Annotated in this window: 47 protein-coding genes, 1 tRNA gene and 1 riboswitch (2 of these 49 only partly in view); of the genes, 14 read left to right on the plus strand and 34 right to left on the minus strand. The window is 36.1% G+C overall.

What is annotated here, in order from left to right; translation table 11 throughout:
• The 5 genes from tsaB to rpmH all read right to left on the minus strand — a co-directional run.
• Positions 1-644 carry the 5' portion of a tRNA (adenosine(37)-N6)-threonylcarbamoyltransferase complex dimerization subunit type 1 TsaB gene (tsaB, locus tag QYS49_RS00040; protein WP_308349577.1) on the minus strand. It extends 70 nt beyond the left edge of the window, so only the first 644 of its 714 coding nucleotides appear in the window; its start codon is at positions 642-644; its stop codon lies beyond the left edge, outside the window.
• The gene (locus QYS49_RS00045) at positions 641-1,453 is read right to left on the minus strand and encodes a sulfite exporter TauE/SafE family protein (RefSeq protein WP_308349578.1); all 813 of its coding nucleotides are present in this window, start codon (positions 1,451-1,453) and stop codon (positions 641-643) included. The genes tsaB and QYS49_RS00045 overlap by 4 nt, the downstream gene beginning before the upstream one ends.
• Entirely contained in the window at positions 1,453-3,114 is a 1,662-nt protein-coding gene (locus tag QYS49_RS00050; protein ID WP_308349579.1) for a S41 family peptidase, read from the minus strand. Before QYS49_RS00050 ends, QYS49_RS00045 begins: the two co-directional genes overlap by 1 nt.
• A gap of 151 nt (positions 3,115-3,265) precedes the next feature.
• The gene (rnpA, locus tag QYS49_RS00055) at positions 3,266-3,667 is read right to left on the minus strand and encodes a ribonuclease P protein component (protein WP_308349580.1); all 402 of its coding nucleotides are present in this window, start codon (positions 3,665-3,667) and stop codon (positions 3,266-3,268) included.
• A gap of 21 nt (positions 3,668-3,688) precedes the next feature.
• Positions 3,689-3,850 carry a 50S ribosomal protein L34 gene (gene rpmH / locus QYS49_RS00060; RefSeq protein WP_308349581.1) on the minus strand — a complete coding sequence of 54 codons (162 nt, stop codon included), beginning with the start codon at positions 3,848-3,850 and terminating at the stop codon, positions 3,689-3,691.
• A gap of 175 nt (positions 3,851-4,025) precedes the next feature.
• On the opposite strand from rpmH, the gene QYS49_RS00065 reads away from it, so the two are divergent.
• A complete protein-coding gene (locus QYS49_RS00065; protein ID WP_308349582.1) occupies positions 4,026-5,723 on the plus strand; it encodes a M61 family metallopeptidase in 1,698 nt (565 codons plus the stop codon).
• A 229-nt stretch (positions 5,724-5,952) separates the two neighbouring features.
• On the opposite strand, the gene QYS49_RS00070 is transcribed toward QYS49_RS00065, so the two are convergent.
• From QYS49_RS00070 to QYS49_RS00115, 10 genes are all read right to left on the minus strand, one after another.
• Complete coding sequence (locus QYS49_RS00070; RefSeq protein WP_308349583.1) at positions 5,953-6,732, minus strand: M48 family metallopeptidase; 780 nt, start codon at positions 6,730-6,732, stop codon at positions 5,953-5,955.
• A 2-nt stretch (positions 6,733-6,734) separates the two neighbouring features.
• A complete protein-coding gene (locus tag QYS49_RS00075) occupies positions 6,735-7,226 on the minus strand; it encodes a magnetosome magnetite crystal formation protein family (protein ID WP_308349584.1) in 492 nt (163 codons plus the stop codon).
• Between the two features lie 5 nt (positions 7,227-7,231).
• A complete protein-coding gene (locus QYS49_RS00080) occupies positions 7,232-7,819 on the minus strand; it encodes a DUF4389 domain-containing protein (protein ID WP_308349585.1) in 588 nt (195 codons plus the stop codon).
• A 175-nt stretch (positions 7,820-7,994) separates the two neighbouring features.
• Positions 7,995-9,797 carry an acyl-CoA dehydrogenase FadE gene (locus QYS49_RS00085; protein WP_308349586.1) on the minus strand — a complete coding sequence of 601 codons (1,803 nt, stop codon included), beginning with the start codon at positions 9,795-9,797 and terminating at the stop codon, positions 7,995-7,997.
• Between the two features lie 159 nt (positions 9,798-9,956).
• Entirely contained in the window at positions 9,957-11,126 is a 1,170-nt protein-coding gene (locus QYS49_RS00090) for a thiolase family protein (RefSeq protein ID WP_308349587.1), read from the minus strand.
• A 107-nt stretch (positions 11,127-11,233) separates the two neighbouring features.
• The gene (locus QYS49_RS00095) at positions 11,234-13,636 is read right to left on the minus strand and encodes a 3-hydroxyacyl-CoA dehydrogenase NAD-binding domain-containing protein (RefSeq protein WP_308349588.1); all 2,403 of its coding nucleotides are present in this window, start codon (positions 13,634-13,636) and stop codon (positions 11,234-11,236) included.
• Positions 13,637-13,666: 30 nt separating this feature from the next.
• On the minus strand, positions 13,667-14,122 hold the full coding sequence (locus QYS49_RS00100; RefSeq protein WP_308349589.1) for a MarR family winged helix-turn-helix transcriptional regulator: 456 nt from the start codon (positions 14,120-14,122) through the stop codon (positions 13,667-13,669).
• Positions 14,123-14,554: 432 nt separating this feature from the next.
• On the minus strand, positions 14,555-14,779 hold the full coding sequence (locus QYS49_RS00105) for a hypothetical protein (RefSeq protein ID WP_308349590.1): 225 nt from the start codon (positions 14,777-14,779) through the stop codon (positions 14,555-14,557).
• Positions 14,780-14,807: 28 nt separating this feature from the next.
• Positions 14,808-15,116: a hypothetical protein gene (locus QYS49_RS00110; protein WP_308349591.1), complete on the minus strand. Its 309-nt coding sequence runs from the start codon at positions 15,114-15,116 to the stop codon at positions 14,808-14,810.
• 249 nt (positions 15,117-15,365) lie between these two features.
• Positions 15,366-16,376: a hypothetical protein gene (locus QYS49_RS00115; protein WP_308349592.1), complete on the minus strand. Its 1,011-nt coding sequence runs from the start codon at positions 16,374-16,376 to the stop codon at positions 15,366-15,368.
• Positions 16,377-16,567: 191 nt separating this feature from the next.
• Between QYS49_RS00115 and QYS49_RS00120 the strand changes: the two genes are divergently transcribed.
• Positions 16,568-17,008, plus strand: a complete 441-nt coding sequence (locus tag QYS49_RS00120) for a hypothetical protein (protein WP_308349593.1) — start codon at positions 16,568-16,570, stop codon at positions 17,006-17,008.
• A 107-nt stretch (positions 17,009-17,115) separates the two neighbouring features.
• On the plus strand, positions 17,116-17,304 hold the full coding sequence (locus QYS49_RS00125) for an LPXTG cell wall anchor domain-containing protein (protein ID WP_308349594.1): 189 nt from the start codon (positions 17,116-17,118) through the stop codon (positions 17,302-17,304).
• A 322-nt stretch (positions 17,305-17,626) separates the two neighbouring features.
• Here QYS49_RS00125 and nqrF read toward each other — a convergent pair whose 3' ends face one another.
• Together nqrF and QYS49_RS00135 are read right to left on the minus strand one after the other, a co-directional pair.
• Positions 17,627-18,931, minus strand: a complete 1,305-nt coding sequence (nqrF, locus tag QYS49_RS00130) for an NADH:ubiquinone reductase (Na(+)-transporting) subunit F (protein WP_308349595.1) — start codon at positions 18,929-18,931, stop codon at positions 17,627-17,629.
• Between the two features lie 152 nt (positions 18,932-19,083).
• On the minus strand, positions 19,084-20,064 hold the full coding sequence (locus QYS49_RS00135; protein ID WP_308349596.1) for a radical SAM protein: 981 nt from the start codon (positions 20,062-20,064) through the stop codon (positions 19,084-19,086).
• 191 nt (positions 20,065-20,255) lie between these two features.
• On the opposite strand from QYS49_RS00135, the gene QYS49_RS00140 reads away from it, so the two are divergent.
• The gene (locus tag QYS49_RS00140) at positions 20,256-20,780 is read left to right on the plus strand and encodes a HEAT-like fold family protein (protein WP_308349597.1); all 525 of its coding nucleotides are present in this window, start codon (positions 20,256-20,258) and stop codon (positions 20,778-20,780) included.
• A gap of 80 nt (positions 20,781-20,860) precedes the next feature.
• Here the strand turns inward: QYS49_RS00140 and accD are convergent, their stop codons facing one another.
• Positions 20,861-21,700: an acetyl-CoA carboxylase, carboxyltransferase subunit beta gene (gene accD / locus QYS49_RS00145; RefSeq protein WP_308349598.1), complete on the minus strand. Its 840-nt coding sequence runs from the start codon at positions 21,698-21,700 to the stop codon at positions 20,861-20,863.
• 289 nt (positions 21,701-21,989) lie between these two features.
• Here accD and QYS49_RS00150 point away from each other — a divergent pair, with 289 nt between their 5' ends.
• Both QYS49_RS00150 and QYS49_RS00155 read left to right on the plus strand, forming a co-directional pair.
• Positions 21,990-22,580, plus strand: coding sequence for a TetR/AcrR family transcriptional regulator (locus QYS49_RS00150; protein ID WP_308349599.1), 591 nt, complete (start codon positions 21,990-21,992; stop codon positions 22,578-22,580).
• Between the two features lie 27 nt (positions 22,581-22,607).
• Positions 22,608-23,684 (plus strand): 3-oxoacyl-ACP synthase III family protein, encoded by a 1,077-nt coding sequence (locus tag QYS49_RS00155; protein WP_308349600.1) that lies wholly within the window; start codon positions 22,608-22,610, stop codon positions 23,682-23,684.
• Positions 23,685-23,741: 57 nt separating this feature from the next.
• Here the strand turns inward: QYS49_RS00155 and QYS49_RS00160 are convergent, their stop codons facing one another.
• The 4 genes from QYS49_RS00160 to era form a co-directional block, all read right to left on the minus strand.
• A complete protein-coding gene (locus QYS49_RS00160) occupies positions 23,742-24,002 on the minus strand; it encodes a hypothetical protein (RefSeq protein WP_308349601.1) in 261 nt (86 codons plus the stop codon).
• 66 nt (positions 24,003-24,068) lie between these two features.
• Positions 24,069-25,376 carry a ribosome biogenesis GTPase Der gene (der, locus tag QYS49_RS00165; RefSeq protein ID WP_308349602.1) on the minus strand — a complete coding sequence of 436 codons (1,308 nt, stop codon included), beginning with the start codon at positions 25,374-25,376 and terminating at the stop codon, positions 24,069-24,071.
• A 56-nt stretch (positions 25,377-25,432) separates the two neighbouring features.
• Positions 25,433-25,789: a four helix bundle protein gene (locus QYS49_RS00170; protein ID WP_308349603.1), complete on the minus strand. Its 357-nt coding sequence runs from the start codon at positions 25,787-25,789 to the stop codon at positions 25,433-25,435.
• 137 nt (positions 25,790-25,926) lie between these two features.
• Positions 25,927-26,811, minus strand: coding sequence for a GTPase Era (era, locus tag QYS49_RS00175; RefSeq protein ID WP_308349604.1), 885 nt, complete (start codon positions 26,809-26,811; stop codon positions 25,927-25,929).
• A 109-nt stretch (positions 26,812-26,920) separates the two neighbouring features.
• On the opposite strand from era, the gene QYS49_RS00180 reads away from it, so the two are divergent.
• A tRNA-Met gene (locus QYS49_RS00180) sits at positions 26,921-26,993 on the plus strand.
• A gap of 82 nt (positions 26,994-27,075) precedes the next feature.
• On the opposite strand, the gene QYS49_RS00185 is transcribed toward QYS49_RS00180, so the two are convergent.
• From QYS49_RS00185 to QYS49_RS00205, 5 genes are all read right to left on the minus strand, one after another.
• Positions 27,076-27,735: a phosphoadenylyl-sulfate reductase gene (locus tag QYS49_RS00185; protein WP_308349605.1), complete on the minus strand. Its 660-nt coding sequence runs from the start codon at positions 27,733-27,735 to the stop codon at positions 27,076-27,078.
• Position 27,736: 1 nt separating this feature from the next.
• Positions 27,737-28,339, minus strand: a complete 603-nt coding sequence (locus QYS49_RS00190; protein WP_308349606.1) for a precorrin-2 dehydrogenase/sirohydrochlorin ferrochelatase family protein — start codon at positions 28,337-28,339, stop codon at positions 27,737-27,739.
• Positions 28,323-29,081, minus strand: coding sequence for a uroporphyrinogen-III C-methyltransferase (gene cobA, locus QYS49_RS00195; protein WP_308349607.1), 759 nt, complete (start codon positions 29,079-29,081; stop codon positions 28,323-28,325). The genes QYS49_RS00190 and cobA overlap by 17 nt, the downstream gene beginning before the upstream one ends.
• Before the next feature lie 2 nt (positions 29,082-29,083).
• Positions 29,084-31,210 carry a ferredoxin-like domain-containing protein gene (locus QYS49_RS00200; RefSeq protein ID WP_308349608.1) on the minus strand — a complete coding sequence of 709 codons (2,127 nt, stop codon included), beginning with the start codon at positions 31,208-31,210 and terminating at the stop codon, positions 29,084-29,086.
• Positions 31,211-31,361: 151 nt separating this feature from the next.
• Complete coding sequence (locus QYS49_RS00205) at positions 31,362-32,534, minus strand: trans-sulfuration enzyme family protein (protein WP_308349609.1); 1,173 nt, start codon at positions 32,532-32,534, stop codon at positions 31,362-31,364.
• A gap of 286 nt (positions 32,535-32,820) precedes the next feature.
• Positions 32,821-32,924: riboswitch (SAM riboswitch) on the minus strand.
• Between the two features lie 243 nt (positions 32,925-33,167).
• Between QYS49_RS00205 and QYS49_RS00210 the strand changes: the two genes are divergently transcribed.
• Positions 33,168-33,998: an alpha/beta hydrolase gene (locus QYS49_RS00210; protein ID WP_308349610.1), complete on the plus strand. Its 831-nt coding sequence runs from the start codon at positions 33,168-33,170 to the stop codon at positions 33,996-33,998.
• Between the two features lie 204 nt (positions 33,999-34,202).
• Here QYS49_RS00210 and QYS49_RS00215 read toward each other — a convergent pair whose 3' ends face one another.
• From QYS49_RS00215 to QYS49_RS00225, 3 genes are all read right to left on the minus strand, one after another.
• Positions 34,203-35,036, minus strand: a complete 834-nt coding sequence (locus tag QYS49_RS00215; protein ID WP_308349611.1) for a DMT family transporter — start codon at positions 35,034-35,036, stop codon at positions 34,203-34,205.
• Between the two features lie 61 nt (positions 35,037-35,097).
• Positions 35,098-36,345 (minus strand): DUF819 family protein, encoded by a 1,248-nt coding sequence (locus QYS49_RS00220; RefSeq protein WP_308349612.1) that lies wholly within the window; start codon positions 36,343-36,345, stop codon positions 35,098-35,100.
• Entirely contained in the window at positions 36,345-36,974 is a 630-nt protein-coding gene (locus QYS49_RS00225) for an NUDIX hydrolase (protein WP_308349613.1), read from the minus strand. The genes QYS49_RS00220 and QYS49_RS00225 overlap by 1 nt, the downstream gene beginning before the upstream one ends.
• Before the next feature lie 378 nt (positions 36,975-37,352).
• Here QYS49_RS00225 and QYS49_RS00230 point away from each other — a divergent pair, with 378 nt between their 5' ends.
• From QYS49_RS00230 to QYS49_RS00245, 4 genes are all read left to right on the plus strand, one after another.
• A complete protein-coding gene (locus QYS49_RS00230) occupies positions 37,353-42,074 on the plus strand; it encodes a BspA family leucine-rich repeat surface protein (protein ID WP_308349614.1) in 4,722 nt (1,573 codons plus the stop codon).
• Positions 42,075-42,079: 5 nt separating this feature from the next.
• Entirely contained in the window at positions 42,080-42,997 is a 918-nt protein-coding gene (locus QYS49_RS00235; protein ID WP_308349615.1) for a PorP/SprF family type IX secretion system membrane protein, read from the plus strand.
• Positions 42,998-43,531: 534 nt separating this feature from the next.
• Complete coding sequence (locus QYS49_RS00240; RefSeq protein ID WP_308349616.1) at positions 43,532-51,976, plus strand: BspA family leucine-rich repeat surface protein; 8,445 nt, start codon at positions 43,532-43,534, stop codon at positions 51,974-51,976.
• 5 nt (positions 51,977-51,981) lie between these two features.
• Positions 51,982-52,899 carry a PorP/SprF family type IX secretion system membrane protein gene (locus QYS49_RS00245; protein ID WP_308349617.1) on the plus strand — a complete coding sequence of 306 codons (918 nt, stop codon included), beginning with the start codon at positions 51,982-51,984 and terminating at the stop codon, positions 52,897-52,899.
• Positions 52,900-52,957: 58 nt separating this feature from the next.
• Here the strand turns inward: QYS49_RS00245 and QYS49_RS00250 are convergent, their stop codons facing one another.
• Genes QYS49_RS00250 through QYS49_RS00265 form a run of 4 tightly spaced genes read right to left on the minus strand, consistent with a single transcriptional unit; the run spans position 52,958 to position 55,879 of the window.
• Complete coding sequence (locus QYS49_RS00250) at positions 52,958-53,563, minus strand: superoxide dismutase (RefSeq protein ID WP_308349618.1); 606 nt, start codon at positions 53,561-53,563, stop codon at positions 52,958-52,960.
• Positions 53,564-53,601: 38 nt separating this feature from the next.
• Complete coding sequence (locus QYS49_RS00255) at positions 53,602-54,060, minus strand: nucleoside deaminase (protein WP_308349619.1); 459 nt, start codon at positions 54,058-54,060, stop codon at positions 53,602-53,604.
• Positions 54,061-54,067: 7 nt separating this feature from the next.
• On the minus strand, positions 54,068-54,601 hold the full coding sequence (locus QYS49_RS00260; protein WP_308349620.1) for a hypothetical protein: 534 nt from the start codon (positions 54,599-54,601) through the stop codon (positions 54,068-54,070).
• Between the two features lie 30 nt (positions 54,602-54,631).
• Positions 54,632-55,879, minus strand: coding sequence for an ABC transporter permease (locus tag QYS49_RS00265; RefSeq protein WP_308349621.1), 1,248 nt, complete (start codon positions 55,877-55,879; stop codon positions 54,632-54,634).
• 101 nt (positions 55,880-55,980) lie between these two features.
• On the opposite strand from QYS49_RS00265, the gene queA reads away from it, so the two are divergent.
• Entirely contained in the window at positions 55,981-57,027 is a 1,047-nt protein-coding gene (gene queA / locus QYS49_RS00270; RefSeq protein ID WP_308349622.1) for a tRNA preQ1(34) S-adenosylmethionine ribosyltransferase-isomerase QueA, read from the plus strand.
• 127 nt (positions 57,028-57,154) lie between these two features.
• Positions 57,155-57,671 carry the 5' portion of a bifunctional demethylmenaquinone methyltransferase/2-methoxy-6-polyprenyl-1,4-benzoquinol methylase UbiE gene (gene ubiE, locus QYS49_RS00275; RefSeq protein ID WP_308349623.1) on the plus strand. It continues 206 nt past the right edge of the window, so the window shows 517 of its 723 coding nt (coding positions 1-517); it begins with the start codon at positions 57,155-57,157; its stop codon lies beyond the right edge, outside the window.

The raw sequence follows: 57,671 nt of genomic DNA on the forward strand, positions 1-57,671 counted from the left end.
TCAAAATAAGCTAAGTCTTCAAATTGTTCTTTTTCGAATTTCTTCAAAGCCATTTCACCATAAAATTGAGCTGAGGGATTTACCTTATCAATCCAAATAAATTTCTCGGATTGATCCTTTAATAATTCCCAGGCTTTTTCAGCGCCATTTCCAAAAAGGAAAATACGCTTATACTTATTAAGGTGATTATTAAATGAATTTTCATTTAGAATAAGATTAGACATCTTCTCTACGTCTACCAGATCTTCATCGGAAACCTTATAGAAAACTTCCATTCTACGCGCATCTAACATTGGAATGTAGATTGAATTATCGCCTTTATGGAAGTTTAAGACCTGAGTAGTCATACTATCTAAAGAAGAAATAGAAATTAAAGGAATTTCCAGTGCATAACACAATCCTTTTGCAGTGCTTAAGCCAATTCTCAGGCCAGTATAAGAACCAGGGCCAGAAGAAACTGCAATTGCATTGAGATCCCTCATCTGTAAATCACAATGATGAAGCAACTGTTCTATAAGTGGTGTTAAGGAATTCGAATGGGACTTTTCTAAATATAGATCTGAATTTGCGATGAGTTTTCCTTCATTATGGATAGCAACTGAGCAAATAGCTGTGGATGTTTCTATGCTTAGAATATAACTCATAACAATTCTATCAATTTTTTAATTATCACTAAAATTATAAAAGCTGAAAAGAGATAGCTTACTGCTGAAGCCTTCATTTTTCGACTTAATCTCACTCCCCATCTTGCGGTTAATAATGTGCCAATTATCAATGGTATAGTAACCTGAAAAAGAATATAGCCAGTATGAGTTACTTCAATTGATTGCATCGGTGTTTGAAAAAGGTTGAAAATCACCATCGCTAGAGAAGTAATAGTAATGACCCCTAAAGATATTGCTTTTGCTTTTTTCACGCCCATCTTAAAACCTTGATTTAGAAATGGGATAATAATAATTCCACCACCTAAACCTGTCAAGGAGGCTGTTAAGCCAGCTGATAGGCCTGTAAAACTCATTAATCTCTTTGTCCTATTAGTTGTCTCTACAAAGTTGGCTTGTTTCTTTGCATTAAATAAGGTAGAAAATAACATCGCTCCCAATAAAAATATGACTACTATATTAAATACTTCTTTAGAATAGAATGGAGTATTTACAATAAAGTGAAGCGATAATAATCCAGCTATGATAGAGGAAAAACTTATAATTAAGATTTGTTTCGGAAAGAATTCACCATGTTTGAAATGATTATATGTAGCGAAAAGTCCTGCGAAGAAAGTTCCAAAAAGAGAATTAGCAATTGTGAACTGAGCTATTTCCTCATATGGGATTCCTATAAACTGAAAAGCAATTGGCAGTATTACTATGTATACAATTCCACCACCAACACCTAACAATCCTGATATTAGACCTCCAATTAAACCCGCTAAAAACAGTAAAAAGTAAAAATCCATTACTTATCAACTTGAAGGAGTGCTTTGTATTGAGCTTCATCATTCAATAACTTGATTGCCTCATCAACTTCTTCATCGTTTTCGAATGAGGATTCAATCATACCTTGTCTTTTATGGTAACGGGAAATAATCTCTTCTTTTAAAGCTCTCTTTATTTCAGATTGAAACACTTTTAAATCTTCTTTTTTATGTTCTTGAATTTCTTTTTCAAGAACCATTATTTCTTTTTCTAAAAAATCAAAATATTTGTCACTATCAGCGGTTTCTCTCAATTCCTTAATAGTTTCCTCTGTCGCAGTTGTATAGCTATAATCCTTACCAGAAACCCATGTAGTAAATTCATTATACAAATCATCAGAAACAGAGAATTCCCGAGGATCAGGTTTTGAATTTACATTTTTATAATAATATTCGGTTGCGAAATCAAAAATGAAACCCTTTCTGATTAACTGGATAGTAATAGGTGCATACCCTTTATTGATTACTGAATGGTCAGGTGAAACCCCTCCTCCATCATACACTATTCTACCCGCTCTTGTTTTAAATTCACTTTTTAGAGAGTCAGGAATTTTACCGATGCTTCCATCTTCATTTCTATGACTGTAATCAATTGCCTGAATGCATCGTCCACTTGGAATATAATATTTAGCAGTGGTTATTTTCAATTGACTATTGTAACTTAATGGTCGAGTGGCTTGTACCAAACCTTTGCCATAACTTCTTTGGCCTACTAGTATCCCTCTGTCATAATCCTGCATTACTCCTGCCACAATTTCAGATGCTGAGGCGCTATTATTACTTATTAAAACTGCTACAGGAATATTTACATCTACAGGGTTCTTATTAGCGGTATATGTTTTATTCCATTCTTCGATTTTCCCTTTGGTGCTTACAACTTCTAAGCCCTTAGGGATAAATACATTGGAAACTTCTATGGACTCGTTTAAGAGCCCACCCGGATTACCTCGTAAATCTAAAATAACTTTTTTAGCCCCTTTTCCTTTTAATTCAACAAGGGCAGAACGAACGGAAGCACCTGCACCGCTTGAAAACTCTGTCAATCTGATATAGGCTATGTCCTCTGCAATCAAACCGTAGTAAGGAACACTTTCTACATTTATACTTTCTCTGTTAATAGAAAAATTAAGTGGCTTTTTTATTCCTTTTCTATTGATTTTAATTTCAACGGTAGTTCCGATTTGTCCTTTTAAAAGTTTATTAATTTCCTCAGTGGTATAATCATCAACTGGATTATTGTTAATTTCAAGAAGTTCATCTCCAATATTTACACCTGAAGTTTCGGCTGGTGCGCCTTCGAAAATCATCATCACCACATGGCGATCTTCAATTTTACCCATAGTAGTTCCAATTCCAGCATATTGACCTGTGGACATGATACGGTAATCTTCGATTTTATCTTCAGGAATGAAGTTTGTGTAAGGATCCAGAGATTCCAACATGGCTTCTATACCCGTTTCCATTATGTCTGTTGGATTGATCTCATCTACATAATAAGTATTGAGCTCTTTATATAAAGTGGTAAAAACATCTAGGTTCTTGATGATTTCAAAATACCTATCGTTCTTTTTTATTTGAAATGACACCAAGCCTATTAAGCCAATGGCTAAAAGTGTGATTGCTATTTTATTTGAAAGCTTCATGGACAGTTATTTACTTAATATATTACTCTAAACATAACAAACCTTTTCTGACAAGCATTTTAGATGCACTGCCTGAAAAATCTCGCAAAGCCGATAAGACGCTAAGTTTTTGCAAAGGTATTATAATGTTATCTTTTCCGAAATTTAGATTTTAATCTGTGAATTCTTGATGCAAACGCTCTAAAGTCTTTTTTAGTTTTCTAGTTAAGGCATCAGAGGGCATCTTTTTATCAGAAGTGTAAATATAAGCAATCCTTAAACTTTTACTTAGTTTTTCAGGATCAATCAAATATTTGTGATGCCTGTAGGCTTCTCTTACTTGCCTTTTAATGAAATTTCGGTCTGGAGCTTTTTTAAATTTCCTTTTGGGAACGGAAATCAATAATTGCTGAGACTTGTTTTTGGAATCAAGCGGCTCAGCAATATAAATGACCTTAAATGGGTATAAATAAAAAGAGGAGCCTTTTTCAAAAAGCTCCTGAATATCATTCCGGTGATATAAGCGCTCCCTTTTCTTAAAAGAAAAATCGTTATTGTCCGAGATTACAGACATGCGCTTAATTGCATAGAAGAATTATTTTCTATGCTTACCTTTTTCGTCTGAAACAGTTAATTTGTGACGACCTTTCGCTCTTCTTCTCGCCAAAACGTTTCTTCCATTCGCAAATTCCATTCTAGTTCTGAATCCATGTTTGTTTTTTCTTTTCCTTTGAGAAGGCTGAAATGTACGTTTCATATCTTTATATTTTAAATTTTCTCTTGTTCTTTTATAAGGGCTGCAAAGATAAGCAGTTAATTTCTTTTCGCAAAATTGTTTTTCAAAATACTATAAGAATATCTCGTTTTATATCTCCTTAGAAATCATCAACTTTACGAGGCAAAAGTATGATAAATATTTAAATAAATTGATAATGATTCAATATAGATTATCACAAAAGTTACCTCATGATTCTTTTTTACAAGTAGAAGTATTGATTAAACCGTCACAAGCTGATTTTGAAGTAAAACTCCCTGATTGGAGACCAGGCAGATATCAGTTAGGAAACTTCTCTAAATACTTGAGAAACATTAAAGCTTTCGATAAAAATGAGCAGCCATTAAATTTCAAAAAGACTAATAAAAATACCTGGAAAATTCATTGTGAAGCTGAGAAGTGTATCATTCGATATGAAATATACACTTCAATTATAGATGGTGGAAGCACATTTGTGGATGAAGAGCATTGGTATTTGAATTTCATTAACTGCCTGTTATACCAACCTGATGAAATGTATCAAGTTCATAAAGTGCAATTGGACATTCCAAATGAATGGAAAATTGCATGCGGATTGAAAAAAGAAGGTAATGATTTAGTAGCGGAAAGTTTTTATGAATTAGTGGATAGCCCTGTCTTAGCAGGTAAAAACTTACAGCATTTAAAATATCAGGTAAAGGAAACTAATTTCCATTTATGGTTTAGGGGAAATGCCGATTTAAAAAACAAGAACCAGATTTTAGATGATTTTGTAAAATTCACTGCATTGCAGATGGAAACTATGGGTGAATTTGAAAGTGAAGATTATCATTTCCTATTTCAAATCCCAGATGAAAAAGCCTATCATGGAGTGGAGCATTTGAATAGCACTTGCATAGTTTTAGGTCCGGCTAAGGAATTTAACACAGAATCCTTCTACAATAACTTTTTAGGTATCAGCTCACATGAGCTTTTTCATTATTGGAATATTATCCGAATCAGGCCAGAAGAGATGTATCCTTACAATTTCGAAAAGGAAAATTACTTCACTACTGGTTATGTAGCAGAAGGTGTAACCACTTATTATGGTAATTTATTCCTTGTTAGAAGCGGAGTAAAAGATTTAAAATGGTATATAGATGAAATTAATATACTTTTTAAGCGGCATTTTGAGAATTATGGTAGACATAACACTTCTGTTGCTGAATCATCTTGGGATTTGTGGCTGGATGGATACGAAGCAGGAATTCCCCACCGGAAGGTTTCCATTTATGTAAAAGGAGCTTTAATAGCCTTGATTTTGGATTTGAAAATCATTTTAGAATCGAATGGAGAAAAGAACCTTGATGATGTTATGAGGAAATTATGGGTCGAATTTTACAAAAAAGATAAAGGTTATAGCCCACAAGATTATTTAAAGTCAGCTGAAGAAGTTATTGGGCATGACTTAACTGATTATTCCAATAAATTCATAATAGGATGTGAGCCGGTTGAAAATGAATTGAAAAATTTATTAAGCCAATTTGGATTTGAAATGGAAATGAAAGCAAATGAAAATCCGTTTGCAAATTATTTTGGTTTAAAAGTGAATGAGGGAACAATAATTGGAATTGCGCCTGATAGTCCAGCAGAAACCGTCTTTAGGATTGGTGATGAACTAATAAGTTTTGATAATCAGAAGTTTGAAGAGGTTTTAGATTCAATACAGATTGAGGAAAATACAGATTACAGTTTCCAATTTTTCAGGAATAATTCTTTGAATAAGCTAACTCTTAAAACTAAAGACGGTGGATTTTATAACCGATATATTATTATTGAAAAAGATGAAAGAAATGCAACTGAAAATATGATGAGAGAAAAGTGGCTGAATGTGTGATTGAAAAACAAACGGGTAGGAAAAGCGAAAGGCAGCTCCCCAGCTGCCTTTCTATTTCAACCAAAACCTTACAAAGTCATTGACTTGTATAAGATGTTATAAATGTAGAATGATTTATTTTAGCAGTCAAGTACTCAATAGAATTTTTTTTATATATATTAGATAATTACTATTTTTAAATTGCTTTTCTAATTAAAGTGCAATATAGTTCTTGTCAATACATATAATTTCACTTTAAGGATTTTTTAAACTCATTCCAGTCCAAATTAATTGAATCTTCATTCAAAGAATCTCCAGCATTTTCAGAAACAAACTGAATTCTTTCTGTTAAAGCTGGATGAGAAGAAATCCATTGTAAACCATCAGGTATTTCTCTGTTCTTCTGTTTTAATTTCAAGAAAAACTGAGTTAACCTATTTGGATTAATATTAGCCTCCCTTAAATATTTAATTGCATATTCATCGGCTTCTCTTTCCATGCTTCTATTAAATCCGCTACTCACCACCATTTTGGTAATTTCCTGCATCACCAATGGATCTCCGCCAGAAATTATAAGAATCAAAGAATTCAATCCTATTTCTTTAACCAGATTCTTGATTACATGCCTATTTTCTGCATGGGCCAATTCGTGAGCTAGAACTGCAGCTAACTCTTCAGCTGACTCTGTTTGTTCAATTAAGCCAGTAAAAACAAATAACTGTCCATTGAAAGCTGTAAATGCATTTACCTGGTCAGATTTTAAAACATAAATATCATATTCATAACTAACAGTATCCATGCCTTTTGATAGCCTATTTAAAATGACATTCATAGTTGGATCTGTTAATTCTGCATCCACTGAATCAAATTCATTAAAAATTTGACGATTAAAATAATCAGCTATATCAGCCTCTTGTTCTAAGGAAACTAAATCTTTTTTATCAGTAGTAGTGGAAAAATAGGTGAAACTCGCCCAAATGGCTATGGCAACTATGACAATTCCTCCTAAATCTCTTAGGTTTTTATTCATCATCACATTTTAGGAGGTTGGTTAACCATTTTATGAGTATCTATATCCTTCTTTTTGAAAACAGACTGGTATGAAACCCTGCCGAAAAACAAAAAGTAATACATCTGACCTTTTCTGGCTTTAACAGCTCCAATTATGCTGAATATGATATAAATCAAATTCGCTATACCTACTAACCATAAATAGCCTTTAAACACATCCGTAAAGGCGTAATCTAAAAACACAATTCTTGCACCCCAAAAAACAGCCACAGCATTGAGTATACTAGTAGGGAGTTGGCTTAATAATGATTGTAAAGAGTGAAACCGAACGAACAGACTCTTTCCTTTATTAATGTAGTAATAAATTATAGCTGCTACTAAATTTAAAACAGGCAAAGGAAGCCCTGCCCCTAGTGCTGCAAACATCATAAGATATGCTCCCATTGCATCTTCCTTTTCCCGAATATCAATCTCATTGGGTTGTGGAATTGGATTATAATTTTCTTTTGTCATCGTTATTAAGGTCTACCTGAAAATGGTGGATATTCATCTGTCATATAAGCTAAGTAAAGATTAACTCTAGTTTGCCACCTCAATGTGCCTACAATAAATTCATGCCAAGAGGCAGGGAATTCTCCAGTAAATAAAACTACCCACCAAGCTATAAACACTAATATTTGTGACCAAATAAATCTAAAAAATAAAATGAACAGATGTGGAATAGCAACATAGAAAACACCAAAAAAAGCTCTTAATACTACCAATGTTCTGCTAATTCTATCCGGATATTGAATCTCTACATTTACATATTCATCTCTAGCATCTAATCCAAAAGGCGGGTAATCATCCGCTAGATTAAACATTCTAGCACTAACTCTGGTATTCCATCGAATTAATTTCTCTTGATATTCAAAAAAACTTTGCGGATATCTTCCAGTAAAAAGCACCACCCAAAAGGCTATGAAGGAAAGAATTAGTCCCCAGATTCTCATAAAGAATAACAAAAATGAATGAGGAAGGAAGATGTAAAGCCATCCAAAAAATGACCTAATCAGTAATTCGCCACGAGAGTAGCGATCCTGATGTTTAATTTCAAAAGTGAGCATGGTGTCTAATGATTAAATTAAGTCCGAATTTGTAAATTATTATGATAAATTACAATTTTCAGATTATTTAAAAACATAAGTATTATCTACAACACAGATTAAAAGGCTTTTAACCAATAAAAAAGGCTCGAGTAATCTCGAGCCTTTTGATTGATTTATATTTTAATCTTCACGATTAAAACTCATAAGCTTGTTTTTCCAAAACATGATCAGCAATTGATCTTCTTACCTCTTTCAAGTTTAATGGATCAATTTTAGTGAATCTCTTCAGACCTAACAACATCATGCGCTGCTCATCACCTTCAGCAAATGCAAAAATTGCTTCTTTACCTGCTTTATTGGCAATTTCCACTGCTCTATGCATATACAATTTGCTCATGTTGATTTGTTGTTTGCAAGCTTCCTCTCCTTTGATACTCACTAATTTCTCGGTTCTTAGTAAAGCAGATTCTGCAGCATAAACTTCAATCAACATATCAGCTAGATTCATCAATATTTCCTGTTCTTGAGAAAGTTTTTGCATATACTTTTGAACGGCCGCACCAGAAATCATTAAGCCGGCTTTTTTCAAATTAGCTAAAACTTTTTTCTCTTTAGCGAATAAAGAATCGTCTTCATCTGCTCCAAAATCTGGAATAGAGGTCAATTCTTTTTGAACGTTCATAGCAGGCGTCATCAAATCAAGTTTGCCTTTCATAGCACGCTTCAATAACATATCGATGGTTAACATACGATTGATTTCGTTTGTACCTTCGAAAATTCTGTTGATACGAGCATCACGGTAAGCTCTGTCCATAGGGGCGTCAGCTGAGAAGCCCATACCACCATAAGTTTGAACACCTTCATCCACTACATAGTCCAAAGTTTCAGAACCATGTACCTTCAAAATGGCACACTCAATTGCAAATTCCTCAACTGATTTCAATTTAGCCTCAGCTTCTGACATACCGCCAGCCACTAAATCATCATAAGCATCGTCAATATTTTGACCCGCTCTGTAAGCAGCTGATTCAGAAGCATAAGTTCTAGCCGCCATTTCAGCTAACTTATGTTTGATAGCACCAAAGCTACCTATAGATGTTCCAAACTGCTTTCTTTCATTTGCATACTGTGCTGCATTTCCTAAGATACCCTTACAAGCACCAATGGTTGAAGCCGCTAATTTAATTCTACCAATATTAAGAATATTAACTGCTATTTTGAAACCATTTTCTCTTTCAGAAAGCATGTTTTCAACTGGAACTTTACAATCGTTAAAGAATACCTGACGAGTAGAAGAACCCTTAATACCCATTTTGGCTTCTTCTTCATTCATGGTAACTCCACCGAAATCTTTCTCAATAATGAAAGCAGAAAGATTTTTATCGTCATCAATTTTAGCAAAAACAATGAAAACGTCTGCGAAACCACCATTCGTGATCCACATTTTTTGTCCGTTAACGATGTAATGCTTTTTGTCTTCTGATAAAACTGCTTTCGTTTTAGCTGCATTAGCATCAGAACCTGAATCTGGCTCAGTCAAACAATAAGAAGCTTTCCACTCACCAGTAGCTAATTTTGGAAGGTATTTTTTCTTTTGCTCAGCAGTTCCATAATATAGAATTGGCAATGTTCCAATTCCAGTATGAGCTGATAAAGCTACGGCAAACGAATGACCTGCTCCAATTACTTCAGCAACCAACATAGAAGTATTGAAATCCATTCCGAAACCGCCATATTCTTCTGGAACTGATGTTCCTAAAAGGCCTAATTCTCCTGATTTATCCAGCAATTCCGGCATTATTTCAGGATTCCCTTTAACATCATCAATTTCATCTAAACGAGGATAAACTTCTTGGTCTAAGAAATCTTTACAAGTTTGAGCAATCATTTTTTGCTCTTCTGTCCACTCTTCTGGAGTGAAAACTGCCTGAGCTGGTGTTTCTTCAATTAAAAAAGCACCGCCCTTTGCTGTGAATTTTTTTTCTGTCGTACTCATATTATTAGTATCTAGTATCTAGTAGCATGCAACTAGAAAGACATCTAGACACTTACTACTAAATTGGTTTAACAATTATTTATTTTAATTTAAATGAATTAAGATTATCAAGTGCTAGTAAAACTCTAGATACTAGCAACTTGATACTCTATACTGACTCTACATCATTTCGTAGATTCCGGCAATACCTTGACCACCACCTATACAAGCGGTAACCATACCGTATTTTCCTTGCGTTCTTTTCAATTCATTCAATACCTGAACTGAAAGTTTTGCTCCAGAACAACCTAAAGGGTGTCCTAATGCAATAGCGCCACCATTTACATTCAATTTACTTTGATCGATACCCAACTCACGGATTACTGCTAAAGACTGAGCTGCAAAAGCTTCATTTAATTCGATCAAATCTATGTCATTCAGTTTCAATCCAGCATTTTTCAATGCTTTTGGAACTGCTTCCACTGGACCGATACCCATGATTCTAGGCTCAACACCTGCAACACTAAAACCTACCATTCTGGCAATTGGCTTTACGTTTAATTCTTTGACCATTCTTTCAGACATCACCATTGTGAAAGATGCTCCGTCATTGGTTGGCGAAGAATTACCAGCTGTAACTGATCCACCTTGAGCGAATACAGGTCTTAAATTTGCTAAAGCATCTGTACTTGTTCCTGCTCTTGGTCCTTCATCTTTATCAACTGTGAAATCACGAGTTTTCTTTTTCCCGTCTTCTACATAAGTTTCCTTCACATTGATTGGCACAATTTCATCATTGAATTTACCATCCTTCTGCGCTTGAAGCGCTTTCATATGCGATTGATAAGCAAACTCATCTTGATCTTCGCGGGAAATTTTCCATTGCTGAGCAATTTGCTCCGCTGTCAACCCCATTGAAGTATAATAATCAGGAGTCTCGGTAGCGATTTTGTAATTAAGAGCAGTTTTATACCCCATAATTGGCACCATTGACATTGATTCCGTACCACCTGCAATAATGATATCTGCATAGCCAGCCTTGATTTTTGAAGCTGCTATATTAATAGCCTCTAATCCAGATCCGCAATAACGGTTGATCACCATCCCTGGCACTTCTTTACCTAAAGCTAAAAGTGAAATCATTCTACCCATTTGCATTCCTTGCTCTGCTTCCTGCACAGCATTTCCTACAATCAGGTCATCCACCATTTTATTTTCTACCCCTTCCACTTGGGAAACGAGGTGTTTGATTACATCAGAGGCTAAATCATCCGGTCGAGTGAATCGAAAGCCTCCTTTTTTGGCCCTGGTTACTGCCGTTCTATATCCTGCTACTATATATGCATCCATTAGTTCTTTGATTTAATATTTTCAATAATTTTAACTTTATCACACTTAATCTACAATTGACTATTGACAAGCCGATAAATCGAGCAAATGACAATATCAACTATCAATTAATTTCTAAGTGGTTTACCTCCTTGCAATACCGCCTGGATTCTTTCTAGGGTTTTCTTTTCCCCTAATAAAGACAAGAATGCTTCTCTTTCTAAATCCAATAAATACTGCTCAGAAACTTCCTGAGGATAAGATAAATCACCACCGCACATCGCATAAGCTAACTTTTCAGCTATCTTTTGATCGTGCTCTGAAATGTATTTACCCATCTTCATTCCATTAATACCCGCATTGAAAAGTGCGATTCCAGTTTTACCTTGAACTCTTATATCCTCTCTTTGAACAGGCATAGTATAACCAGCATCAGCTAATCGAATTGCTGCAGCTTTTGCATCAGCGATCTGACGACTTCTGTTAATACTAATTCCATCTGAAGGTCTTAAAATGCCCATTTCTTTAGCTTCATAAGCAGAAGTAGCCACTTTAGCCATTGCGATATTCATAAATGCATTTTGCAAAGCATTTAATTCTACATCACCTTCTTGGTATCTGTCAGCTACTCTAAGTGCATTTTCTTTTGTACCTCCACCACCTGGGATCACACCCACTCCAACTTCTACTAATCCTATATAAGTTTCAGCAGATGCTTGAACGTGATCGGCATGCATTGAAAGTTCACAACCTCCACCTAATGCCATGTTATGAGGAGCAACTACAACCGGAACAGCTGAATATCTGGCTCTCATCATGGTTTGTTGGAATTGACGAATCATGAAATCCAATTCATCATAATCTTGTTCGATAGCATACATGAAAACCATTCCAAGATTGGCTCCTAACGAGAAGTTTGAACCTTCATTAGAAATCACAACACCTCTATATTCTTCTTCCCCTAAAGAAATCCCTTTATTGATGGCTTCTATTACGCCTCCACCTAAAGTGTTGGATTTAGAACGGAATTCTACATTGATCACACCATCGCCTAAATCAATGATTCCGGCTTCGGCATTGCTCCATATTTCTTTTCCACTTTCTTTTAAGTTCTCTAGAATAATGAATTCCTCAGTACCTGGGATATTAACATATTTCTTGCTGTCTAGATCATAATATTGCTTTTGACCTGCTTCTACTTTATAGAAAGAATCTGCTCCAGAATCCATCATGTCATAAACCCACTGATTTGGTTTATAACCTGCTTCTTCCATTTTCTCCACCGTCTTTTTCACACCTAAAGTATCCCAAGTTTCGAATGGACCAATTTCCCAACCGAAACCAGTGCAAAGCGCCTGATCAATTCTGTATAGCTCATCAGAAATTTCAGGTATACGATTAGAAGCATATTGGAATAAGCCATAGAATGAATCTCTGTAGAATTCACCGGCTTTATCTTTTCCTCCCATTAAAACAGGGAATCTTTCTTTCAGATTAGAAATTTGCTTGGTGGACTCAAGTGTTGAAAACTTAGGCTTAGATTTTGGTTTGTATTCCATAGAATCTAAATCCAAAGTTAAGATTTCAGTTTTACCGTCCTTCTTAGTCTTTTTATAAAAGCCTTGTCCGGTTTTATCACCTAACCATTTGTTTTCTTCTAATTTCCCAATTACTTCAGGTAATTTGAAAGTGTCTCTAGCTTCATCATTCGGAAGGTTTTCATATAATCCGTTAGCTACTTTGATTAGAGTATCCAAACCTACAACATCAGAAGTTCTGAAAGTAGCTGATTTAGGGCGGCCAATTACAGGACCAGTTAGTTTGTCCACCTCATCGATGTTCATGCCTAATTTCTGCATGGATTCTACAACTTTCAAGATTGCATAAATCCCAACTCTGTTGGCAATGAAAGCTGGAGTATCTTTACATAAAACCGTGGTTTTCCCTAAATATAAATCACCATAATGCATCAAGAAATCCGTGATTTTCTGATCAGTTTTTGGTGTAGGAATTATCTCCAATAATTTTAAGTAACGCGGTGGGTTGAAAAAGTGAGTTCCAATGAAATGCTTTTGGAAATCCTCACTCCTATCTTCCAACATCATGTGGATAGGTATACCCGATGTGTTTGAAGAAATGATAGTTCCTTTGGTTCTATGTTTTTCAACATTTTCAAAAACTTGCTTTTTGATATCTAGTCGTTCAACAACGGCTTCCAATACCCAATCGCAATCTTTGATTTTGTGCATATCATCATCGAAGTTCCCAAGTGAAATTCTATTGGCAAAATCTTTATGATATAATGAAGCTGGCTTTCCTTTTAAGGTCGCTTGAAAAGCCTCGTTCACAATACGATTTCTCACCTGTGGAGACTCTTTAGTTAAACCTTGTTTTTTTTCGGCATCCGATAGTTCGAAAGGCACGATATCAAGTAAAAGCACCTCTACACCAATATTGGCAAAGTGGCAGGCGATTCTTGATCCCATAATCCCCGAACCTAAAACGGCTACTTTTTTAATGTTTCGTTTCATTTAGTCGCTGTGGTTTAAATTTTAAAAAAATTAATGAACTGATTTCTTATTATTGTAAATCTCGTTTTTGTCGATTATGTCATTCACTTTATGAATAACATCAAAAAAAGCTTCCAATTTTTCGGATTCAATAGTTTTGAATACCTCTTCATTAAAAGCTTTTACCGTTTCCCTTGAAATTGCTTTTTTCTCTACTCCCAAATCTGTTAAGAAAATTCTAACAGAGCGTTTATCTTCCGGATCAGGCTTTTTATAAATAAGCCCTTTCTCTTCCATGCTTTTTAACATACGCGTGAGGCTCCTACTTTCCAAGCCCATAAGAGGGGCGATTTTGGTGGCGGGAGTCCCTTCTTTTGTATTGATGTTTAATAATACAAAACCTATGGAAGTAGTGATTCCGTATTTGACAGCTTGCTGGTTATACATGCGTGAAATGGCATGCCAGGCTGCTTTTATATTAAAGTCGATGGATTCTTCTCTTTTCATAGAATTCAAATATACAAAAATATAGTATGCATGCATACTATATTTCAAAAAATATTTTATTCTGTAATAAAGACTATTAAAGAAGAATTAATCTTAGAAAACGTATTTTGAGGTATAAAGATGCGTGAAAATGAATTTGGGCTAATTTTGACGCTAGATACAAAAAAATGAACCACTACAGATATATGAAAGGCAAAATGACAAGCTAGGTATTTTGGTTGTAAAACGGAGTTTCCAACTAAGCTCGCATTATATTTCGTAAAGTGTACTAGACGAAGTTATGCTGAGGGAAAGCTAAAAACTAGTTGATTACCTCCAAGCTAACCAAATATTAATTCGGAAGGTGATCTATTTTGTCTAAAAGTGATTTATCATTTAGGTTTGCAAAAATTGTTCTTCCCATTACACTTACAAAAAAATCGGTTTTATCAGTTATTCCTCTCCATAATTTAAAGACAAATAAGTTTCTCTATATTCTGTTGCAGTGTCAAATGTAACAGAGCTTGCTCCTAAGTCAGCGTAACCAGACAATCTCCAATCTGTTAAGCCTTTATCTGTAAACATATATTCCACTCCTCCTGAATAATGCCAAATTTGAGTATCTCCAAAACCAGCTACCCCTGAATAAAGCTCCGTTTCCTCATCACCTCTTATCATTAATCTTTCTCGTAAAGAATAGCCAATCCTAGATTCTAATATTAACTGTTTCAGCCAAATCTCCGCTGGGTAGTGCTACTCCGGCTCTCAACTCACCACTCCATGGAAAAATAGGCTTTACATCTTGCGCTTTTACTGAGGAAATAAATGCAAACGCTAACAAAAAGAGTAAAATGGTCAATTTCAAGGATAAACCAGACTTTAAGAAATGGGGGATAATTAGAAAGGAGTTAAGGTTTAAATAAATATAATCATTATCTAAAAACGTGTATTTCTTCTTAAATTTTACATAAATGAATTTACCGGATACAATTATTTGTAAAGAGCTTAGAATCAAATTACTTTTTATAAAAACCCAAAATTATTTATAATATACGAATGATATTATTTAAGAGAGTTGAAAAGAAGAGAAATCAATTAAAATAAAAATTACTATTTACTTCGAAAATTACACGATATAATTTAAGAGTTTTAGCATTTCCAATTACCTTATTATTTCACGCTTATTTAACTAAAAAAAATGAAACATACGGGATAGATACTCTATTTTGAAATAAGTATATTAGTACATTCTTTCACCAGCACACTAGGAGAAGCTTAATTCCTCATTCTCAATATAAACGTCAAATTCTATATATCCACCCACTTCCTGTTCAAGAATATCAACCACTTTAATATATCCATGGTAAATGGAACCATCAATTTCATAATATGCAACTCTGTAGATATCACCGATGAGTGGGTTCTCAACAATGTTCCCCATATCCACTACTTCGGAATCATTACTTAAAAATTTTCTTTCCCAGTTATATCCATTTACCTTTTTATAGGATACTTTTTCATCATTTAAATATCCAAAAGAAGGAGTAAATAGAGATGTCCCTTGATTCATTTCGGGAAGATAAGTGAGGCTTAACATGGTAGATCTGTTACCACGATTGAGATTTTCACAAGAACCATCGAGTTCACATACTTGATTAGTATACTTACGAGTAAATATATTAAAACCTAGTCCACTTGAATCATCTAGAGGTTTGCCTACATAATTATTATATAATTTAAAAGAGTAATTAAGTCCCTTACTATTTATTCTTATTATCTGCTGATCATAAACTAGGCCTTTGATATCAACACCATTTTGAGTGGAGAATTCGTCAGATTCATCATCAAATTTTGCACTTACTTTATAGTGTAATCTGATATAATTTCTGTATTCTACATTTACATCAAATTCAGGAATAATAATTTTATAGCTCATCTCTCTAGAAAAGTTTTTTTCAAAAGTTTCACCATAATATTCATGTATTTTTAAGGCTCGTAAAATATTGCCAATTTGAAGATTATCTTCTGGATATACTTCTTCTACAGAAATGCTGACATTTTCGAGAGTGGCTTCAATTGCACAATTCGCTTCAAGTAAAAATTTAATTTCAAATGTATCCCCAGGTAAAAGGTATAAATCATCAAATTCTTCTCCATTTAAGGAATACGTCACACCTTCTGGCATACTAGCTTTAAGGTTATTCTGAATATGCTCTTCGTGCTTGCATCCACATAATGCAATTGCAGTAATAATAGTAATTAAAATAAATCTCATAGAGGGGAATAAATATAAATAAGGACAAAAATAAAGAAAGATTAAGTCATAAAAAACTACTTTATCAACCTAAGATCACTTTACAATCTGTACCAAATTATGTCACAAATTTAACGTTCAAGGCGCTTTTGCCTTCAAGTGATGGAATAATTAGACTTGAATTAAGTATATTTATCCAAAAATATACATTTATGAAATATACTTTTAAAGTAATTGGCATCTTATTAGTACTCATAATCTTTAATGAGAATTCTTTTGCTCAAAATTCTAACTTTTCACGAATCGGAAATGTAAATGATGAAATCATTCTGGACAAATATGAAGATTATTATCTTATCTCCTATGAGGACAACAGTATGGATTCAGAAGGCGGGACAATCACTTTCAAGCTAAGTGATAAAGAATCCACTTCTAAACTTTATGAAGTATTAAAAAATAGTTTTTCTGAAAGAAATGAAAAGCCAACAACTGTAAATCTTAAGGATAATGAAATTCGGATATATTTTAAAGAAAGAACTTTGAAAGCTGATTATGTAGAAATAATTCATGAAGATATAAATACTGAAACTACTGGCACACTACCGTGGCTTACTTTAAATGAAGTTGAAAAGCTATTTGGAAAAGAAGAGTAAATCACGAGTTAGAAGCTAGCCCAAGCATTGAAGACACTAGCATTTCAGGTGTAAGAAAAAAACAGCATTGGCTTATTCTCGTTGGTTAAGTAAAACAATGAATTCTTATGACACTTTTTTTACAATTTTTAGCTCAGATACCACAAGGAGTTCCGCATCCTGATCAAAACGAACCCTTATTATTACAAACCCCATTTGATTATATATTATATGTAGGTTTACCTATTTTAATTTTAATTGGAGGTTACTTTTGGTGGAGAAGAAAAAAGAAAAGAGAGGAAGAGGATAAGAGATAATAAACTTTCAAATATATAATTTCAGTATTAATTTAATACAGCTTCATTGTCGATATATGTTATAGAATTAAATCAATTCACAGAGATCCGGGCTTTTACTCGAAATAAGGAAACCAGTTCTTATTGAAGCACTAATCCAAACAACAGTTTTAATATTAGCAATTGGAACTCATTAAACAGCGAGGCACAATTAGAAGAAGTGAATATTAATTACGGAAGTATTACTAATGATATTCAACAGCCGAATTAATACTTTTATATTAATCTTCCAATAAAAAAGGGGCTCAAAAGCCCCTTTTTTAATTATTTAATATTATTAAGATTACCCACCGAAATCATCAAATCTGATATTTTCTGGCGGAACACCCATGTCATCTAACATCTTTAACACTGCTGCATTCATCATTGGAGGTCCACATAAGTAGAATTCTACTTCCTCTGGCTCTTTATGATGCTTTAAGTAGTTATCATATAAAGCATTGTGAATAAATCCAGTGTAACCATCACCATCTTTATCATCTAAGCTTTTCTTGATCTTCCAGTTATCTTCCTCCAATGGTTCAGATAAAGCAACATGGAATTCAAAATTTGGATTATTCTTTTCGATATCTCTAAAATGATCTACATAGAACAATTCTCTTTTAGATCTACCACCATACCAATAAGCAACTTTTCTGTCAGTTCCTTGTGTATGGAATAAGTGGAAAATGTGAGAACGCAATGGAGCCATACCAGCACCACCACCAATATAAATCATTTCAGCATCAGACTCATTGATGAAGAATTCACCATAAGGACCTGAAATCGTTACTTTATCCCCTGGTTTTCTAGTGAAAACATAAGAAGAACAAATACCAGGATTTACATCCATCCATGTATTTTTAGCTCTATCCCAAGGTGGAGTAGCAATTCTAATATTCAACATGATGATATCTCCCTCAGCTGGGTGATTGGCCATAGAGTAAGCTCTAAATATAGGCTCATCATTTTTCATCACTAAATCCCACAAACCGAAATTATCCCAATCTTCTTGGAAAATATCTTCTTTGTGGCCTAAGTCAGGATGAGGAGTAATATCAATATTTTTAAATTCACAAGTAATTGCAGGTACATCAATTTGAATATAACCACCAGATTCGAAATCTAATGTTTCGCCTTCTGGCAACTGCACAACAAATTCTTTAATGAAAGTAGAAACGTTATAGTTAGATTTAACTGTACATTCCCATTTCTTAATACCGAAGATTTCTTCCGGTATGCGAATGTGCATATCTTCTTTCACTTTCACTTGGCAAGAAAGCCTAACATTTTCTTTCTTTTCAGATCGGCTAAGATGACCTTCCTCTGTTGGTAAAACATCTCCACCACCATCTTCAACTACACATTTACACATGGCACAAGTACCACCACCACCGCAAGCAGAGGGAAGATAAATATCTTGACCAGATAGAGTTGAAAGTAGAGTAGAGCCTGCAGAAGTTACAATTGGATTGTCTTCATCTCCATTAACATAAATGTTTACTGGACCAGACTGAACTAATTTTGATTGTGCAAATAACAGAATCAATACCAATAATAGTATTAAGACGGTGAATGCAATAATTGAGGTTATAACTACTGATGTCATGAACTTTTATTTTGTTCTAAATGATTCAATTAATTGAGTTGCAAATATATTACTTAAAATGTAAACCTATAAGTTCGTTTGGATATTTTTCTAATAATATATTCGCAAATCTAACAGTTAGATGATTCAAAAAGTTGGCGGAAAGTGAAAATTTATTTAAAAATATTTTTCCAAGTACCTTTTAGTTTATTGTATTTGATTGTGGAAGGTAATGCTTTCCAAAAATATTGATTGATTTCAACTGCAAATGATGGCTGCATATAGCAGTTTATGGCACATCCTTCACATTCCGGGAGCCTTCCTTCTAATGATGCTAATTTTTGGACTTCCTCGGATTTATATAAATTAAACAAATCCCCATTTATAGGATATTCCTTTTTTCCAAGATGATAGCAAGGCAGCACTAATTCATTTTTTGGGGAAATCACCAAAGAAGATGAAGCTGCTTTGCAAACTGGGTCATCAACATGATTACCACCATTTTTCCTGAGTTCAATAAATGCCTCATTCAAATAAATATTCTTCTTTTTTCCCATTAGGGTGAGATAATCCAAATTCTCATTTGTTAAACCTCCTCCTGTCTCTACAGTATTATAATCAAAAATGGGATTGACGATCAATACCAAATCATTAGGCAAGCAGATTGATTGATAAACTTTCTCTAATTCCCCTATATTTTCATTCATAGCAGTGAATAAAATATCAGGCTTCTCTCCAAGTTCCTTAGCTATTTCTATTGATTTCATCACAAAATCAAAACAGCCCACTCCTCTTACTTCATCATGCTGTTTAGCATCCGCAAAATCTAAAGAGAAATGAAGCATATCTATTAATCCTTTTAAAATTTCTGCTTTTTTAGGATAAAGTAATCCATTGGTAGTAAGCGTAGTTATGAAACCCAGCTCTTTCGCCATCTTAAGAAAAATATGGATTTCATTATGCAAAAGAGGTTCACCACCTGTAAAATCAATAACTTTAACACCCAGTTTTTTGAGGTCTTTTAAGTTTTGTTCTACATCTTCTACCTTAATATATGGACTTGGTTTTTCCCATATATCGCAGAAATAGCAACTAGCATTGCAACGATAGGTCACATAATAATTACATAAAACTGGTTTCCTAATTAGACGCATTTTGCTAATTTAGATAGAAGGCTTTCGAAATGCTAAAATGATATCGTGAAATGAACATAAATTTTAAAATCCTTAACATACCAACCGAGGATAGCTTGCCTGCCTCTGGCAGGAATAAAATTTATTGAATTCCATCCCGATAAATACGGGACAAGTTGTGACCATTGACAATAAACATATATACATGAAATATGGATTTGAAAACAAAATTAAAAAGTAGAATTAGTAAAAATGAAATAGTAGAATTAATTCAATTATTGAATAATAACAGGATTTCTATTGAGGAAATAATTGATCTACTCAAAAATAAGGAAACACAATTTCAAGCATCATGGTTGATGACTCACTTAGTTGAAAATAAACCAAGTATTTTAAAAGAAATTCATATTACACAATTAGCAGAAATCTTAGAAAACACAACACATGAAGGACTTGAAAGAAATATCTGGCGCTCGCTAAATTTCGTTGAAATACCACCCGAAACACATGAAAGTCTGATAAACACAGCATTTGAAAAACTAGAGAACCATAAAACCGCAATAGCAATACAGGTTTTCTCAATGAGTGTATTGGAAAAGCTTTTGATTAAAGAAGTAGAATTGCAAAAAGCACTAAAAGCAATATTAGAACTAAAATTGGAGCGGCAACCTACACCCGGCTTGAAGTCAAGAGCCACTAAAATAATTAATAAAATCAATTCAAAAATTGAATATTAAAAAAAATAATCTTTCCTAAAAACTTAAAATGCCATTTGGACAAAATGGCATTTTAAGTTTTAATATCTATTTAATGAAAATTATTTCAACATTTTCAATAAAGTAGTCAGTTTTGTTTTTAATTGTCTTCTATCCACAATGAAATCTAAAAAGCCATGTTCTAAAACAAATTCAGCGCTTTGGAAACCTTTAGGCAAATCTTTTCCAATAGTTTCGCGAATAACTCGTGGTCCAGCAAAGCCAATTAATGCACCTGGTTCGGCTATATTAAAATCACCCAACATAGCATAAGAAGCTGTTACGCCACCCGTTGTAGGATCGGTTAATAAAGAAATATAAGGGATTTTAGCCTCAGAAAGTTGAGCTAATTTTGCTGAAGTTTTTGCCATTTGCATAAGCGAAAAACCTGCTTCCATCATTCTGGCACCACCTGATTTAGAAATCATCAAGAAAGGAACCTTCTTTTTGATAGAGTAATCAATTGCACGAGCAATTTTTTCACCTACCACAGACCCCATTGATCCACCAATAAAACTGAAATCCATACAAGCTACGCATAAATCCAAGCCGTTCATTTTACCATGGGCGGAACGAACTGCATCCTTTAATTCCGTTTTCTCCTGAGATTGTTTTATTCTCACCGGGTAAGGTTTGCTATCCACAAAATCCAATGGATCAGCAGAACTCATATCTTTATCAAGCTCAGTGAACTTGTTATCATCAAAAAGAATTTCAAAATATTCTTTAGAACCTATCCTAACATGATATTCATCATCAGGACTAACGTAAGCATTTTCCTTAAGCTCACGCATGTGAATAATTTTACCACCGGGGGTTTTATACCATAATCCGTCTGGTGCTTCTTTTTTATTTTCTGTAGGAGTTAAAATCCCTTTATTTTGTCGCTTAAACCAAGCCATATTGTTTCAATTTTAAATCAAAACCTATATTAGGTTCTTGTTGGAAGTTCAAAGATAAATGAATTGACTGTCAATTGCCAAAGTAAAAGTTTAAAACCCAATCCAAATCTTTAATTTCATCTCTATTTTAACCTTATACCACTCTGAATGACGAATTAATTATTAAATATACACTCACTTAAAAATAAAATACAAACTAATCCTAACAAACGTTAGTAGCTGATTTACAGAATATTAAAAAATCATAAAAATATTTTGTTAGAAAATATAAAGCTGCGACATTTACGGAATGAACGTTCATTCCGCCATAGAAAACAAACTAGATAAAAAGACATTAATACTAGAAACCACATTAGAATTGATTTCTGAAAATGGGTTTCATGGAACTCCTATATCTATGATTGCTGAAAAAGCAGGAATCGGAGCTGGAACTATATACCGTTATTTTGAAAACAAGGAAGACTTGATCAATGAGTTATTCAAAGAAATCAAAAGGCGCGTGATGCATGCGATGTTATATGACTATGATGAAAAAGAAAGTTTTAAGGAAAGATTCAAGCATTTATGGATGAATTTAATCCATTATTTTATGGACCATCCTAAAGCTTTTCAATTTATAGAACAGCATCGTTATGCTTCCTACATGAGCAAATTGACCAGAGAAGAAAGTTTTATGATCATGTCTCCAGTTATGATGTTTTTTATTGAAGCCAAAAGGGCAAAGGCCATGAAAGATTTACCGGTTTATACGATTATCTCATTATCATATGGGCCAATAACTTCTTTGGCAAAATTGCAGATTGACCATGAACAACATTTAAGTGCGGAACGCATAGAGCAAGCAGCGGATGCCTGCTGGGATGCAGTAAGAAGAATTTAAGCAGTATTATATTACAAACATAAAATTATGAAAACACCTAATGTAGTTTTTAATGGAATTGGTTCTTATGTGCCAGAAAACATAGTTCCAAACGAACATTTTCTCAATCATGAATTTTACATGGAAGATGGAAAACCATTTGATATATCGAATGAGGAAATCATCAAAAAATTTGAAAAGATTACAGGCATAAAGGAGAGGCGTTATGCAAATGATGATCAATTAAATTCTGATTTAGGTGCACTTGCAGCTGAAAACGCATTAAAAAATAGTAGCATAGATAAGGAAGAATTGGATTATATTATCTACGCTCAAAATTTTGGAGATATAGAAGCTGGCACCAACAGGATTGACAATATGCCTAGTTTGGCTGCGAAAGTAAAGCATAAATTAAAAATTCAGAATCCTGATGTGGTTTGCTATGATATTATTTTTGGGTGTCCGGGTTGGGTACAAGGCGTTATTCAAGCCTACCAAATGATAAGAAGCGGATTTTGCAGAAATGTAATGGTTATCGGAGCAGAAACTTTGAGTAGATGTGTTGATCCTCATGATAGAGACGGAATGATTTTTTCTGATGGCGCTGGAGCTACTATTGTATCAGCATCATATGATGACGACAGAAAAGGGATTTTAGGCTTTGCCAACAGAACAGATGCTAATGAAGAATTGAATTACCTGGCAATGGGAAAATCCAACAAGCCTAATATGGATAAAGATGCCCGCTACATTAAAATGAAGGGTAGAAAAATTTATGAATATGCATTGGATGAAGTAGCCACTGCTATGCAATCCGCTCTTAGGCGATCTGGTATATTTATGGAAAATATTCAAAAGGTGTTGATCCATCAAGCGAATGAGAAAATGGACGAAGCAATTCTTAGAAAGCTTGGTCAATTATATAATTTAAAGCTTGAAGCAAAAGACATGATGCCTATGACTATCCAGAAATTTGGAAACAATTCAGTTGCCACTGTTCCCGTTATGCTAGATATGGTATTAAAAGGAGAGATTGAAGGACATGAAATCAAAGAAGGGGATGATATTATTTTAGCCTCTGTTGGTGCAGGCATGCACATTAATGCTATAATTTATAGAATGTAGTATAAACAAAAAAAGACCGCTAGAGCGGTCTTTTTTATTTCATCTTATGTAAAGAAATTATCCTTCTACTTCTTCTTTAACCTCTTCAGTTGCTTCTTCTACTTCTTCTGTACCTTCTTCTACTGCTTCTTCAGTTCCTTCTTTTACTTCTTCAGCAGCATCTTCGATCTCATCACCTGCATCTTCTACAGCATCTTTTACTTCTTCAGTAGATTCTTCTATCTGATCTTTTGCTTCTTCTTTTTCGCTTTTGTTATCGCAAGCAACTACAGCTAAGGTGAAAGCACCTAATAAAAATAATGTGAATAATTTTTTCATAGTTAAAATGATTATGGTTTAAGATGTAAATGTATCTATTTATTAAGACTGACAAAAGCATATTTGCTATTTTTTTCTAAAAACAAGCTTAACAGGCACACCTTCAAAATCAAAATGCTCTCTTAACCTATTTTCCAAATAACGCTCATAAGGAGGTTTTATATATTGTGGAAGATTACAGAAAAAAGCAAAAGTCGGAGTATAAGTTGGCAACTGAGTGACATACTTAATCTTAATATATTTCCCCTTTAAAGCAGGTGGTGGATATTTTTCAATCTCTTTCAACATTGCTTCATTAAGAGCTGAAGTAGTTACTTTCTCTGTTCTACTAAAATAAATTTTAGTGGCTAATTCTATTGCTTGAAAAATTCTTTGTTTTTCAATTACAGAGGTGAAAATAATCGGGATATAATCTAGTGGGCCTAATTTTTCCTGAATATCTTTTTTAAACTTATCATGTGTCTTACCATCTTTTTCAACCAAATCCCACTTATTGACCATGATCATGATGCCCTTTTTATTTTTATGAGCCAGACCAATTATTTGCATATCTTGAGACTCAAACCCACGAGTTGCATCAATCATTACTATACAAACGTCACTGTCTTGCAAAGCTTGAATGGCTCTGATAGTGGAATAAAATTCTATATCATCTTTTGTTTTGGTCTTTTTTCTTAATCCCGCAGTATCAGTCAGGATAAAATCTTTTCCATATAACTTATAATGCGTATTGATAGAATCTCGGGTTGTTCCTGCAATATCAGTTACGATAGTTCTTTCATCACCTAATAGAGCATTTAGAAATGAAGATTTTCCAGCATTTGGACGGCCTAAAATCGCCAATCTCGGTACTCCTTCAAAAGGATCTTTATGATCATCATCTGGGAAAAGCTTCACTACAGCATCCAAAACCTCTCCAGTTCCAGAACCACTAGCAGATGACATGCTAAAAACTTCATCGAAGCCTAAGCCATAAAATTCACCAGCCATATAGCTCTTTTCAGTGTTATCAGCTTTATTGGCAATTACATAAACTGGCTTACCTACTTCTCTTACGATATTTGCGAAATCTTTATCCATATCCGTTAAGCCGGTATGGCAATCGACCATAAATAAAATAACAGTCGCTTCTTTTAAAGCTTCTTTTACCTGCTTTCTGATTTCTTTTTCGAATATATCGTTGGAGCCGGTTACATATCCACCTGTATCGATTACAGTGAATTTTTTTCCGATCCATTGCGCCTCACCGTACTGTCTATCGCGCGTTACGCCCGATTCATTATCCATAATCGCCTGCTTACGCTCTACTAAACGATTAAAAAAGGTGGATTTACCGACATTCGGTCTCCCTACTATTGCTACTATGTTTGACATTTTTAATTACGAATTATAAATTTTTTAATTACGAATTTGGAAAAGGACAATTCACTTTATTCCGTTTTCGCTTTTATAGTTTTTTGTATTGAACCAATGATTTTTAATATTTCTTCACATTTCTCTATCATTAGTAATGCTTTATTAGGTTCTAATAAGCCAGAATCTTTAATTAACCTTAACCAATAATGTGTTTCTCTAGCTTCTTTATATGAAATTGATAGTTTTGCTATAAAATCCTTTCTTGATTGAGCGCCAATTGCTTCTTCCACATTTGCCCCAACTGAAGTACCTGACCTTAATATTTGAGAAGATATTTCAAAATGTGTTTCCTTTTTTAATAACTGAGCAATCTTAATAACTTCTAAAGCAAATTGATAACTTTTTAATTGAATGATATTTTGCGATTTCATTGTTGGGGATATTTAGTTGAAAATATTTTAGGAGATGAAGTTAATAAAAACTATTAATGTCATCTCAAATTTCCTAATTGATAATTCGTAATTCGTAATTCTTAATTCTTAATTCGTAATTATTAATTATTAATTAATCAGTATCCAAATCGTTTCAACTTCAAGTCTTTCTTCCTCCAGTCTTGCTCCACTTTTACAAAGGTCTCAAGGTGGATTTGCTTATTGAAAAAGGTTTCTAAATCCTTACGGGATTCAATACCTACTTTTTTTAGTGCTTCTCCTCCTTTGCCTATGATAATCCCCTTTTGGGATTTTCTTTCTACATAAATTTCAGCTCTAATTCTGATGATTTTCTCATCTTCCTTAAATTCAGTTACTACTACCTCACAGCTGTAAGGAACTTCTTTTTTATAATTTTGAAATATTTTTTCTCTGATAATTTCCTCCACAAAGAATTTTTCTGGTTTATCCGTCATTTCTTCTTTGGGGAAATATGGCGGATGAACAGGCAATAAATCTATCAATTTATTGAAAAGCCCATCAATATTGACCTTTTCTAAAGCCGAAACCATAATTTGATGATCCGGCTCAATAATCTCAGCCCAATATTTCATCTTATCCTCTGCTTGAGAACCTTTCGACTGATCAATTTTATTCATGATCAGTATAATAGGAACACCACTATTCTTGATTCTATCAATCAATACATCGCCCTCTTCATATTTTTCATATAAATCCGTTACAAATAGCATGATATCGGCATCTTCCAAGGCAGCTTTTACAAATCGCATCATGGAATTATGCAGCTCGTATTGCGGACTTAAAATGCCGGGCGTATCAGAATAAACGATTTGAAAGTCTTCCCCACTCAAAATCCCCATAATTCTATGACGGGTCGTTTGAGCTTTAGAAGTAATAATAGAAAGGCGTTCACCAACTAAAGCATTCATTAAAGTGGATTTTCCCACATTTGGCTTACCTACTATACTTACAAATCCGGCTTTGTGCTGATTTTCTGACATTAATTAAAATTTATTTTGCAAAGGTACTTGATTTTAATGAATTTCTAATTACCTTTGTAATCCTTTTGAAGCAAACATCTAAAAAGATGTTCAAATCAAGAGTTTATATCGCGGGGTGGAGCAGTTGGTAGCTCGTTGGGCTCATAACCCAAAGGTCACAAGTTCGAGTCTTGTCCCCGCTACTACAAAGCCTGTTTAATGTAAATTAAGCAGGCTTTTTTATTTTTTAGTATTGTCCACCGGATCAAGTAAAAAATAAATCTGCTACAAATGAATCCCACATTCCACCTTAGCATTTCCTGCCCATCTTCCTTCCCTACCATTCCCTTTCACGGTACAATGCGTACATCCGATAGAGCTATAACCTTTTGCCACTAATTTGTGGCTGGGCAGTTCGTGTATAAAAAAATAGGCGTGCACCTCTTCTGGGGTCATATCCAATAGCGGATAGACCTTTAAAATATTTTCTTTTTGATCGAAAAAAGTCAGGTTTTTGCGGTTCTCGTTTTGGTATTTAAACAAGCCCGACAACCATATTTTATGGGATTCGCGCAATGCTGCCAATGGCTCCACTTTATTAATAAAGCAGCATAAATCCTGATTATGCTGATAGGTATAATTTTCTTCCGTAAAGCGATGCTTATTTTTGGGTGCCCCAATCGTTTTTACATTTAAGCCCAATTGAGTTTGAAGTTTTTCTTTATAGGCTTTGGTTTCTTCAAAATGATAGCCTGTATCCAAAAAATAAATGGGGTGCTTGGGACTAATTTTATGAATCAAATGCAAAAGCAAAGCAGATGAACTCCCAAAAGAGGAAGTCATCAGAATCTCGTCCTCAGCAAAATGATCGAATACCCAGCGCACCCTATCTTCTATGGAATAGTTTTCAAAATCAGCAAGCGAAAACCCCTTGATGCTGTCCATATCAATTTTCCTTTTTATCGTGTACAAAGGAGGCAGTGATTTCATTTAGCACCTCCATTTTTTTCTCAAAATCACCTTTTAAACCTTTTCTAATCTCTGCCAGATTTTGCAGGATCTCATCCGTATTATCGGGCAGCACTTCTTCCAAAATTACCCTTAGCCTTTTTGCAAATGTGGGCGATTTCCCATTGGTGGAAATCCCGATTTTCAGATTACCTTTTTTTACAGTGCTCCCCAGGTAAAAATCACAGAGTTCGGGAGTATCGGCCACATTCACTAAAATTCCTTTTGTCTTGGCATCCAGATAAATTTGCTGGTTCACTTCATAAAAATTAGTGGCACCTATCACCAGATTAATGCCTTCCAAATCGCTTGGCGCATATTTCTTTTCAACCAACTTAATGGCGGGGTGAACCACTGCAATTTCCCTAATCTCATTCCTAATTTCAGGAGCTACTATTTTTACATTGGCTTCTTGATCATTTTTTAATAAAGCCTGCAGTTTCTCCCAGCCTACATATCCTCCACCCACTACCAGCGTTTGGATTTTATCCAGTTTTAGAAAAGCAGGGAACAAATGGTTTTCTTCAGATCTGTGTGACATGCTGCTGTAAGTTTTTGATAGTGGAAAAATCATTTTGCTGTGCTACCGACTCCCCTACTAAGATGATCCCTGGAGAAGCCACTTTTTGCTCGCTAATAGTATGCGCTAATTGCCCTACCGTTGTCCGATAAACTGTAGCATTTGCCAAAGAGCCATTGGAAACAATGGCAGCAGGCAAATCGGCTTTGTCTTGCAGTGCATAAGCCGTACTAATAGCCGCAGCTTTTCGTAAACCCATTAAAAAGACTGCCGTGGCGGTAGTTTCCGCTACTTTGGCTACATCCCGGGATAAACCCCCGCTTTTGGTGGTAGCCGTCACTACCCAAAAGCTTTCGTTCACACCCCTAGTGGTTAAAGGTAGACCGTACATCCCTGCTAAATTGATACTGGAGATACCGGGCACCACTTGAGTGGCAATCCCGAAACTCTCGGCATAATCAATTTCCTCTTTTCCTCTTGCGAAAATAAAAGGGTCTCCTCCTTTTAATCTAACTACATGCCCATGGCTAAACACATTTTCAATAATCAGCTTATTGATTTCTTCCTGTTTATAGCTGTGCTTTCCTGCTCGCTTTCCTACATAGATTTTCAATGCTTTTGATGGTGCATAATTTAATAATTCGGGATGCACCAAAGCATCATATAATACCACATCAGCCTGCGCCAATGTTTTGATTCCTTTCACACTGATCAGATCCGGATCTCCCGGCCCAGCACCTACTAAACTTAATTTCTTTTCCATGATTATGCTTTATAAAAATGATTAATGACTTTCTTTTCTGTTGATTCTATTCCTCTTAAGCTTTTGGCTTCTTCCAAAAATTGATGCGCAGATTTCAGATAATGCTTTACAAATTCCTCCGTTGGTTTTTGTGATTTTATCTGGTAAACCAAGTCAGCAAATGAACTTTCCAGTTTAAACTTTTCGGTATCCACAAAATGTGTATCAAAATCTGCAATGATGCCTGCTTGGGTATTACATTGCACGTCTTCCGCCAGCAAAAGGGCTTTGGCGGTGGTGACCAAAACATTATAGCTATTGTATAAAGCATGCTCCAGCTCAGCCTCCTGCAATTGCTCGTAGGCAGCCACCAATTTTTCCTCAGCCTCTTTGAAAATGGTACTGACCAAATCGAAGCTGGCTCCGGCACATTCTCCCAATCCAATTTCAGGAGTAAATTCTTGATCTCGATTCCAGTCGATATAATCTTCATGTTTGATGTCAGTCAGATCACCCAAATGCTTCAGTAAATCATAGAAGTACTTTTTTTCTTTTGTTCTAAAATAATCAGGGTAAAAAGCACCATTGGCATTGGCTTCATAATCCTTCAGCAGAACCCTAAAAGCTTCTGGGATTCTTTTAGTCGGCAGTTTTATGACCTTTTCTGCTGCCAAGCCTGTTCCATCTGCTCTCAATCCACCACCCAAAACCACTTGCATAGCAGGCACTACTTTTGCCTTGTTTTTGATGGAGCTTCCGTGCAATCCAATGCCAGCAATCATGTGTTGCCCGCAAGCATTCATACATCCACTGATTTTGGTATTAATCAGTTTACTATGCGCCAGATGCGGGAACTCCTGCAATAAGAATTTTTCCAAAATATCCGCCAAGGCAGTGCTATTGGTGACACCCAAATTACAAGTATCCGTTCCCGGGCAAGCGGTGATATCGGCAAAGCTTTCCGCACCGGATTGATTTAGTCCCAGTTCGCCCAATTTTTCGAATAAAACCGGCAAAGCATTTTTTCGGACAAAGCGAATGACTAAGCCCTGATATACACTGATGACCAGATCTCCCCCCACAAATTCGTCAATCACATCCGCTAATTTTTTGGCTGTTACGTGATCAATATCGCCCAAAGGTGCTTTTACCAAAACTCCATAATAAGCTTCTTGCTTTTGCTCAAAAACATTGGAGTCCAACCACTGTTGGTAAGCCCACTGATCTTTCACATCGAAGGTGGAATAGATTTTCTCTGGCTTTGCTTCTTTAATTGCACTAGGCTTCAAATCCAATGGCTTGGGATGCAATACTTTTTCTTCTTCCTCCACCAATCTTCTGAATTCATCCAGTCCGATTTTCTTGATGAGGAATTTCAAGCGGGCTTTCATCCTTTTCTCCCGCTCGCCAAAACGGTCAAAAACTCTTAGTGCCGCTTCCAGGAAAGTGATCAATCTGTTTTCAGGAAGAAATTCAAAGAATTCCTGAGCCAAAATAGTTTGTGCACCTAATCCACCCCCAACCAAAACTCGAAATCCTTTTTCTTCTTCTGTCCCATTTTTCTTCAAGACCGGGATGAATCCGAAATCATGAATGAAAGCAAAAGCCGTATCCTTTTCACTGGATGAAAAAGCAATTTTAATCTTTCTGCCCATCTCTTGGCAAATCGGGTTTCTCAGGAAAAATCGGAATACTGCATCCAGATAAGGCGTAACATCAAAAGGCTCATGTGGATCAATACCTGCCTTATGACTTGCGGTAATGTTCCGAACCGTATTCCCACAAGCTTCCCTGGCGGTTAAGCCGGAAGCTTCTAGTGCTGTCCAGATGGCTGGAGAATCATCCAGTTTTACATAATGAAATTGAATATTCTGTCTTGTGGTCAAATGTATATTCCCTGTTGCATATTGATCTGACAAATCAGCTACTACTCGCAATTGATTAGTAGTAATTCTCCCAGCAGGAATTTTTAATCGGAACATCTGCACGCCCTGCTGTCTTTGTCCGTAAACCCCACGGGTTAATCGGTAGGCTTTGAATTTCTCTTCATCAATCTGACCAGATCGGAAGAGTTCAATTTTATTTTTAAGCTCAGCTATGTCTTTTTTAGCTGGCTTCGGCAATGTTAAGTTTTCATTTAATAGTGTCATAATTTTGATTTTTTGAGTAAAAAAAATGCCTCTTGCGGAAGGTTGGATTCTGCAAGAGGCACTATAATTTGGGTATAGCGATATCATGCAGCATCCGGAGGAGCCTTGCAACACATCATAAAACAGATCTTATTTTCTAATCTTAATTCCATTATTTAGAACCTTTTAGTGCTTGTTCTATATCTTCAATTATATCATTCACATTTTCCAACCCGACCGATAATCGGATTAGTCCATCGGCAATTCCCACTCTATGTCGTTCCTCCTTACTCAACTTACTGTGAGTGGTCGTAGCAGGATGCGTCACAATAGAGCGCGTATCACCAAGATTGGACGTAACCGAAAGCATTTGTAGATTATTTATAAATTTACTGCATCTTTCGCCTCCTCCTTTCACAATAAAAGTGAGAATACCACCTCCTTTTAGCATCTGTTTTTTGGCTAAATCAAACTGAGGGTGCGATTTCAAGAAGGGGTATTTCACGCTTTCTAATTCGGTATGTCCCTCTAAATATTCAGCTATTTTCAATGCACTTTCGCAATGTCTGTCCATACGTACCGCCAAAGTTTCCAAGCTTTTGGAGAGCACCCATGCATTAAAAGGCGAAATAGCTGGCCCAGTGTGGCGACTGAAAAAGCGCACATCTTTAATCAATTCTTTGGAGCCCATTATCAAACCGCCTAAAACTCTACCTTGTCCGTCAATAAATTTGGTGGCACTATGGGAAACAACATGAGCACCCCATTTGGCAGGTTGCTGCAAGTAGGGAGTGGCAAAACAATTATCCACCACCAAAATCAAATTGTGCGCTTCCGCCAATTTCCCCAACCACTCCAAATCAATGATTTCCAAACCAGGATTGGAGGGCGTTTCCACAAAAATCATTTTAGTTTCCGGTTTTATCAGGCTTTCCCATTCATGTGTTCTGCTGATGTCCGCATAAGTGTGAGAAATGCCCCACTTCGGAAAAATCTGCGTCAATAATTGGTGGGTAGAGCCGAATAATGACCTTGCTGCCAAAATATGATCGCCTTGCTGGAGCAATGCCGCCATACTTCCAAACATGGCCGCCATGCCAGTTGCGGTAGCAAAACCATCTTCCAAGCCCTCTAATCGAGCCATTTTATCAATTAGTTCGGAACTATTCGGGTTTGAAAAGCGCGAATAAATATTACCTTCTTCTTCATCATTGAATAATGCTTTTGCTTGTTCGGCATTATCAAAAGTAAAGGATGAGGTAAGGTAAAGTGGCACAGCATGTTCTCTGTTGCCACTTTGGGCAGCTTGGGTACGGATAGCCTGAGTTTCGAAATGTTGAGACATAATTATATTGGTTATAGTTTTCCCACTGGAGGAAATTAAGTTTGACAAAAATTGAGTTGGATAAGCTTCTAAAATGCGTTTGGGAATTGCTTAGGATTCTATCCTTTACAAATTCTACCCACTCCCCAAAAGCTTAAATTGGAAATCAACAACAGCAGTTGCTACAACAGCAAATGTTAATTTGATTAGTAGATTTAGAAATAGACATGAATTCCAATGATTGATCGTATAAATCAATTTGGAGATTGTGCGAAATGTAAACTTTCTGTTTGTTCATTGTTTTACCGTTTTATATTTCCCTTCGTTGGGCAGGAATTGGCACCTTTCCAAATTGCTTGGGGGTTGCCAGAGGGTCAACGAGCCTGTTCTCTCACCTCATCTATATAAATCGGTCGAAACCGATATGATGCCTCAAATATAGAGACAGCTTTTCTATAATTCCAAATTTGAGTGGGGATTATTTTTGAATTTGCTTGAAATGTTGCTATATATTATCTTGGCACAACGAACTGGGAAGGTTTTGCTAGTCAGGGCAATACTGCAGATTACCACGATTGAGAATTCTTATTTTTTTATACTTTTACAGTTCAAAGATTCGATCTATGGCATTGAATCCAATTTGAAAAGTAGTTTATGAGACATAAATTTTTAAGCATTATACTACTGTTGATAGCCAACTTATCATTTGGTCAAGCATTACCTGAGAAAATTAGCGAAACTGATTTCACTATAGGTAAAATAGTTAATATCAAGTCAAAAATATTGAGTGAAACCAGAACCCTAAATATTTACTTACCTTCAAATTATCAAGCTGACAGTTCAAAAACATATCCCGTGATTTACTTGCTGGATGGCTCAATAGATGAAGACTTTATTCATATTTCTGGAATAGTTCAGTTTGTCTCTTTTCCCTGGATTAATATGATTCCAGAATCCATAGTGGTCGGAATTGCAAATGTTGATAGAAAAAGAGATTTTACATATCCTTCTGAAAGAGAACTTGACCAAGAAGAATTTCCTACCTCTGGAAAATCAGGAAAATTCATAGGCTTTTTGGAAAACGAATTACAATCTTTTATTGATTCATCGTATCGAACAAGCTCCAATAAAACAATAATTGGACAATCCTTAGGTGGATTATTGGCAACTGAAATATTATTCAAAAAACCAGAACTTTTCGACAATTACATTATTGTCAGTCCAAGTTTATGGTGGGATAATGAGAATCTATTGGAAAGTAATCCAAGATCCTATGATTCCAACAAATCAATATATGTAGCAGTAGGAAAAGAAGGTAAAGTAATGGAACGTACTGCTAAGGAACTATTTGAAAAATTAAACAAAAACAAAAATCAAAATACAAAGCTGTTTTACGATTTTTTAGAAGATAAAACTCATGGTGATGCTTTACACATTGCAGCGTACAATGCATTTGAAAAAATATTTGATTCAAAAAATGAGTAATAACAGCCTAAAATCTCGCAAAATACCATTTAAGCAACAGAATTCACGATTCAACTCTATCAAAAGAGAACTCAAAACTAGAATATAAACATGAAATTTATTTAAATAGAGTTAAGGTAGATGTTTGCTAGTAAATTGAATTTTAAATCTTATTATTTGCATTCTTTACTGACTTTAGCTCGAGCTGGGGCTAGCGGTGAAATGTTAGTTTTTATTTTGTGCTTTTTTATTAATCCAATTTCCAACAAATATCAAAGTTCCACCAGTTAAGTAGGCAGCATTGAAGTTTTCATTATAAAGTAATATACCTAACAATATCAAGATAGGAAGTCTAAAATAATCAATTGATATAATAGAACTAATATCATCATCCATCATAGCTTTAGCCAATGTAAAATGAGCAGTAATGGCTGATATTCCCACAATAAGTAAAAATGAAAAGTCTCTTATATTAGGCAAACTAATCTCTGTTATGGTAAGTCCAAATGAAATAGGAATTTGAATTAAGCACATAATGAAAACTATGTCTAAAGGCTTATATTTTTTGGTCAATTTTTTAGTTGAAGCATGAGCAATTGCATAGCTAATAGCAGATAATAATACAATAATTGAGTTAGTATTTATTATTCCAAAACCAGGTCTAATTATTATTAGGACACCGATAAAGCCTAAAATGATACTCATTACTTTAGATTTTGTCATTTCTTCTTTTAAAAAGACAGAAGCAATTATCAATATCCATATTGGTACTGAAAATTCAATAGCGGTTACTTCAGCCAATGACAAATAAATAATCCCTACTATATAGCCGTATTGACCTATTAGGTGAAATATATTTCTAAATAAATGTCCCTTTATAATGGAGAATGTTGGTCTTGATAATTTATTTTTAAAAAATATAAAGATGGTGAGTAATCCAATTAACGATCTAAAAAATATAATCTGAAATGAATTGACATTATCGCTTATTTCTTTAATTCCAATTGTCATAACACAAAAAGATAATACAGAAATCAACATCCATTTTTTAGAGTTCATTTTCGTAATTGCATATAAAAATGGGATTAGAATATTTTGATAAGTTCTTTTTCAAATTCAATCAAACAGCCGCAGCCGCCTGCAACAACAATCCGCAAATGTAGGCTGCATAAGTACCTAAGGCATATCCTAAAACCGCCAAAAGTACTCCAACCGGAGCTAAGCTTGGATGAAAAGCACCTGCTACTATAGGGGCTGAAGCAGCACCGCCAACATTCGCCTGACTTCCTACTGCTACGAAAAAATAAGGAGCTTTAATGATTTTAGCTACTCCCAATAAAACGATTACATGAACTGCCATCCAAATCAATCCTACCATAAAGAATCCGGGATTATCGAATATGGCGGTTACATCCATTAACATTCCAATGGATGCTACCAAAATATAAATCATCACACTTCCTAAGCGGGAAGCGCCTACACCTTCGAATTTTCGGGCCTTGGTGAATGATAAGCCTAAGCCAATGGTGGTGGCAATTACGACCAACCAAAAGAAAGAGGAAGTCAAACTAAATTTATCTAGTTGAGGAGCCACTTCTCCTATCCATGGAGCAATAATATCTGCTCCGAAATGTGCTATACCTGTTGCTCCGAAACCAATTGCCAAAACGGTCATCACTTCCGGCAACGTAGGAATTTTCATAATAGACGCTTGGTATTTCTCTATTCCATTTTTCACTTCTTCAATGGAGGAAGCATCAGCTTTTAATCTTTTATCTAGCTTTTTAGAAATCCCTACTCCGTAAAGTAAAAATGCCATCCAAATATTGGCAACGATCACATCCACGGTAATCATGGTGGCAAATAAATCCTCACTGGCTCCGAAAGTTTCAAACATAGCAGCTTGATTGGCTCCTCCACCAATCCAGCTTCCGGCTATTGTAGCCATTCCTCGCCAGACAGCATCAGGACCAACGCCACCCACAATATCAGGAGCAAAAGAAGATACAATTAAAATTGAAAGCGGTCCTCCAATTACAATACCAACAGTACCTGCAAAAAACATAATGACAGCTTTCTTCCCTAATCTTGCAATGGCTTTTAAATCAATACTGAGCGTCAGTAATACTAATGCAGTCGGCAATAGATAACGGGAAGACACAAAATAGAGATTAGATTCGTCCCCTGATATGATTCCAAAAGTATTAAATAAAGAAGGAATGAAGTAGCATAATAAAACGGAAGGAATGAAACGATAAAACTTTTGCCAGCCTGATTTTTTGCTGGAAGCTGTGATAAAAATGGCTGCCAATATTAACATTAGCAATCCTAAAACTACGGCATCATTAGTGATTAGTGGTTTTTCCATTAGGTATAATGTTCTTTCAAAATTTCTACAAATTCACTTAAAATCATGGCAGTAGCACCCCAAACTACTTTCTCTTCAATATCAAAAAATGGGGCTTTTAATCTAATTTCCTGAGCTACTGTTAGCTCTGTTACCTGCAAAGTATTGGGATGAATTAGGTGTTGTACTTCTGCTTTAAAAATCTGCTCCACTTCACGTGGATCTCTTGTAAACTCAGGCTTTCGATCTAAAATACTGACAACTGGTTTCACTATAAAATTACTAGCCGTTACATTTAAATCAGATAAGCTACCAATCACTTCATTATCTGAAATATTGACTCCAATTTCCTCAAAAGTTTCCCTTATGGCAGTTTCAATTAAATTATCATCTGAATCTTCCATTTTACCACCTGGCAAGCTTACTTGCCCACCGTGAATCCCCTGATAGGGAGGCCTTTGCATTAATGGGAAATAGATTTTTCCTTCATCAGGATAAAGCACAATCATAACCGCTCCTTTTCTTGGAGGCTTTTCATATTGCATTTTAAAGCGCTGACCAATGGGTTGCGCCATCATTTGCTGATGGGCTACATCACCTGGTAGCGGTTTTTGCAGTCTTTCCTGAAGAAAAGCAAGTATATCTTTCATTATAAATTTAAAGCTTTTACGAATCCTATTTTCTTAGGTCATGATTTGAAACTCAAAAACATAGAAACACAATAATACAAAATGAAATGAAGCTTTTGTAAGTGAATCTAAAGGATTTTAAATCTTTATTTATCAATCAAAAATTTTTCCCTCTAAGATTCTTAATTATAAATGATCCAATTTAAATTCTTTTGGTGTGATGTATTTTAAAAGCCCATGCCTAATTCCGTATGAAAAAGACACTTTAGTATTGACAGAAATTAACTGTCTGAATGAATACAACTTATTCATTTTTAACCTTTTATATAATATTTTAATTACTTTTGTAATATATTTACATCTAATTATTTATATTTATAAGACACAAATGCTTTTGCCATGAAAAGACTTTTACCATTTTTCTCGCTCCTACTTTTTTGTGCATTCTTGTCTAGTAATTTATTTGCTCAAAATCCCTTTACTACTACTTGGAAAACAACTGATGGCACTATAACCATCCCTGTTAATCCAGCTGACACTCTTGTCTATAATTATGATATAAGTTGGACTAACCTTACAAATAATGGAGTTGGAGATGGTTCTGACACGGGAATAACCGGCAATTATCCTATTTCTGGCTTGAACAATAACGACACCTATGAAATAAAAATCTCAGGTAATTTTCCAGCTATTTATTTTAATAATGGGCCTGAAAGAAATAAGATTCAGACTATTGAACAATGGGGAGACATAGAATGGGAAACCATGCGAGTAGCATTTTTAGGCTGTAGCAATTTAACTTCTAATGCAACTGATGCACCCAACTTACAAACCACTAAAAGCCTTTTAGGCATGTTTGCCTTTGCTACTTCATTTAACAGCGATTTAAATAATTGGGATGTGAGTAACATAACCAATATGTATGGTGCATTTATCAATGCTACATCATTTAATAGCGATATCAGCAATTGGAATATGGAAAATGTAGATACCACAAGTTATATGTTTTATGGAGCTACCTCCTTTAACAGCGACATTAGTAACTGGGACGTTGGCAATGTGATTAACATGGAATATATGTTTTACAATGCCATTTCATTTAATGGGGACTTAAATGACTGGGATGTTCTTTCTGTTATTAACATGCGCAGCATGTTTCAAAATGCCTCCTCATTCAATAGGGATTTAAGCGGCTGGTATACCTGGAATGTCGAAAATATGGCAAATATGTTTTCAGGAGCATCATCTTTCAATCATTCTTTAGGTACTTGGACTGTCAGCGATGTCACTAACATGTCTGGAATGCTTGACAATAGTGGATTATCTAAAAGAAACTATGATGCTACCATAATAGGATGGGAATCTGATTTTGGCACACCTTCAAATATTACCTTAGGTGCTGCTGGATTAACTTATTGTAATTCATCCGATAGTCGTCAGACATTAACTGGAACATTTTATAATTGGGTAATCAATGGAGATGCTTTGGATTGTCAGCCTTTTGTAACTACCTGGCAAACTGCTGATAATTCTATAACCATTTCTACCGATACTTCAATAGGAACCTACTTTTATAATATTACTTGGGAAAACCTCACAACTGGAGCCATAAACTCTGCAACCCAACAAACTGGCGACTACACAATATCCGATTTAACGAACGGGGTGAATTATGAAATATCCATTACAGGTGATTTTCCAAAAATAGACTTCGGAAATGCATTTAATGAACGTAGCAAAATCCAAAGCATTGATCAGTGGGGCGATATAGAATGGGCTGATTTTAGTCAATCCTTTTACAATTGTGTGAATCTTACTTCCAATGCACCAGATTCACCTCTCTTAACCAATGTTACTGATATGTCCTCCATGTTTTCAGGTGCTACATCATTTAATTCCTTTAATGATGATTTAAACAATTGGGATGTGAGCAATATAGAAAATATGAACAGCATGTTCCGTAATGCTGAGGCATTTAACAGTAATTTAAGTGGCTGGGATCTTCGTAATGTTAGTGATATGGGTTCAATGTTTAGCGGTGCGACTTCATTGGATAATTCCGCTGGTTTAAGTTCATGGAATGTGAGTAATGTCAATTTATTGGATGGATTGTTTTCAGAAGCCACCTCATTTAATGCCGATTTGAGCTCCTGGGATGTAAGCAATGTGACTGATATGGGTTCTATGTTTAGCAATGCATCTTCATTTGAAAGCGATCTTAGTTCTTGGGATGTGAGGAATGTGACTGATATGCGCTCAATGTTTCGTGGTGCCACATTATTTGAGAGCGATTTAAGTGACTGGAGTGTCAGCAATGTATCTGACATGAGCTGGATGTTTAATAATGCAACAAATTTTGACAGCGATTTAAGTAATTGGAATGTTGGGAGCGTTACCCGAATGAACGCTATGTTTGCAGGAGCCTCATCATTTAATAGTGATTTAAGCAATTGGGATGTACGAAATGTTGTTGAAATGTCTGCTATGTTCAAGGACGCCACTCTATTCAACAATGACTTAAGTAATTGGGATGTTTCAAAGGTGAGAAATATGGCCGAAATGTTCAGGAACGCTAATTCATTTAATCAAAGCCTGGCAAATTGGGACATCAGTTCAGTTAACAATCAGTCAGAAGGCCTTAGTGATTTAAGCTTTATGCTAACAAATTCCGGGCTTTCAACATTCAACTATGATGCCATCATAAAAGGTTGGGCAACTTTATCTGCAGGTGAAACCCAAATCCCCACAAACATTACCCTGGGTGCTGATAATCTGAATTTCTGTTTTTCCATTGATGAAAGATTACAATTAATAAACAACTATAGTTGGAATATTATTGATTCTGGCCCTGACTGCCCTACTCCTGAAACCCAAGCTTCTAATATCATTTTTCCGGACATCGCACATTCTCAAATGAACATTAGCTGGGAAAACGGAGATGGAGCCAACAGATTGGTACTTGCAAAACAAAATAATGCGGTAGATGCTAACCCAGCTGATTTATCAACTTATGTGGGTGATGCAATTTTTGGTGAAGGAGATGAAATTGGAAATGGCAACTTTGTGATCTACAATGGTGCTGGAAACGGTTTAACTATCACAGGACTTGATGAAGGCACTTTTTATCATTTTCAAGTATTTGAATATAATGGAGAAAATGGTCTTGAAGCGTATAATACCTCAACCGCTAACGACAATCCCGCATTCGAAAAAACCTTAGCTACTCCTGTCATAACTTCCTTCACGCCAACAACTGCTATCAAAGATGACTCTGTAAGGATTAAAGGAGAAAACTTCACCGATGCAAGTACTGTCAGCTTTGGAGGAACAGAGGCCACTTTTTTTAAGGTGGTTTCAGACTCTGCAATTACAGCTGTTGTGGGAGATGGGTCTTCAGGCGATGTTGCAGTGACCACTTCCGGTGGTACCGCTACGTTAGATGGATTTAATTTTATATTTGCTCCAATCATAGATGCTTTTTCACCTACCATTGCTGCTGAAGATGATACTGTCACCATTACAGGTTCATATTTTAATGATGCAAGCCTAGTAAGTTTTGGTGGAACAGAAGCCTCTTTTTTCACTGTGGTTTCAGATTCTGTAATTACGGCAGTCGTTGGAAATGGGTCTTCAGGTAATGTAGCAGTAACCACTCCTGGTGGTACCGCTACATTGGACGGATTTAATTTTATCCCTGCTCCAATCATAGATGCTTTTTCACCTACCATTGCTGCTGAAGATGATACTGTCACCATTATTGGTTCATACTTTAATGATGCAAGTCTAGTAAGATTTGGCGGAACAGAAGCCTCTTTTTTCACTGTGGTTTCAGATTCTGTAATTATAGCTATTTTAGGACCGGGTTCCTCAGGGGACGTATTAGTGAACACTCCTGGTGGTACTTCTACATTAGAAGGATTTAATTTCATTCCGGCCCCAATAATTGATGCTTTTTCCCCTATAACTGCTTCTAAAAATGATACTGTTACCATCACCGGTTTAAACTTTAATGATGCAAACCTTGTGAGCTTCGGTGGAACGGAAGCTTCTGATTATACAGTAGTTTCAGCAAATGAAATAAGTGCGATTGTTGGTGCCGGTGCTTCAGGGAATGTCCGAGTAAGGACTCTGGGCGGTACTGCCACATTAGACGGATTTACTTTTACAAAGACCGAAATAGCTGTATTCTACTCTGATAGCAACCCAATTACAAATAATCAGTCTGAATCTATAGATTTAGGAATTAGATTTCCTGACGAAACATTAGAAAGACAATTTACAATTCAAAATACAGGCACCGGTGACCTTGCCATATCTAGTATTACCTCCTCTGATGCAGCATTTGAGGTATTAAATATACCGGATTCGATTGACCCTGGATCTTCTGCTCAATTTACTCTATTATTCAATCCTACCGATTTTAAAGTATATGAAAGCAATATCACCATCAATAATAACAGTATAAACAATTCGGAATTTAATTTTACAGTGAGTGCCGAGTTTTCAGACCTCAATATCATTGACTTTGAAACAGACTCAATCCTAATTTCAAATCAGGATGTAAATCTTGGTACTACATTCATTAATCAGAATATTGATAAGAACTTTGTAATTGAAAACCAAAGTTCAAAATCAACTATAGAAATTATAAGGATAATAGTAGACAATCCTGTTTTCCAAATTATAAATGCCCCAATATCAGTAGCTCCGTTATCTTCAGAAAACTTTATTGTTCGGTTAAATGCTACTGCAGTAGGTGATTATAATGGTACCGTTACTATCATGACTACCAAAAATGACTTCTCTTTTAAAGTGGCTGGGAAAGTGTTACCAGAAGCCTCTACGGAAATAAAAGTTTTCAACGTGATAACGCCTAATGGAGACGGAAGACATGATTTCCTTCAGATTGAAAATATAACTGAATACCCGAATAATAAAGTGAGTATTTTCAACCGCCTGGGTAATAATGTATTCGAAATCAATAATTATGATAATTCTTCGCGCATTTTCGAGGGTATTTCCGATAATGGAAAAGAGCTGCTGACAGGAAATTATTATTATGTAATAGACAAGGGGAATGGAGATAAAAGAATAAGCGGGTTTTTAGTTATTAAAAGATAATCGGGATGAGAAATATTTATAAATTATTACTGTTTTTTATTGTACTAGCTCCCCTCAGTCTAAAGGCTCAGCTTGATCCACTCTATAATCAGTATTTCTTTAACCAGTCGATGATCAATCCTGCCTACACAGGCGTGAACAATATTTTTAATGCAACTGCCATCAGCAGGGCACAATGGGCAGGAATAGAAGGCGCACCTACCACTAATACTTTAAACGTGACCAGTTCGGTCTTCAAGAACAAGGTAGGCGCAGGTGCCACAGTTATTTATGACACTTATGGTATTAATAGTAATACCGAGTTCAACATGGCTTATTCCTATAAAATCACCACAGCTACCGGAGATATTTTTTCTATGGGATTACAAGCTGGCTTGGTGAATATCAATTATAACTATGACCGATTAACGCTGCAATATATAGATGATATCGTGCTTTCCGACCCACAACAAAGTGTGACAGAGGAAAATATCGGAGTCGGATTTTGGTATATGAGCAAAGAATATTATGTAGGTCTTTCTGTTCCCAGAATGCTCGATATCAGGGTAAATGATGGAGGCACTGAGAGTACTCGCTACCGAAGACATTACTACCTAAGTGCAGGCTATGTTTTTGACCAACTTTTTGCACTGAAATTTAAGCCTTCCATTTTATTGATGTACATGGATAACAATAATTATGCATTGGACTTAAATGCTTCCTTTCTATTGAATGAAGCCATATGGCTTGGGGCATCCTTCAGGAACTTTGGTACTGTAGGTTTAAATACTCAAATGAAAGTGGGAGAAACGCTCAAATTAGGATATGCCTTTGAACTGCCTGTAAATAATACAGCTCTCACTGGATTTGGAACTCACTCACTTATGGTCTCTCTTGACTTGGAATTATTCGACAGACATGGATTAGGAAGAAGGTTTTTTTAAAAGCTAATGCGCTGGCAAAATTCCAAAAAACAGCGCTATAAACAGTTTCCCACAAAATACTGACTACTGATTTAAGGATTCAGTGATTGAATTGAATGTCACTTCATCCTGAAACCAACTTAAGTCCCTTGATTTAATACTAAATTAATTGTAACACCCACATCTTAATAAACGAAATTTAGAAGCTTAAAATCTGCTAACCTGAGTTCGATAAATAATCCATTAATCCAGTTGAAAAATGAACTGCTTTTCAGCAGAATTTATAATGACTATTTTTTCATTGCTTCAACTATCATTCTAAGTTTTATCCTGCAAAGTAAAACAAGAGCTTCGGACAATAAACCACGGACTTCGGACAGTAAATCAGGGTCTTCGTCCTAGATCGGTATTCTACATGATAAATAATCACTTACTTTCCTAAAGGATTAAATGACAGCTTTTGACAGCAATTGCTTCAAACCAATTGTTGGAGAGAGACTACTTTAATTCTAATCAAATCAAGTATTTATATTTTCTTAAATGATATAAATTAAAATGAAAAAGTCATTATTCATTGCCTGCTTATTATTCATGTCTTTGGTCTGTAATAATTCAGCCTTTGCACAAACACCTACTATCACAAGTATTTCTCCAAGCAGTGCCGCTTTAGGGACAAATATCACCATTATAGGTGCAGGTTTTAATGCTTCAGGACCCAACGACATTTTCTTTGGCTCTGTGAAGGTGACTGCCAACGCTAATGCTGCGGGTACAGAGGTAGTCGTAAAAGTTCCTGCTGGTGCCTCATCGGTTACACCACTAGTAGTGCGTAACAATGCTACAACGCTGCAGACTAGTTCCCTGAAATCAACAACACCTTACTTTACCATAACTCATACTCCTGCTTTACCAATAACAACGGCTAGTTTCACCGAAACAAGGTATGATGTTGGAGGATTTCTTTCAGTAGTAGCCAGTGGAGATTTTGACAATGATGGATATGTGGATATGGCTACAGGCTCTGGGACATCCGTGGTAAATATATATCTTAATAATGGACTTGGAGGCTTCTCATTTACCACAGCATTACCCCTAACTGGTGCTAGTGGTGCAGGGGGGATATCAGTAGGAGATATGGATGGAGATGGAAACTTAGATCTTGTTGTTGCTAAATCTGGTACGGGTAACCTAGATCTTTTTAAAGGAAATGGAGATGGCTCTTTTTCAGTTTTGTCGAGCATAGCTGGTGTCACTGGTGGAACTGGCGGAATAATCATGGAAGACTTCAATAATGATGGTTACCTTGATTTAATAAGCAATTCTTACAGTACCCTTTATGTACATATTGGAGATGGAAGTGGAACCTTCACAACCAGCGCCCCAAGAAGCCTTGCACCAGTAAGTAATCCAGGAGGGGGATTCCAATCCGCTGATATTAATAAGGACGGCTACCTTGACTTGATCATACCCGGTGGAAATGGAACAAATTCAGTACTTGTATTACTTAATAACCAAGATGAAACATTTGGTAGTACTTTACTATATCCAACTGGAAATAGTGCTTTCAGAGTTGCTGTGGGCGATTACAATGGAAATGGAAATGTAGATCTGGCAGTTTTAAGCTATTTAAGCGAAAATATTACTGTTTTAGAAGGTGATGGAACTGGTGATTTTACTCCTTTCACAGGTAGCCCAATAAATGTGCCAGGTACAATTTTAGGGCTATCACAAGGGGACTTTGATGGTGATGGCATAATTGATTTAGCCATTGGTGGAAATACAACAAACTCAGTACCATTGCTAAAAGGGGATGGTCTTGGAGGCTTCGCTTCTTTTCCAACTTTTCCATACAGCGTGCCATCTGGTCAACCCAAAAGTATATTATCTAGTGACTTTAATAATGATGGAGTAGCAGACATTTCATTTTCTGGTACCAATGGATTCCATGTCATGCTTTCTCCACCAAGCTTTAGAACTACTTGGATTACAACAGATAGTGAAATTACCATTCCTACTCAAGGCACAGGCTATAATTATGATGTGTTTTGGAACAACCTCACTAATCCAGGAGTGGGAGATGGCCTCATTACTGGACAAACTGGCAATTACACCATTACAGGCTTAGCAAACGGTGATACCTACCAAGTGCGTATTAGAGGTGATTTTCCACGAATTTATTTTAATAATGGCACGGAAAAAGATAAAATAAGAACTATCGAAGAATGGGGAAGCATTGTTTGGGGCCCGATCCTTACTGACTCTTTTTATGGCTGCAGCAACTTGATCAGCAATGCAACAGATACGCCTGACCTATCAAGTGTTACGAATATGACCACCTTCTTTAGAAATGCCACTTCTTTTAATAGTGATATTAGCCAATGGGATTTATCTAATGTCAATTTCATGAGTGGGATGTTTAGTGGAGCTTCAGCTTTCAACAACGGTGGACAACCCCTGACTTGGGGAAGTAGGGTAAGCAATATAGTAACGATGAGTGGTGTTTTTGAAAATGCGACCACTTTCAACCAAAATATAAATGATTGGGATGTGAGTAGCGTCCAGAATATGTCCCAAATGTTTCTTGCTGCCTCCAATTTTAATAATGCAAATCAGCCTCTGATATGGACAACCAATGGTGGAACAGTAAATGTTAATAACATGATCAACATGTTCTTAAATGCTTCTAATTTCAACCAAGACATAGGATCTTGGGATGTGAGCAGCGTTCAGAATATGAATGGTATGCTGACTGGTTCAGGTTTAAGCTCAGTGAATTATGAAGCAACCTTGGAAGGTTGGAGTAGTCAGACTCTTCAAACAAGTGTGCAACTTGATGCTATTGGAAAAATTTATTGTTCTCCCTCTGCTATTACAGCGCGAGCCAATATAATTTCTACTTATGGCTGGACAATAAATGATGGTGGCGTCTGCGAACCAACAAGCCAAGCAAATACTATTGTAGCCTCAAACATAGGCGCATTGAAAGCAGATATCAGTTGGACTAATGGAAATGGAACTAGCCGGATCGTAGTAGCTAGGGAAGGGAGTGCTGTCACAACCAATCCATCTGATCTAACTACTTACGCTGCCAATGCAAATTTTGGTAGTGGAACCGAACTAGGATCAGGCAATTATGTCGTATATAATGGAATTGGCAATAACTTCACCGTAAACAACTTAAATCCTGGGTCTGTATATCATTTTAGAGTATATGAATATAATGGCACAGCAAGTGACGAAAATTACAATTTATCCACTGGCACGGTTAATCCTGCAGCAGCAAGTACTCTAATTCTTCCGGAAATTACTGACATTTCACCACAAAGTGCTCCTATAGGAACACTAATCACAATATCTGGTTCCGGTTTTAACCCCTCAGGCCCAAATGATATTTTCTTTGGCCCTTTGTTAGTCACAGCCAATGCTAATGCTGCCGGTACCGAGGTACTGGTGAATATACCTGCCGGAGCTTCATCGGTTACCCCCGTGGTCGTGAGAAATAATGCCAACGGGCTGCAAGCAAGTTCTATCAGTTCAAGCACTCCCTTATTTAATATAACAGTAGCCGGCGGACTTCCGGTAACTACTACTAGATACAGAACCACTGAATATGCTACAACTTTTCAATCATACGCAATTGCAACGGGAGATTTTGACAATGATGGCGATGTAGATATCATCACCGCTGACAGAACAAATTTCAATGACATCATTCAGCTTCAGGTGAACGATGGAAATGGAGTGTTTACAAATGGAACAAGTATCCCCTTAATTGAGGGCAGCGTTATGAATCTGCAAGTGGGCGATTTAGATGGAGACGGTAATTTAGATATTGCAGCAGGAAAGACCACCACCAGCCCTCTTGAACTTTTCAAGGGCAATGGAGATGGTACCTTTACCGCATTCCCTTCACAGCCCTTCTTTTCTACTGTAACCAGTGGCGGAACAGGTCTTGCCATAGCCGATATGAACAAAGACGGCAATATGGATATTATTACTGCCAATGCTTTGGATGCAGTTTCCGTACTGTTAGGAGATGGAGCAGGTAATTTCGCTCATGCCTCTTATTCTCCTTTTGTTCCTTCCGGATTAGGCAATCATACTGATTTAAAGGTAGCCAATTTCAATAATGATGGTTTTCTGGATATTGTCCTACTTGATGATCAAAATGAACAGGCCCATATCTTGCTATTTAATAGCGTCACAGAACTATTTGATACACCTATTTCCTTTACAACAGCAGTAAACCCTTTCAGAGTAGTTGTTGGTAATTTTGATAGCGATGCCAATGTTGACTTAGCCATTCTAAATATTGCTACTCCTGTAGTTGAAATCTATTCCGGCGATGGAGCGGGTAATTTTTCAGCTTCAGGAAGTCCTGTCTCAATTGACACTACCCCTTTGGGCATGGTTTCAGGAGATTTTGATGGGGACGGTATTACAGATCTTCTGCTAGGAGGTGGCACCAGGACAACTTTTCCCTTACTGCAGGGAAATGGAACCGGAGGAGTAAGTTCTTTCAGCACATTTCCAATGAACGTTTCTCCAAGTCAACCTTATGGAGTAATTTCAGCTGATTTTAATAATGATGGTTATGCTGATCTGGCAGGAGCAAATCGAACTAGTAATTCCTTTACAGTTTCACTCTACATCAAGCCGGTAATCACTTCCTTTGCCCCCACTTATGCTGACATAGGTGAAACGATTACGATTATAGGAGAGGATTTTACGGGTGTCACTGCCGTTAATATTGGTGGAACTCCTGCTGAATCATTTACTTTTGTTTCTGACACTGAAATAACTGCAGCGGTAGCTGCCGGATCATCCTCTGGCGCAGTTGAAGTCACTACTCCGGATGGAACTGCCATTTTAGACGGTTTTATGCTTAATCCATTCGTAACCACTTGGGTTACTGATAATGGGGGTATAATTATCCCTACTACGGGTGGTGGTTACAATTATGATGTGACTTGGTCCAATCTTACGAATCCGGGTACCGGTGAGGGTTCACTTTCCGGTCGAACAGGAAATACTTCCATATTCGGACTGGCAATCGGAGATGAATATGAGGTGAGAATTTCAGGAGTTTTTCCCAGGATTAATTTCCAGAGCAGTACTTTTCAAAATCAGGGAAAAATTAGAAGCAATGAGCAATGGGGAAACAATCCCTGGACCAGCATGGAAGGAGCTTTCTCCAGTTGTCGGAATATGGTCATAAATGCCCCTGATTCACCAGACTTGTCTAGTGTCACCAACTTGAGTAGCATGTTTGTAGGTGTTCGTGATGAGAATGCATTTACCAATACTGACCTGACTGTTTGGGACGTAAGCACCATAACTGATATGAGTTATATGTTCAATTTTGCCTGGTACTTTAATCAGAACATCAATAACTGGAATGTGAGTAATGTAACCAATATGGCTTTTATGTTTGGCGGAACTTACTATTATAATCAACCATTAAATGATTGGGATGTAAGCAATGTGATTAATATGGAGCTCATGTTCTTTGAACTCTTGCTCTTTAACCAACCGCTCGACCAATGGGATGTGAGTAATGTACAGTTCATGAACGGAATGTTTTCCTATACCTCAGTATTTAATCAACCATTAGAAAGCTGGGACGTGAGCTCTGTCACTAATATGCAAGAAATGTTTGGTGGCGCAGAAGCATTTAATCAGCCTTTAAACGGTTGGGATGTAAGCTCTGTAACCAATATGAGCTTGATGTTCGAATATAACGATGGTTTAGGCTATAATCAGCCATTAGATAATTGGGATGTAAGTAATGTTACTGAGATGTGGCGTATGTTCACTTTCAATCCTAATTTTAACCAAGACATCAGTGGCTGGGACGTAAGCAACGTAACCGATATGTGGCAAATGTTTCGACAGGCTACCGCTTTCAATCAGAACCTAGGCACTTGGGATGTTGGCAATGTCACTGATATGGGTAGTATGCTAGACAACTCCGGATTATCTGCTGCAAATTATGATGCAACATTGATAGGTTGGTCAAATTTACCCAGCTTACAATCTAGCATAAGCTTGGGTGCATTAAACCTTAATTATTGTACTGCGAGTACTGAAAGACAGATTTTGACCAACGCACCTAATAATTGGACCATTACCGGAGATAATGAGGCTTGTGATACACCCTCGGAGGCCACTGATATTATCTTTTCAAATACTGGATTAAACCAAACAGAGGTGAGCTGGACGAACGGAGATGGCAGCAATAGAATAGTAATTGCTAAAGCGGGCTCGATGGTAGATGCCACTCCTGTTGACTTAAATACTTATGCAGCGAATGCCTCTTTTGGGACCGCAGGTACCGAAATTGGTATAGCTAACTTCGTGGTATATAAAGGAAATGGCAATAATGTCATCGTTACAAACTTAAATCAAGGAGAAACCTATCATTTTCAAGTATTTGAATACAATGGACCTTCGGGACTGGAAGCTTACAATACAGACCCTGCTGCCAGCGGCAACCCTGCTTCTGTAACCACTTTCCTTCCTCCTTCTTTTACTTCTTTTTCTCCGCCATCTGCTGCTGAAGGTGAAATTGTTACGCTTATGGGTGATAACTTTACAGGAGCTACTTCAGTCATCTTTGGAGGGACCCCGGCTACATTTACGGTGGTTTCCGATTCGGAAATAACTGCTACTGTTGGTTTAGGTTCATCCGGTAACGTGGAAGTATCTACTCCGGGTGGCACTGTAAATCTATCAGGCTTCACTTTTATCCCTGCCCCTGTTATTAGTTCCTTTACCCCTGTTTCAGCGGCTGCAGGTGAAACGGTAATTATTCAAGGAACCAACTTAACTAACGCAAGCGCTATCGTGATTGCTGGCGTAAATGTAACTAATTTCGCAGTAAATACTGATAGTCAGATAGCGGCAGAAGTTCCAGCCGGAGGATCAACATCTGGCATCTCAGTAACGACTCCTGGTGGTACCGTTTCTAGTACTGGCTTCAATTATGTAGCTACGCCTGAGATAGACATTTTCGAGGGTGCTTCTAATTTGGCTACAAATGCCACCTTAAATTTTGAAGACATTCTAGAAGGTACTAGTAGCTCTAAAATCTTAACGATTGATAATCCGGGGGTTGATGACTTATTGATTTCTGATATTCAATTGACTGATGGCACTGCTTTTACAATATATGGAATAACATTGCCTACCACCATCGCAGCAGGAACTTCAGCTGATTTTACCCTTACATTCTCCAGTGCAGTAGTGCAAAGCTGGAATGATGTGGTCTCCATCAGCAGTAATGACAGTGATGAAAATCCTTTTAATCTGAATTTAGAAGGAACCATCATTCCAACACCAGTTCCCGAAATTGAGGTGAGCAATGCTTCTGTAAATTTAGCTTCTAATGATGTGATTAGTTTTTCTGAGCTCTTTCAAAATGACGCTTCTGATCAAGTGATCACTATCACTAATTCTGGAACAGCTGACTTAGTAGTCTCTGCTATTGAATTGACCACTGGCACTGCTTTTACGGTATCCGGAATAACATTGCCTGCCACGATCGTAGCTGGAACTTCAGCAGATTTTACCCTGACATTTTCCAGTTCAGTAGTGCAAGGTTGGAATGATGTACTCTCCATCAGCAGTAATGACAGCAATGAAAATCCTTTCATTTTGAATTTAGAAGGAACAGTGATCCCAACACCTGTTCCGGAAATTGAAGTGAGCAATGCTTCTGTAAGTTTAGCTTCTAATGATGTCATTAGTTTTGCTGACCTGGTTCAAAATGAATCTTCTGATCAAGTGATCACTATCACTAATTCTGGAACAGCTGACCTAGTAGTCTCTGCTATTGAATTGACCAATGGAACTGCTTTTGCGATATCTGGAATAGCATTGCCTGTCACAATCGCAGCAGGAACTTCAACAGATTTTACCCTGACATTTTCTAGTGCAGTAGTGCAAAGCTGGAATGATGTGCTCTCTATCAGCAGTAATGACAGCGATGAAGATCCTTTTATTTTGAATGTAACGGGAACTATAATTCCACTCCCAACTCCTCAAATAGAGGTAAGACAGCAGTCTGAACTAATTAATGGAGTAGTACAGTTTGGTACTGTCGATGAAAATAGTGATGCAAGCTTGACCTTTGAAATTCTCAACTTAGGAACTGCACCTCTTGCCATAAATGCCATAAAAAGCAGCTCTGATAAATTCTCAAGCTCTGGCATTAATTTACCAGTAAGCATAATCGCAGATGAGTCAGCATCTTTCGACTTAATCTTATCGACCAGTCAGGTGGGAAATTTCGAATCAACCATTTCCATTAGTTCCAATGACCCGAATCAAGAGGTTTTCTCTTTCAATGTTAGAGCCATTGTTTCAGGGGGTAGAGCTGTAATCATTATCACTAACCCTGATAACTCCACAGATCGAATAGTAATCTCTGATGAGGATGTAGATTTAGGGCAAACAAACTTCAATCTAAACATTGTAAGGCTTTTTGGGATAGAGAACCTGAGTGATACAGAAGAGCTCATTATTGAAGATATCACCACCAACAATCCACTTTTTACTATTTCTGAGATACCAAAACTCATTCAACCAGGGGAAGTGGAACAGTTCTCTCTGACTCTTAACTCCAAGAAAGTAGGTTTAAATAGAACTACCATAACTGTTACTAGCAGTATTAATGACTTCTCTTTCAATGTGATTGCTGAGGTGATAAGCGAAGAAGAGCCACAGCTAGTTACCTATAATTTAGTTACGCCAAATGGGGACGGAAAACATGATTTTCTTTTCATTGAAAATATTAATCTATACCCAAATAATAATGTCAGCATTTTCAACAGACTGGGCAACAAGGTTTTTGAGATCAGTAATTACGATAATACGACTCAGATTTTTGAAGGAATTTCAAGCAACGGCCAAGAGCTGATTACCGGTAACTACTATTATGTGATTGACAAAGGCGATGGCAGCCAAAGGATTAGTGGATTTTTACTTATTAAAAGATAATTGAGATGAAAAAGATTTATAAAATAGTATTGTTTTTTGTAGCCCTTGCTCCGCTTGGTCTTAAGGCGCAACTTGACCCCCTCTACAACCAATACTTTTTTAATCAGGCGATGATCAATCCTGCCTACACTGGCGTGAATGATATTTTCAATGCTACGGCCATTAGTAGAACACAATGGCTGGGAATTGATGGGGCACCTACTACCAACACCTTAAATGTAACCTCCTCTGCCTTTAAAAATAAAGTGGGGCTTGGGGCTAATATTATCTATGACACTTACGGCATCAATAATAATACGGAATTCAATCTAGCCTATTCCTATAAAATTGCTACTTCGCTTGGTCATGTGTTCTCCATGGGTTTACAGGCCGGGATTGTCAACTATAATTATAATTACGACCGACTCACTTTACAATATGTAGATGATGTGGCACTCTTAAATCCAGAGCAAAATGTAACCAAAGAGAACTTTGGAGTAGGATTCTGGTATATGAGCAAGGATTACTACATCGGATTATCAGTCCCCAGAATGTTTGATATCAAGGTAAATGATGGAGGCACAGAAAGCACCCGATATAGAAGGCACTATTACCTAAGCGCTGGTTATGTTTTTGACCAACTTTTTTCCATCAAGTTTAAGCCTTCTATGATGTTAATGTACATTGACCAAGACAATTATGCACTTGATCTAAATGCTTCAGTTTTATTGAATGAGATTATCTGGCTGGGCACTTCTCTACGGAATTTTGGAACTGTAGGATTGAACACACAAATGAAAGTAGGGGAAACGCTAAAACTAGGCTATGCATTTGAAATGCCACTCAACAACACTGCTCTGATCGGCTTTGGTACTCATTCCCTAATGGTATCTCTAGACTTCGCGTTGTTTGACAGACAAGGATTGGGAAGAAGATTTTTCTAAAAAAAAGAGGCTGTAAATTAATAATCTACAGCCTCTTCATTAATAATTTATTTAAGGATTATTTCCCTGCTTCATATCTTTTAGATACTTCATCCCAATTAATTACATTAAAAAATGCAGAAATGTAATCCGGACGTCTGTTTTGATAGTTTAGATAATAAGCGTGTTCCCAAACATCAAGCCCTAAAATTGGAGTTCCTCCACATCCTACACCTGGCATGATCGGGTTATCTTGGTTTGCAGAAGAACAAACTTCTACTTTCCCGCCTGAATGAACACATAACCATGCCCATCCTGAACCGAAACGTGTAGCGGCAGCATTCGAAAACTCTTCTTTAAATTTATCAAAAGAACCATAAGCTGCATTTATTGCGTCAGCTAAAGCTCCTGAAGGCTCACCGCCTCCATCTGGGCTCATTACAGTCCAAAATAATGAGTGGTTATAATGACCGCCTCCGTTATTTCTAACTGCTTTGTTATCACTATTATTTTTAAGCAACTCTTCTAAAGACTTGCCCTCCATATCTGTTCCTTCAACAGCGCCATTTAATTTAGTAACATATCCGTTGTGATGCTTTCCATGGTGAATTTCCATAGTTTTTGCATCTATATGTGGTTCTAAAGCATCTTTTGCATATGGTAATGCTGGTAATTCAAAAGCCATAATATTTATAAATTATAGGTTAAACATTAATTAAAAATTCAATTCTTTTTATTTCTCATTTTAGCAAAAAAATCATCTATCAATTTTTTACTTTCCGTTGCCATCAATCCACTTTTAACTTTCGTTTTTGGATGAATCATATTTGGATTTATTTTTGTAAATCCTCTCTTTTCATCGGCTAATGCAAAAACTATCTGATCAATTTGTGACCAGTTTAAAGCACCTGCACACATTCCGCAGGGTTCCAAACTAACATAAAGCGTACAATCCGTTAAGTATTTACCGCCCAAATGATTGGCAGCTGAAGTAATCGCCAACATTTCTGCATGAGCGGTTACATCATTCAACTTTTCAGTTTGATTGTAGGCTTTTGCAATGATTTTTTTCTGACAAACAACAACAGCACCCACTGGAATTTCTCCTTCTTCATAGGCTATTTCAGCTTGACGAAGTGCTTCCCGCATAAAGTGCTCGTCAGAATTAACGGTGAGTTCCATTTTATGTTTACCGAAATTTAGTGGTTTTGAACATTTTTTGAGCAATTGGTTGCCATTTGGATTTCAAATAAGGTGGGCATGAAAAACTGATAGTTACCAAACCATTTTTATGAATTGTATATAGTAGATAGGTAAAACGTTGTTCTGCAGACCGATTACCCTCAACATCTGGCTTACCATCAAACTGATAGGCAGCAAATTCTTTTCCATTTAATTCAACCAATTCTTTTTGAGAAAAATCTATCTCTTTAAACAAGGGAGGAATACTAGAGTCATAAAATTCCTTTAAAAGCGATACATCTCCATCTTGCCAAAAGGTTGGTGAGGCAGTAATAGTGAATTCAACAGCTGATTGCTCATCAGTCATGGCTACATCTGGAATTCTAGCACCTAAAAACTTTGCTGAAAGTTCTTGTTGCGTCATCTGCTGAAGCTCCGTAGAAACTTCCATGCTAAGATAATCAGTAAGTTTTTGTTTTTTCAAAACAGGTTCTTGCACTAGAAAAACCATCAAAAATATTAAACCGATAGATTTAATCATTAAGTATATTATTTTAAATCAATTAAAAAATTAAGCACGAATAGCAATTACAGGATCTAATTTAGCTGCCATGCCAGCTGGAACAATTCCTGACAAAGTTCCCACTATTGCTGAAACGACAATACCTATTATAACATTGCCAAAAGAAAGCGTAAGATCTAAACTTCCCAACGAAATAAAACTTAAAAGATACACCAGAAAAATACCAAACAAGCCTCCTAAAAGAGATAGAAATACCGCTTCGAATAAAAACTGAAAAAGAATAAAGAAATTCTTGGCCCCTAATGATTTTTGAATACCAATTATATTAGTTCTTTCTTTAACAGAAACAAACATGATATTAGCAATCCCAAAACCCCCTACTAAAATAGAAAAACTTCCGATTACCCATCCGGCTATTGAAATTACACTAAATATAGAATCTAGGAAATCTGCGAAAGCTTCAGGTCTGTTAATTGCGAAATTAGTATCCTCCCGAGGACGCAACCCTCTTTTCTGTCGTAATAAACCCGTTACTTCACCCTCTAAATTTTTCAAGCCTTCATCATCAGGATAACCTTTGAGGGCAATTTTAGATTCTACCCCCCAGTTTCCTTGTCCAGAATACATTTTAAAGAAAGTATTGTATGGGACGTAGCAAAAATCATCGGCACTAGGAGCATTAGTCAAGCTTGCTCCTTGCTTTTCCATTACCGCTATAACTCTGAATTTCAGACCTCTTAATTTAATTTCTTTTCCAATCGGATTTGAAAAAGGAAACAAAGTTTTGGCTACTTCAGCCCCAATAATAGAAACGCTTGCACCCTTTTCTATTTCTTGTAATCCAAAATAGCGCCCTGTTTCAACAGGGATTTCAAAAATATCTTTGTGTTGATATGCAACACCTGAAACTATGGCTCCACTCAAACTGTTACTCTCATGCTTTACGGTAACACCATATCTTTCAGCAAAAATAGTTATTGCACTTGCTTCTTTAGAATTATTTTTAAGGAATTGATATTCACTATATTCTGCTTTAGGGCGATTTACATATTTCCACCAAGGGTAACTTTCTCCAAAAATCCATGGAAATTTTTCAACTCGAATTACATCATCACCTAAAAAATCTAAACTATCCTTAATATTCTTTTCCAACGAATCTACCAAAGTAAATACAGTGATGATAGAAAAAATACCAACTGTTACGCCCAAAAGCGAGAGAATGGTTCTTAACAAATTGGCTCGCAAGGCGCTTAAAGCGAAGCGAAAACTCTCCAGAAGTAGATGAAAGTAAATCATATGTAAATATAAAAATATAAAGCTACAAGATTACAAAAACTATTATTAACTTTGCCCTCTTAAAATTTTAAGTCTAACCACTTAATACCGTAATATTAAGTATGAAATTATCAGAATTCAAATTCGAATTACCACTTAAATTAGTGGCGCAACATCCGGCAGAAGACAGAGATTTAGCAAAACTAATGGTTTTGCACAAAGATACCGGAGAAATTGAACACAAAACTTTTAAAGACATTGTAGATTACTTTGATGAAGGTGACATTCTAGTGACCAATAACACCAAAGTTTTTCCTGCGCGTCTTTATGGGAACAAAGAAAAAACAGGTGCTCAAATTGAGGTCTTTCTTTTGAGAGAGCTTAATAAAGAGATGCATTTGTGGGATGTGTTGGTTGATCCTGCTCGTAAAATTCGTGTTGGGAACAAATTATATTTTGGAGATGGTGAATTAGTAGCGGAAGTTATTGACAACACGACTTCAAGAGGTAGAACCATCAAATTCTTATATGATGGTGATGATCAAGATTTCTACAAATTAGTAGATTCTTTAGGAGAAACTCCTCTTCCAAAGTATATCAAAAGACCAGTAGAAGAATCTGACAGAGAAAGATTCCAGACTATTTATGCTGAAGAAGTAGGAGCTGTTGCAGCACCAACTGCAGGAATGCACTTCACAAGACAAGTATTAAAAAGAATGGAGTTGAAAGGCATCAAAACCAGTCCGATTACTTTACATATCGGTTTAGGCACTTTCCGTCCGGTTGATGTTGAAGATTTAACCAAGCACAAAATGGATTCGGAAAACTTTAAAGTTCCGAAGAAAACTGCTGAATTGGTTAATGAATCTTTGGACAGCAAGAAAAGAGTTTGTGCTGTGGGTACAACTGCTATGCGTTCTATGGAATCTTCCGTTACAGCTAACAATCATTTGAAAGAAAATGAAGGCTGGACTGATCGTTTCATTTTCCCTCCTTACGAATTTAAAATTTGCAATGCATTATTGACAAATTTCCACATGCCAGAATCTACTTTATTGATGATGGCTGCTGCATTTGGAGGATATGACAACGTAATGAAAGCATATCAAGAAGCGATAAAGCATAAATATAGATTCCTTTCATATGGGGATGCTATGTTAATTATTTAATATAAACATCATTGAAATAAGACTGCTATGCTGGATTTTTGATGCATAGCAGTTTTATTTTTATCCGAAACAAACATTTCTTTAATACACGCTGTTAGCCCTATATAAATAGCAAATCCAATTTCAGATGACAGTATTACCCTACAAAGACAAGGAGTCAGGCAAAAAGCAACAAGTGGCAGATATGTTCAACAACATTAGCCATAAATATGATTTCCTTAATCATTTACTAAGCTTAGGAATAGATATCCGATGGAGAAAGAAGGCTATTAAACTGTTGAAAGAAATTCAACCTAAGCAAATTTTGGACATTGCAACTGGAACAGGTGATTTTGCTATTGAAGCATTAAAACTAAATCCAGATCATGTGACAGGTGTTGATATTTCTGAAGGCATGCTCAATGTAGGTAGGGAAAAATTAAAGAAGAGAAAGCTGGATGATAAAATATCGCTAACTTTAGGTGATTCTGAAAACCTTCCTTTTGAGGATAATAAATTTGATGCAATCATCGTTGCATTTGGAGTAAGAAATTTTGAAAATCTTGAAAAAGGTTTAGCAGAAATGTTCAGAGTCTTAAGACCAGGTGGGAAAGTAGTAGTTTTGGAATTTTCCAAACCTAAAAGCTTTCCATTTAAACAACTCT

It is taken from the genome of Marivirga salinae (assembly GCF_030503855.1).
Lineage (GTDB): Bacteria > Bacteroidota > Bacteroidia > Cytophagales > Cyclobacteriaceae > Marivirga > Marivirga salinarum.

Coding starts and splice junctions, on each gene's coding strand:
- QYS49_RS00210 (WP_308349610.1), top strand. CDS start 33,168: ATGAGACATAAATTTTTAAGCATTATACTACTGTTGATAGCCAACTTA.
- QYS49_RS00135 (WP_308349596.1), bottom strand. CDS start 20,064: ATGCGTCTAATTAGGAAACCAGTTTTATGTAATTATTATGTGACCTAT.
- QYS49_RS00090 (WP_308349587.1), bottom strand. CDS start 11,126: ATGGATGCATATATAGTAGCAGGATATAGAACGGCAGTAACCAGGGCC.
- cobA (WP_308349607.1), bottom strand. CDS start 29,081: ATGGAAAAGAAATTAAGTTTAGTAGGTGCTGGGCCGGGAGATCCGGAT.
- QYS49_RS00255 (WP_308349619.1), bottom strand. CDS start 54,060: ATGGAACTCACCGTTAATTCTGACGAGCACTTTATGCGGGAAGCACTT.
- QYS49_RS00215 (WP_308349611.1), bottom strand. CDS start 35,036: ATGAACTCTAAAAAATGGATGTTGATTTCTGTATTATCTTTTTGTGTT.
- rpmH (WP_308349581.1), bottom strand. CDS start 3,850: ATGAAACGTACATTTCAGCCTTCTCAAAGGAAAAGAAAAAACAAACAT.
- QYS49_RS00245 (WP_308349617.1), top strand. CDS start 51,982: ATGAAAAAGATTTATAAAATAGTATTGTTTTTTGTAGCCCTTGCTCCG.
- QYS49_RS00125 (WP_308349594.1), top strand. CDS start 17,116: ATGACACTTTTTTTACAATTTTTAGCTCAGATACCACAAGGAGTTCCG.
- QYS49_RS00065 (WP_308349582.1), top strand. CDS start 4,026: ATGATTCAATATAGATTATCACAAAAGTTACCTCATGATTCTTTTTTA.
- QYS49_RS00070 (WP_308349583.1), bottom strand. CDS start 6,732: ATGAATAAAAACCTAAGAGATTTAGGAGGAATTGTCATAGTTGCCATA.
- QYS49_RS00235 (WP_308349615.1), top strand. CDS start 42,080: ATGAGAAATATTTATAAATTATTACTGTTTTTTATTGTACTAGCTCCC.
- QYS49_RS00220 (WP_308349612.1), bottom strand. CDS start 36,345: ATGGAAAAACCACTAATCACTAATGATGCCGTAGTTTTAGGATTGCTA.
- QYS49_RS00075 (WP_308349584.1), bottom strand. CDS start 7,226: ATGACAAAAGAAAATTATAATCCAATTCCACAACCCAATGAGATTGAT.
- QYS49_RS00205 (WP_308349609.1), bottom strand. CDS start 32,534: ATGTCTCAACATTTCGAAACTCAGGCTATCCGTACCCAAGCTGCCCAA.
- QYS49_RS00160 (WP_308349601.1), bottom strand. CDS start 24,002: ATGAAAAAATTATTCACATTATTTTTATTAGGTGCTTTCACCTTAGCT.
- nqrF (WP_308349595.1), bottom strand. CDS start 18,931: ATGACATCAGTAGTTATAACCTCAATTATTGCATTCACCGTCTTAATA.
- QYS49_RS00120 (WP_308349593.1), top strand. CDS start 16,568: ATGAAATATACTTTTAAAGTAATTGGCATCTTATTAGTACTCATAATC.
- QYS49_RS00115 (WP_308349592.1), bottom strand. CDS start 16,376: ATGAGATTTATTTTAATTACTATTATTACTGCAATTGCATTATGTGGA.
- QYS49_RS00105 (WP_308349590.1), bottom strand. CDS start 14,779: ATGATAAGAGGTGATGAGGAAACGGAGCTTTATTCAGGGGTAGCTGGT.
- QYS49_RS00265 (WP_308349621.1), bottom strand. CDS start 55,879: ATGATTTACTTTCATCTACTTCTGGAGAGTTTTCGCTTCGCTTTAAGC.
- QYS49_RS00170 (WP_308349603.1), bottom strand. CDS start 25,789: ATGAAATCGCAAAATATCATTCAATTAAAAAGTTATCAATTTGCTTTA.
- QYS49_RS00260 (WP_308349620.1), bottom strand. CDS start 54,601: ATGATTAAATCTATCGGTTTAATATTTTTGATGGTTTTTCTAGTGCAA.
- QYS49_RS00045 (WP_308349578.1), bottom strand. CDS start 1,453: ATGGATTTTTACTTTTTACTGTTTTTAGCGGGTTTAATTGGAGGTCTA.
- QYS49_RS00230 (WP_308349614.1), top strand. CDS start 37,353: ATGAAAAGACTTTTACCATTTTTCTCGCTCCTACTTTTTTGTGCATTC.
- QYS49_RS00080 (WP_308349585.1), bottom strand. CDS start 7,819: ATGCTCACTTTTGAAATTAAACATCAGGATCGCTACTCTCGTGGCGAA.
- QYS49_RS00185 (WP_308349605.1), bottom strand. CDS start 27,735: ATGGACAGCATCAAGGGGTTTTCGCTTGCTGATTTTGAAAACTATTCC.
- QYS49_RS00155 (WP_308349600.1), top strand. CDS start 22,608: ATGAAAACACCTAATGTAGTTTTTAATGGAATTGGTTCTTATGTGCCA.
- QYS49_RS00190 (WP_308349606.1), bottom strand. CDS start 28,339: ATGTCACACAGATCTGAAGAAAACCATTTGTTCCCTGCTTTTCTAAAA.
- era (WP_308349604.1), bottom strand. CDS start 26,811: ATGTCAGAAAATCAGCACAAAGCCGGATTTGTAAGTATAGTAGGTAAG.
- rnpA (WP_308349580.1), bottom strand. CDS start 3,667: ATGTCTGTAATCTCGGACAATAACGATTTTTCTTTTAAGAAAAGGGAG.
- QYS49_RS00095 (WP_308349588.1), bottom strand. CDS start 13,636: ATGAAACGAAACATTAAAAAAGTAGCCGTTTTAGGTTCGGGGATTATG.
- QYS49_RS00250 (WP_308349618.1), bottom strand. CDS start 53,563: ATGGCTTTTGAATTACCAGCATTACCATATGCAAAAGATGCTTTAGAA.
- queA (WP_308349622.1), top strand. CDS start 55,981: ATGAAATTATCAGAATTCAAATTCGAATTACCACTTAAATTAGTGGCG.
- QYS49_RS00150 (WP_308349599.1), top strand. CDS start 21,990: ATGAACGTTCATTCCGCCATAGAAAACAAACTAGATAAAAAGACATTA.
- QYS49_RS00200 (WP_308349608.1), bottom strand. CDS start 31,210: ATGACACTATTAAATGAAAACTTAACATTGCCGAAGCCAGCTAAAAAA.
- der (WP_308349602.1), bottom strand. CDS start 25,376: ATGTCAAACATAGTAGCAATAGTAGGGAGACCGAATGTCGGTAAATCC.
- QYS49_RS00240 (WP_308349616.1), top strand. CDS start 43,532: ATGAAAAAGTCATTATTCATTGCCTGCTTATTATTCATGTCTTTGGTC.
- QYS49_RS00225 (WP_308349613.1), bottom strand. CDS start 36,974: ATGAAAGATATACTTGCTTTTCTTCAGGAAAGACTGCAAAAACCGCTA.
- accD (WP_308349598.1), bottom strand. CDS start 21,700: ATGGCTTGGTTTAAGCGACAAAATAAAGGGATTTTAACTCCTACAGAA.
- QYS49_RS00085 (WP_308349586.1), bottom strand. CDS start 9,797: ATGAGTACGACAGAAAAAAAATTCACAGCAAAGGGCGGTGCTTTTTTA.
- QYS49_RS00050 (WP_308349579.1), bottom strand. CDS start 3,114: ATGAAGCTTTCAAATAAAATAGCAATCACACTTTTAGCCATTGGCTTA.
- QYS49_RS00100 (WP_308349589.1), bottom strand. CDS start 14,122: ATGAAAAGAGAAGAATCCATCGACTTTAATATAAAAGCAGCCTGGCAT.
- QYS49_RS00140 (WP_308349597.1), top strand. CDS start 20,256: ATGGATTTGAAAACAAAATTAAAAAGTAGAATTAGTAAAAATGAAATA.